Source organism: Pseudomonas sp. TH37 (assembly GCF_016650735.1).
In the GTDB taxonomy this organism is placed as follows: Bacteria; Pseudomonadota; Gammaproteobacteria; order Pseudomonadales; family Pseudomonadaceae; genus Aquipseudomonas; species Aquipseudomonas farris.
Map to the genome: position 1 here is coordinate 112,396 of NZ_JAEKFD010000007.1, position 57,671 is coordinate 170,066.

Sequence of the window (57,671 nt, forward strand, 5' to 3'; positions counted from 1 at the left end):
TGCGCGAGTGTTCTTCCCAGCTCATGCCCTCGGGACGCATATAGCAATCGGGGCTCGGCACCTTGATGGTGTCCATCAGCAGGGCTTTGTAGGTTTCGGTGAACAGCGGCACGTCGCCCACCGCCATCGCCGCCATGGTCTCGCCGTGGTAACCGTTGGTGAGGGTGACGAAGCGCTTCTTGTTCGGCTGGCCGCGGTTGAGCCAGTAGTGAAAGCTCATTTTCAGCGCGACTTCGATGCAGGACGAACCGTTATCGGCGTAGAAGCACCGGGTCAGGCCTTCGGGCGTCATCTTCACCAGACGCTCCGACAGTTCGATCACCGGCTGATGGCTGAAACCGGCGAGGATCACGTGTTCCAGCTGATCGACCTGATCCTTGATGCGCTGGTTGATCCGCGGGTTGGCGTGGCCGAACACGTTGACCCACCAGGAGCTGACCGCGTCGAGATAGCGTTTGCCTTCGAAGTCTTCCAGCCAGACGCCTTCGCCGCGTTTGATCGGGATCAGCGGCAGCTGTTCGTGGTCTTTCATCTGGGTGCAGGGATGCCACAACACCGCGAGATCGCGTTGCATCCACTGATTATTCAGGCCCATGTTCAGTCTCCTCGAGGCGGCTCGCTTGGTGCGCGGGCAAACAATCGCGCAAGCCTATGCAATGCGCGTCATCGGGACAACCCATTGTGTCGATTGAGCTACTTTGTATAAGGAGATAGACGTCGCTGGCGGCGTTTTGATGGCTGACGTATTCTTCGCGGTTCTTTGAGTCGTCTGACTCGTAAAACCGCTATTTCCTCGTGTATTTCCGGAGTTCGCTGAATGTCTGCTGGTTGGCTGCGCGCCTGTGCGCTGGTGATGTTGGGGCTGTTCAGCGTTTCGGCGCTGGCCAAGGATAAAACGGTGATCGTGATAGGCGGTGGGCTTGCGGGCCTCACCGCGGCGTACGAACTGCAGAACAAAGGCTGGCAGGTCACCCTGCTGGAAGCCAAACCGACGTTGGGCGGTCGCTCCGGCATGGCCACCAGTGAGTGGATCGGCAACGACAAGACCCAACCGGTGCTGAACAAGTACGTCTCGACGTTCAAGCTGACCACCACGCCAGCCCCTGAATTCGTGCGGACCCCGAGCTACCTGATCGACGGTGTATATTTCACCGCCGCCGATCTGGCGACTAAACAGCCGGCCACCAGCGACGCGCTGAAACGCTACGAAAAGACTTTGGATGATCTGGCGCGTTCGATTGAAGACCCGCAGAACCCGGCCGCCAACAGCACGCTGTTCGCCCTGGACCAGATCAACGTGTCCAACTGGCTCGATCGTTTGAGTCTGCCAGCCACTGCGCGTCAGTTGGTGAATCAGCAGATTCGTACCCGCTATGACGAACCTTCGCGCCTGTCGCTGCTGTACTTCGCACAGCAGAGCCGCGTTTATCGTGGCGTTGCCGACCGTGACCTGCGCGCTTCGCGTCTGCCTGGCGGCAGCCCGGTGCTGGCCCAGGCTTTCGTCAAGCAACTGAAAACCATCAAGACCAGCTCCCCGGTTTCGGCCATTAGTCAGGACAAGGACGGCGTGACCGTCAAAGTCGGAAGTGTTGGCTATCAGGCGGACTACGTTGTGCTGGCCGTGCCGTTGCGTGCACTGAACAAGATCCAGATGACCCCGGCGCTGGATGCCCAGCACCTGGGCGCCATCAAAGGCACCAACTACGGCTGGCGTGACCAGATCATGCTGAAGTTCAAGACGCCGGTATGGGAAAGCAAGGCGCGCATGTCCGGCGAGATCTACAGCAACACCGGCCTGGGCATGTTGTGGGTCGAGCCGGCCCTGAAAGGCGGCGCCAACGTGGTGATCAACCTGTCCGGCGACAACGCGCGCGTGATGCAGGCTTTCGGCGACAAGCAGATGGTCGATCAGGTACTGATTCGTCTGCACGCCTTTTATCCACAGGCACGCGGTTCGTTCACCGGTTATGAAATCCGTCGCTACAGCACCGACCCGTCGATGGGTGGCGCTTACCTGGCCTTCGGCCCGGGCCAGATGAGCAAATACTGGCGTCTGTGGGAACGCCCGCTGCAACGTGTAGCCTTTGCCGGCGAACACACCGATACCTTGTACCCAGGCACTCTGGAAGGCGCATTGCGCACCGGTCAGCGTGCAGCCAGTCAGGTAGAAGACCTGGCGGCAGGCAAGTCGTTTGAACCGGCGAAAGTTGTTCCGGCGGCGACCGCAGCAGCGGCCGGTGCAGTGGCGGCGAAGAAAGGCAACTTCTTCACCAACCTGTTCGGTGGTTCTGACGACAAACCGGAACCGGCCAAGGCGCCAGCACCAGTGGCCCCGGTTGCTCCGGCACCCGCCCCAGCACCTGTGCCGACTCCAGCGCCAGCACCGGTTGAGGCGCCGAAGCCTGCGGCACCGGTGAAAGCAGAGCCTGTCAAGAAAGCACCGGCCAAAGCGCCAGTGAAAAAGCCTGCTGCCCAAACCGAGGCCAAAAAAGCTCCGGTCAAGGCGACGGCGAAAAAGACTGAGCCGGTGAAGAAACCAGCGGTCAGTACTGCTGCGAAGACCCCGGCGACGACTGAAACCAAGACGCAGTAAGTCCTGGAATCAAAAAAAGCGCGGCAGTGATGCCGCGCTTTTTTTATGTCGCCAGCCAAAGCCGGCTGCTGATTTTGCTTTGACGCTAAGCTAGATCGACACTATGTACTTCGTCGCTTTGGTAGTCGCTGACATAGGCATGGTTATGTTGATCAAGAACCATGTCATACGGTTCGGAAGCACCAGGGATGGGAACCCGGCGAACAATTTCATACGTGGCGGTATTAATTTCCACGACCTCTTTTTTGATTTGATCAACGGCATAAGCGTTTTTTCCGCCAAACACTATTTTCCCTTCGCAAGTCACAAAATCGAAATGCCTGGTGGTTGATAACTTAGGGTCCAGTACGGTCAGTTTCTGAGCGTCAAGACACACGATATACACTTCTCTGTCGTCGGGACTGACGGTAACCGCTGACGGATACTGTTCGGTTTTGATGACATCGAGGACTTTGAAAGTCTTGCTGCTGATGATCGTTAGTGCGTCCTGATAGGGGCCATCAGGAGCGTTGGTGCTGGAAATATAAAGACGCGAATCGTCCTGGCTGATATCCACACTTATGGAGGGAGAGGGTAATCCTCGCACTCTGCGTACCGCATAAGTGCGGGTATCAATAATTGCCAGCCACTCTTTATCTTGTCGAACGGTGACGTAAACATGCTTCCCGTCTCGGCTCACGACGATTCCCCGAGGATATCTTCCCACCGTGACGTTACCCACCGCATAGGTTTCAGTATCAATAACCGAAACCGAACTTGAACCGTAGTTGGTCACATAAGCTCTTTTCCCTCCATGGGCAAGGACGATGTTTTGGGGATAATGCTCGACGGCGATGGTGCGGATTACCTTTCTGTTCCGGGTGTTGATCACTGACACATTGCCTGAAATGTAATTGCAAACAAAAACCCGTGATCCGTCGTTGTTGATGGCTATCCCTCGTGGTCCTGCCCCTACGGGTATCGAATTGGATAGGTTTCGCGTAGTCGCGGGGGATGAACTCGAATGGTGACTCATGGTAGAACTCCTGTTCAGACGCTCGGACAATCGCCCGAGATCAGGTTCATCAATGACCTGTAATGGTGGCTACTGTCAGATATGACAGTTCTGACGAGTGGTAAAGGCTTTTTGAAAGCGAATATAGGACAGCGTCTGTAGGTTTTTTCTTCTGGTTAACACTCTCTTAACATCTCGACCCCAAGGTCATGATCGTATTTCTCGATGTTTCAGAGCGAAATTTTCCGCTTTAAGTCGATAGATAACTCGATAGTCTTGGGCGCAGTTCTTACAGGATTTGGGCAATGCAGCTACGTAACTCTTCTTCCCGCTACGGTTGGGTCAGCATCTTCGTGCACTGGGGTGTGGCGCTCGCGGTCTTCGGCCTGTTCGCATTGGGGCTGTGGATGGTCGGTCTCGACTACTACAGCTCCTGGCGTAAAGATGCGCCGGATCTGCACAAGAGCATTGGCCTGGTGTTGTTCGCAGTCATGTTGCTGCGGGTGTTGTGGCGCTTCATCAGCCCGCCTCCACCGCCCCTGCAAAGTTATAGCCGCATGACGCGTCTTGGCGCCGTGTTCGGCCATGCGTTCCTCTATCTCGGGCTGTTCGCTGTGATGATTGCCGGTTACCTGATTTCCACCGCAGACGGTGTCGGGATCCCGGTGTTTGGCCTGTTTGAAGTTCCTGCACTGGTTTCCGGACTACCGGACCAGGCAGATACCGCTGGTGTGATCCATTTGTACCTGGCCTGGGCGCTGGTAATTTTTTCCGGCCTCCATGCGTTGGCAGCATTGAAACACCACTTTATTGATCGTGATGCGACCCTGACGCGAATGTTGGGACGCAAAGCCTGATGTTCAACCTCGACTCCAAAGGAATAGAAAGCATGTTGAAAAAGACGCTCGCCGCTCTGGCAATCGGTTCTGCTCTGCTGTCGGCTAACGTGATGGCGGCCGATTACGTTGTCGACAAAGAAGGCCAGCACGCCTTCGTTGATTTCAAGATCAGCCACTTGGGTTACAGCTACATCACCGGTACCTTCAAGGACATCGACGGCAAGTTCAGCTTCGACGCCGCCAAGCCTGAAGACAGCAAGATCGAGTTCAATGTGCGCACCGCCAGCGTGTTCACTAACCACGCCGAACGTGACAAGCACATCGCCAGCGGTGACTTCCTGAACGTGGGCAAATTCGCCGACGCCAAGTTCGTTTCCACCAGCGTCAAATCCACCGGCAAAAACGCCGCTGGCAAAGACACTGCCGACGTAACCGGTAACCTGACTCTGGCTGGTGTTACCAAGCCAATCGTGGTTAAAGCCACCTTCCTGGGTGAAGGCAAGGATCCATGGGGCGGCTACCGTGCCGGCTTCGAAGGCACCACCAGCATCAAGCGTTCCGATTTCGGCAAACAGAAAGACCTGGGCCCACAGTCCGACGCGGTCGAGCTGTACATTACGTTTGAAGGTGTGAAAGCGAAGTGAATTTCGCTGCTTGAACAAAAACGCCCCTGATCTCGCGATCCGGGGCGTTTTTTTTGTTTCTGATGGGGTCGGGCCGATCAACACATAACCCTGTAGGAGCCAGGCTTGCGGGCGAAGGGGGGGCGACTCGGTTTTTGCGGTGTGGCGGATGACGCCTTCGCGGGCAGCCTCGCTCCTACGGGCTTTTGTTCAGGCATAAAAAATGCCCCGGATCTTGCGATCCGGGGCATTTTTCATATCAGCGATAAATCAGCGATTGCGGGTCAGCAAGGCTGGTTTTTCGCCGCGCGGACGGCCTGGGAGTTGATCAAGTTGCTCAGGTGTCGGGAAGCGATCGCTTTTCGACTCCTTGTGAATGATCTTCGGTGCCGGGCCGCGCGGGTTCTGCACGGCCGGTTCCGAACGAGGCTGCTCGTCACGGGCCGGGCGGCGGTTGCGGGACTCTTCGCGACGGGCCTGGCCGTCACGTGGAGCACCGTTGCGTGGACCGCTGCGCTTGGCCGGTGGGGTGCCAGTGGTTGCGCCGCTGCTGCTGCGCGGACCGTTCTGGCGACCTTGTGGCTGACCGGTGCGCGGAGCACTGGCGCCTGCGCCTTGTGCCGGAGCGCCCGGACGGCGACCACGGCCCTGAGCAGGTTTGGCTTGAGGCACGTAGTCGACGCGGTTGCCGAAGTTATCGACATCGTCGTCCAGGAACTCGTCCGGAGCACGGTCAGCGGCGGCGCGAGGTGCCGGGCGCTGTTGCTCACGGGCCGGGGTGCCTTCGCGAGGCTTGTGTTCACGGGCAGGGCGATCGCCACGGCCAGTGGCAGCAGTTTTTTCCTTGCCGCCCTTGTCCTTGCCTTTGTCTTTACGACCGCCACCACCACCGCTGCCGTTCGGACCGTCGCCGCGCGGGCCACGTGGATTGCGCGGGTTACGCACATCCGGACGCTCGCGGACTTCAGGTTTCTCGGCTTCCACGGCGCTGGAATCGAAGCCCATCAGGTTGCCGTCGGCAATCTTCTGCTTGGTCATGCGCTCGATGCTTTTCAGCAGCTTTTCTTCGTCCGGAGCAACCAGCGAGATCGCCTCGCCCGAACGACCGGCACGGCCAGTACGGCCGATACGGTGCACGTAATCTTCGTCGACGTTCGGCAGTTCGAAGTTGACCACGTGGGGCAACTGGTCGATGTCCAGGCCGCGAGCGGCGATATCGGTGGCGACCAGGATGCGCACTTCACCGGCCTTGAAGTCGGCCAGGGCTTTGGTGCGGGCGTTCTGGCTCTTGTTACCGTGGATGGCGACGGCGGTGAGGCCGTGTTTGTCCAGGTACTCGGCCAAACGGTTGGCGCCGTGCTTGGTGCGGGTGAACACCAGCACCTGTTCCCAGGCGCCGGCGGTGATCAGGTGCGCGAGCAACGAACGCTTGTGGCTGGCGGCCAAGCGGAATACGCGTTGTTCGATCCGCTCGACCGTGGTGTTCGGCGGAGTGACTTCGATGCGTTCCGGGTTGTGCAGCAGCTTGCCGGCAAGGTCGGTGATGTCTTTGGAGAACGTCGCCGAGAACAACAGGTTCTGGCGTTTGCTCGGCAGACGGGCGAGGACCTTTTTCACGTCATGGACAAAGCCCATGTCGAGCATGCGGTCGGCTTCGTCCAGCACGAGGATTTCCACGTGGGACAGATCAACGCTGCCTTGGCCGGCGAGGTCGAGCAGGCGACCTGGGCAGGCTACCAGCACGTCGACACCGCGGGACATGGCCTGAACCTGTGGGTTCATGCCGACGCCGCCGAAGATGCAGGCGCTGACGAACTTCAGGTCACGGGCATAGACCTTGAAGCTTTCGTGCACCTGGGCCGCGAGTTCGCGGGTTGGGGTCAGGACCAGTACGCGCGGTTGGCGCGGGCCGTGACGCTGGGATTTGTCCGGGTGACCGTTGGGAAACAACCGTTCCAGAATCGGAAGGGCGAAGCCGCCGGTTTTACCAGTACCTGTCTGTGCCGCAACCATCAGGTCGCGACCTTGCAACACGGCGGGAATGGCCCGCTGTTGCACCGGAGTAGGCTCGGTATAGCCCGCTGCCTCGATGGCGCGGACTAAAGCCTCGGAGAGACCGAGGGAAGCAAAGGACATGAGTAATCCTGTTTTAGTTAGGGCTTGGCCCAATGGGAGTCTTGCCTGGCGCGAATCGCGTTTAAGAGGACGCAATCCCGTCCGGTCCTGCTGGGCCTCGAAGGCTCGTCTGGAGCGCTCGCGCGGGCTGAAAAGCTGCGCTGTAGCGGGATCGAGATGCCTTGAACAAGTCCGAGCGTCCGGGCGTGAGCCTGGCGGGAAGGCCGGAGTATAACAGAGCAATCACTGCGCGCCGCTTTCCTGCTGCTCAACGGTTTTTCCGCCGGTTGCGGTGGCGCTGGTGGCCCGTGCTTCGTGGGCCGGGCCGGCGCCATAGCGGGCGCTCAGTTCAGCGTAGGCCGGCTCGCGCTTGAAGCGTTTGAGCTCGGCACCGAAACGCTGCACCAACAAATCCATCCCGGCATTGCGGCGTACCGCCAGAAACTGGCTTTGCTGGCTGATGACGGTCGGGTTCTCGGTGATCTTGTCGCGGATATTCAGTTGATCGAGCAAATGCTGGCCAACCCGGCGATCAGTGATCAGCAGGTCGATGCGACCGCGCACCAGTTTGCCGAAGTTGGCTTCATGGGTGGGTGCCGGCTCTTGGGTGAATAGCGTCGATTCGCTGAAGTCCTTGCTGTACAGGTAGCCCGGCGAGGTGCCGATGGTCAGGCCTTTCAGATCGTCCAGCGTGCGAAACGGATACGGTCGCTCGTTGGCATAGAACATTACGAATTCGACTTGCGAGAGCGGTTCGCTGGGGTAGAGCAGGGTCGCGTCGCGTTCATCACTATGGAAAATATCCAGCACGCCATCCGCCTGGCCTTGCTCTAGCATCGACAGGCAGCGTTTCCATGGCAGGAACTGCCATTCCACGTCGATCCCGAGGCGTTTGAAGACAATGGCGGTGGTTTCGTAGTCGAGCCCCAGAGACTTGCCGTTTTCCTCGTACACGTAAGGTGCCCAGGGTTCGGTGACAATACGCAACTTCTCGCCCCGAGCGGTGAAGCTCAGGCAAGTGAACAGAAGCACGGTCAGTAACTGAGCGATCAGGGGCATGGCTTGAGATTACGACGAGAAATCATAAAGAGCCAGAAACCGGATCCAGAATATGACTGCACAATAAAGGGGCGCCGGAAAGCAAAAGATCGCAGCCTTCGGCAGCTCCTACAGGGGAATACGTACCTCTGTAGGAGCTGCCGAAGGCTGCGATCTTTTGATCTTGCTTTAACGACGATTAACGCGGCAACTTCAGGTTATTCCACACCGCCAGACTCGGCTCAGCCTGGTTCAGCGTGTAGAAATGCAGCCCTGGAGCGCCACCCTGCAGCAGGCGTTCGCACATCTCGGTGATGACTTGCTCACCAAAGCCTTGAATGCTTTGGGTGTCGTCGCCGTAGGCTTCCAGTTGCTTGCGGATCCAGCGAGGGATTTCCGCACCGCAAGCGTCGGAAAAACGTGCGAGCTTGCTGTAGTTGGTGATCGGCATGATCCCCGGCACGATCGGGATGTTCACACCCTTCGCCCGTACACGCTCGACGAAATAGAAGTAGCTGTCGGCGTTGAAGAAGTACTGGGTGATCGCACTGTTGGCGCCGGCGTTAGCCTTGCGCACGAAGTTGTTGAGATCGTCTTCAAAGTTGCGCGCTTGCGGATGCATCTCCGGGTAGGCGGCGACTTCGATGTGGAAATGATCGCCGGTTTCTTCACGAATGAATTCAACCAGGTCATTGGCGTGACGCATCTCGCCGCTGGCCATGCCCATGCCCGAGGGCAGGTCACCGCGAAGCGCAACGATACGCTTGATGCCGGCTGCCTTGTACTGGCTCAGCAGGCCGCGCAGGTCGTCCTTGCTGTCGCCCACGCAAGACAAATGCGGTGCGGCAGGGACTTTGACTTCGCTTTCAAGCTGCAGCACGGTGTTGAGGGTGCGATCACGGGTCGAACCACCAGCGCCGTAGGTGCAGGAGAAAAAATCAGGGTTGAAGGTCGCCAGATGACGGGCAGTGGCGATCAGTTTTTCATGCCCAGCATCGGTCTTCGTAGGGAAGAACTCGAAGCTGTAGCGACGGTCTTGGGACATGGTCATATCCTTGGAAACACGTAAGCCGGACGCTGGCCCCCCGTAGGACTGCCGCAGGCTGCGATCTTTTAAGATCAAAAGATCGCAGGCTTCGCCAGCTCCTACAGAGAGCGGTCAGTCAGCGCCAATCAGTAGCGGTAAGCGTGCGGCTTGAACGGGCCTTCGACGGTCACGCCGATGTAGTCAGCCTGTTGCTTGGTCAGTTGAGTGACCACGCCACCGAAACCGCGGACCATTTCCAGGGCCACTTCTTCGTCGAGTTTCTTCGGCAGTACTTCAACGGTCAGGCGCTCGGCTTTCTGGGCTGGCGACAGGTCGGCGTACTTCTGGCCGAACAGGAAGATCTGTGCCAGAACCTGGTTGGCGAACGAACCGTCCATGATGCGGCTTGGGTGGCCAGTGGCGTTGCCCAGGTTAACCAGACGGCCTTCGGCCAGCAGGATCAGGTAGTCGTCGTTCTGAGCGTCGAAAGCGCCCGGGCCGGTGCGGTGAACCTTGTGAACCTGTGGCTTCACTTCTTCCCATGCCCAGTTCTTGCGCATGAAAGCGGTGTCGATTTCGTTGTCGAAGTGACCGATGTTGCAGACAACAGCGCGCTTCTTCAGGGCTTTGAGCATGTTTGCGTCGCAAACATTGACGTTGCCGGTGGTGGTCACGATCAGGTCGATCTTGCCCAGCAGTGCTTTGTCGATGCTCGCTTCGGTACCGTTGTTGATACCGTCGATGAACGGCGAAACCAGTTCGAAACCGTCCATGCAAGCTTGCATGGCGCAGATCGGGTCGACTTCGGAGACTTTAACGATCATGCCTTCCTGACGCAGGGACTGGGCCGAGCCCTTGCCCACGTCACCGTAACCGATGACCAGCGCTTGCTTGCCGGACAGCAGGTGGTCGGTACCGCGCTTGATCGCGTCGTTCAGGCTGTGACGGCAGCCGTACTTGTTGTCGTTCTTGCTCTTGGTCACCGAGTCGTTGACGTTGATGGCCGGGATTTTCAGCTCGCCCTTGGCCAGCATGTCCAGCAAACGGTGAACGCCGGTGGTGGTTTCTTCGGTGACGCCGTGGACGCGGTCCAGGATCGCCGGGTATTTCTTGTGCAGCAGCTCGGTCAGGTCGCCGCCGTCGTCGAGGATCATGTTGGCATCCCAAGGCGCGCCATCTTTCAGGATGGTTTGCTCCAGGCACCACTCGTACTCTTCTTCAGTTTCGCCTTTCCAGGCGAATACCGGGATACCGGCAGCAGCGATAGCGGCAGCGGCCTGGTCCTGAGTCGAGAAAATGTTGCAGGACGACCAACGCACTTCGGCACCCAGGGCAACCAGGGTTTCGATCAGCACGGCAGTCTGAATGGTCATGTGGATGCAGCCGAGGATCTTCGCGCCTTTGAGCGGCTGCTCGGCGGAATATTTGCGGCGCAGACCCATCAGGGCTGGCATTTCGGATTCAGCGATGATGGTTTCGCGACGGCCCCAGGCAGCCAGGGACATGTCGGCGACTTTGTAATCGTTAAAATCTACAGGCGTGATAACAGCGCTCATGATGAGCCTCCATTCGTAATGTATGCGAATGGGCGCCGTTGTGCGTTTAGTGTCTGGCCGTGGCCAGTCAACGCCCCATCCGAGCCTGACAGGTCGAACCTGCTGCAGCGCCCCTCGGACAGGTGGCGGGAAAACGGTAGCAAGTGAACATTACCGTTTTGAAACGGGGGCGATTATAGCGGGCTATGCTGATCTTCCAAAGCCTTTCTGTTGGTCAATGTCCGAACGGTAATCGAGGCCATAGTCGATGCTTGATAGAGCTCTAGTCCGGGCTCTGCCATGATGGCCAGCATCAATCGGCAAGACGGTCAGGAGTGAACATGAATTTCCACACCCGCAAATGGGTAAAACCCGAAGACCTCAACCCCAACGGCACGCTGTTCGGCGGCAGCCTGTTGCGCTGGATCGACGAAGAAGCGGCGATCTACGCCATCGTCCAGCTGGGCAATCAGCGTGTGGTCACCAAGTACATTTCCGAAATCAACTTTGTCAGTGCTTCGCGCCAGGGCGACATCATCGAACTGGGCATCACCGCCACCGAATTCGGTCGCACCTCGATCACGCTGACTTGCGAAGTGCGCAACAAGATCACCCGCAAGAGCATCCTGACGGTGGAAAAGATGGTCTTCGTGAACCTGGGCGAAGACGGCCTGCCCGCGCCGCATGGCCGGACCGAGATCAGGTACGTCAAAGACCAGTTCAAGGATGATGACATCGGCGAGTGATTGCCGCTCTGTGGCGAGGGAGCTTGCTCCCGCTCGGCTGCGAAGCAGTCGTAAGTCGACAGTGAAGTTTGTCTGAAAGAACCCGATGGCAGGTTTTAGGGCCGCTTCGCGCCCCGACGGGAGCAAGCTCCCTCGCCACAGGGTTTGCTTCGTTTCGCCGGGCAGTGAACAGCCCCGAACCCCGCGTGTCGTAATTAAACGACCCGCCACCGGTTCAGGAGCTTTATGGACACGCCCAAAGAAGGCAAGACCCCGGATCTCTCGGCGCAAGAACAGCGCGAGGTCGACAAGAACCAGCCACCGCGCGCGGCGGTGCTGCACGAAATCATTCGTACCCAAGGTGATAAGGAACTCGAGCGTAGCGTTGCGGCGCTGTGGTGGTCAGCCCTGGCTGCGGGCTTGACCATGGGCTTGTCGCTGATGGGCATGGGGCTGCTCAATTCGCGTCTGCCGGACGGCGAAGGCTTTAAGGTGATCGCCAGTTTCGGTTACTGCGCGGGTTTTCTCGCGGTGATTCTCGCCCGTCAGCAGCTATTTACCGAGAACACCCTGACTGCCGTGCTGCCGATCATGAGCAAGCCTACGCTGGGTAATTTCGGTCGGCTGTTGCGGCTGTGGTCGGTAGTGCTGGTGGGCAACCTCTGCGGCACCTTGCTGGTGGCGTACGTGATGCTGCACCTGCCGATTTTCGACACCAAGACCGATCTGGCCTTCCTCGACATCGGGCGCAAGGTCATGGAGAACGACGCCAGCAAGATGTTCGCCAAGGGCATCATCTCCGGCTGGATGATCGCCACCATGGTCTGGATGATCCCGTCCATGGAAAGCGCCAAGATGTGGATCATCATCCTCATCACCTATTTCATGGCGCTGGGAGATTTCACCCACATCGTAGTTGGATCGGTCGAGGTCTCGTATCTGGTGTTTGCCGGCGAGTTGCCGTGGAAGGATTTCTGGCTGGTGTTCGCAGGTCCCACGCTGGTGGGGAACATCATCGGTGGCAGTTTTATCTTCGCGCTGATCAGTCATGCGCAGATTCGCAGTGAAAGCGGGCCGCCGAAGAAGAGCACGGATCAAACGCCGGATCCACGCAAGCCTAAAGATGAGTGAAGTGGGGTGCACCGCGTAAGCTTCATCGCGAGCAGGCTCGCTCCCACCGGGAAATACGCTGTCCAAGTGGGAGCGAGCCTGCTCGCGATAGCGGTTTGCGCAACAATGCAGTCAGTCAGCCGGACACATTGACCGTGACAGCACTGCGACGCTGCAGGTAGATGAAAAACAGCGCCGTCAGTACCGTCAACCCGCTGACCAGTGCGCCGGTCCACGGCAAGTCCGCCAGGTCCGCGCCACTGGCTACAAACGGACATATGGCGAATCAATTCTCTGCCTCCACCCTTGTAGGAGCTGCCGCAGGCTGCGATCTTTTGATCTTTGGTGCGGCGTTGGCTGCCAGAATCAAAAGATCGCAGCCTTCGGCAGCTCCTACGAGGGAGGGTGGGGGCAAAATAAGGAGTGTGCCGTGCTTGCGACGGTTCTGGTGTTGGTGGCGGCGCTGTTGCACGCGGCGTGGAATACCCTGATCAAATTCAGCGCGGAGAGGCTGTTGGTGGTGGCCTGCATGGACAGCGTGGCGCTGCTGTTTGTCGCCCTGATGCTGCCCTTCGTGTCGCAGCCGCCACTGGAGATGTGGCCGTGGATTCTCGCATCGGCGGCATTCGAGCTGCTCTACCGCTATCTGTTGATCCAGGCCTATCGGGTCGGCGATCTCGGTCTGGTCTATCCCTTAATGCGTGGCCTGTCGCCACTGGTGGTGCTGGCACTGACGCTGATCTTCGCCGGGGAAGTGCTGACGGCTCAACAGATCTTCGGCATTTTGCTGATCCCGTTCGGCATGTTGTGCCTGCTCTGGCAGGGCGGTGGCGGGGTGCGACTGCCGTGGTCGATGCTGCCGGTGGTGGCGCTGATCGGGTTGTGCATCGGGTGCTACACCTTTATCGATGGCCAGGCCTTGCGGCGCTGGTCGCACCCGCTGGATTACCTGGTGTGGGTCACCTTGCTCAGCGCCTGGCCGTTCCCATTGCTGGCGCTGGTGCGCAAGCGCCCGGCGTTCATGCTGTTCTGGCGCGAGCAGTGGCGGTTGGGCTTGGCGGTCGGGTTTTGCGTGCTGTTCAGTTACGCTCTGGTGCTGTGGGCCATGCAGCTCGGTTCTATTGCCGAAGCGGCGGCGTTGCGCGAAATCAGTGTGATTCTGGTGGTGCTGTTCGGCATGCGCTACCTGAAAGAACCTTTCGGCAGGCCTCGGCTCTTAGCCTGTGGGCTGGTGCTGATCGGCATATTGGCGATGAAGTTTTAGTCGCCCCTGATGGAATTCTATTTTCTATAACTGAAGAAGGAACTGCGTTATGACGGTTGCTCTGTGGTGCGTTTTGATTGCGATCTGCTTGCCGTATCTATGCACAGGCGTCGCCAAGTTCAGCGGCGGCAAGTTCGGGCTGAAACAGAATCACGACCCGCGGGCGTTTCTGGATTCGCTCGAAGGGGTGGCCAGGCGTGCGCATTCGGCGCAGCTGAACAGCTTTGAAGTGACACCGGCGTTTGCTGCAGCGGTAATCGTCGCGCACCTGGCCGGTAATGCCGATCTGGTGACGATCAATGTGCTGGCGGTGTTGTTTATCACCAGTCGGCTGCTGTACATCATTTGCTATCTGGCGGACTGGGCGATTCTGCGGTCGCTGGTGTGGGCCATTGGCATGGGGCTGATTGGCAGTTTCTTTGTTGTGTCGGTTTGAAGGCAAGATCAAAAGATCGCAGCCTGCGGCAGCTCCTACATTGACCGCGTTTGCCGCAATATCGCGGATGAACATCGATCCCTGTTGGAGCTGGCGCAGCCTGCGATTTTTTTCTTTTAAAGTTTGTCAGCCACCTGCGGCACTTGTGGCAACGCCGCCCCTTTAGGCCAAAGCATCCAGATCTGCCCCTGCTGTTTCATGTCTCCGGCCAATTGCCCGGCTGCCTCGCCCGTGCCCCAGAACAGGTCTGCGCGGACCTCGCCGGCAATCGCGCCGCCAGTATCTTGCGCGGCCACCGGGCGTACCAATGCGCTGCCGTCCGGGCGTGTGGTCGATAACCACAACAGACTGCCGAGCGGAATCACCTTGCGGTCTACCGCCGCGCTATAACCTGCGGTCAGCGGTACATTCAGCGAACCACGCGGCCCTTCGTTGCTGTCGGGGTTGCGGGTGAAGAACACGTAGCTGGGGTTGCTGCCGAGCAATTCGGGAATGCGCATCGGATTGGCCTTGGCCCAAGTGCTGATAGCGCCCATGGTGACGTCTTCTTTCTTCAGCTCACCCTGGTCCACCAGCCAGCGGCCGATGGGTCGATACGGGTGGCCGTTCTGATCGGCGTAACCGATGCGCAATTGACGACCGTCATCAAGCTGGATGCGACCCGAGCCCTGGATTTGCAGGAACTGCAGGTTCATCGGGTCGGTCAGCCAGGCAATCACCGGCGCCTTCACGCCTTTGGTTTCAATGGTTGCCGCATCGTCGTATGGCTTGAGCACGCGACCTTCGAGTCTTCCGCGCAGGCGTTTGCCTTTGAGTTCCGGATAGATACTGTCCAGAGAGACGATGATCATATCCTCGGGTACACCGTACACCGGGATGTTGGCTTCCTCGGTCTGAGTCAGGCTGCCGGGGTACACCGGTTCGTAGTAACCGGTAATCAGGCCGTTGGGGTTGTCATTGGCGGCGCGCAGGCCATAGACGTCCAGGTTCTGTTTGAGGAAACCTCGGATGTCATTGGCGGTTGGCTGCACATTGGCGGAAGCCGCACAGGTGCTACCCCAGACCGGGTCGGCCTTGAGTCGGGTGCAGGCGCTGCGCCATGAGCCGAAGCCAGCGACGAGGTCGTTGTCGGATACCGCCGGAAGCGCTTCCCAAGTGGCGCTGGAGTAGGTCGCCAGTGCGTGGGTTTTCGGTGCGCTGCTGTCTCCACCGGTGCAACCCGCAAGCACGGCCACCATCGGAAGGGTCCAGGCCAGATTGTGACGCCATGCCTTGAAACGGCTGTTCATGGAGTAATTCCTTTGTCGGTTGCCTGAGTGCTCCATGCGCTCAAACAACCCATATTGATAATAGGGCTATTGGTCTTTGCCGGTGACGCGAGGATACTGGCCGCCGTTTCCAGTGACCTGAAGCCACCATGACTCTTAAAAGACTTTCTGTTGTATTGCTGGCCTGCCTGACCTTGTCCGCCTGCGGTGGTGTCGACCCGAACTCGCCGCTGGGTCAGCGCAAGGCGATCTTCAAGCAGATGCTCAAGACCGGCGAAGACCTGGGCGGCATGTTGCGTGGGCGTATTCCGTTTGATGGCCCGAAATTCGTCGACGGCGCGGTGAAGCTTGACGCGTTGTCCCATGAGCCGTGGAAACATTTCCCGCAGGTGCGCGAAGAGGATCACACCAGCGCCAAGGATGATGTCTGGCAGAAGCAGGCACGCTTCCAGGAAATGGCCCGCACCCTTGAAGGCGCCACCGGTGAACTGGTGATTACCAGCAAGGTTCAGCCCTACAAGGTCAGCAACCTGGGGCCGGCGGTACAGAAAGTCGAAGATGCCTGCAGTGCGTGCCATAAAGAGTTTCGGGATCATTGATTCCAGAAAAGACTGCAGGGTGGGGACTGCCAAAGGCTGCGATCTTTTGATCTTGAAAGATCTTGTTACTTATCCAGCTCATCCAGCGCTTCCTGCAATTCCTTGCGCGATTGAGCCAGTTTGTCTTTGCGCTTGTTGATCTTCTCGGCGTCGCCTTTTTTCATCGCCTTCTCGAGGTCGGCCTGACGCGTGCTGACTTCGTGCTTGGCGTCGAGCACCTTGTTTTCCCGTTCCTTCTTCAAGGAGGCGTCGGTGCAATGGGCAGTGACTTCGTTCAGGGCGGTTTCCAGGCCAGCCTGTTGATCGGCGTTGCCGCGGGACTTGGCCAGTTCGATCTGGTTGATGATGCCTTGTTTTTTGGCGGCGCAACCGGTCAGGCCCGGGGCATCTTCGTCGGCCATCAATGGAGCGGCCATCACGCTGCACAGGGTCAACACGGCGAGCGGTGAAAGAAGTTTCATAAAAGCTCCAGGTGAAAAATTCGATATAACGATGGGCTGTTTGAGCGCATCGGCACCTTTGGGTTCCCGGTTCTCAGAGCGGGCTGGCGTCTAGAAACCGTCAATCCCGGCAACACGTAATGTCTCACTCAAGGCCAGGACCTGCGGGTCGCGGAAAAATGCGCTCAATTGCGCTGCGCGCCCCGGGCCGATGCCGGCTTCGGCCTGCCATTGTTCGGTGTTTCGTTGTGCCAACGCCTGCCATGAATCGGCGAGGCGTGCCTGGCCAGTCGGCGGCAAACCCAGGGCTTTGAGCCAGCGAGCGAATGGGCGTTGACGGGCGCTGTTGAAACTGTCCAAAAGACGAGCACTGCTGCGCTCACCGAAGCCGTCAATGTTAGCAAGCTCTTGCCCATCGAGGGTCATCCAATCGAGCAGACTGTCGAGGCGTTCGGCCTTGAGCAGTTTCTCCCAAGTGCCTGATCCGACATGAGGCAATGCCAGCCCCTGTTTACCACTGAGCCAGGCCAGGCGTGCGAGGAATTGGCTTTCGCATCCGGATGTTGGCTGCCAGCAGCTTAAAGAATGAAAGTCTGCTGCCAGCGGTACATTCAATTCCGCGCGTTCAGTGCTGCGCAATACCACGCCATCGAGCCTGGGGATGGTCAGCCCCGCCAGGCTGATGGCGACCTGATCGCCGGGCCGAATGTCCAGCGCTTCCCAGCGTTGCAGGGAGCTGGCACTCACGCGTTTGATCTGTCGGTCATCAAGCATCACCGGTACCAGATCCAGCACCGGTGTGATCCGGCCGGTTCGTCCAATCTTGAAGTGGACCTTGCGCACCTCGGCCAGCGCCTGGGCAAAGGGGTATTTCCAGGCGACGCTCCAGTAGGGGGCTTTCGCCTGCCAGCGCTCGGCCGGTGGGCGTTGGCTCTGGCGCAACACGACCCCATCGCTGGCAAAGGGCAGAGGCGCGCGATACCAGTGATCGCGCCAGCGCTCGGCATCGGCAAATGCCTCGATCGGCTGACTGTAGGGCACCGTGCTCGGGAATCCCAATTCATCCAGAGCCGCCACGCGGGCTGACAGGCCTTTCGGGCCTCGCGGCCAGTCCCAGACAAACAACCCGATGCCGGCGGCTTGCTCGGTGCTCAGTGTCTTGCGCGCCATCAGCCCGGCCACCGTGGCGCGGGCATTGAGGCTGCCGGCCTGGGCTTGTACGTGTTCGCTCAGGCGCCAATAGAGTTCGCCTTGCAGCAACAAGTCCAGCGGCTGCGGAAGCTTTTGAGGGATGGCGGCGATCTGGCGCGCCGAGGCAGTCCAGTCCTGGCCGTTTATCCCGTCACCCCGACTGATTGCCTTGTGCAACCAGCCGTTGCGATAGATCAACGTTACCGCCACACCATCGACCTTGGGCTGAATCCAGACCTCTCCCCGATCTTTTAGCCAGGCTTCGACGGCGCGCCCATCGCGCAGTTTTTCCAGGCCGGTGTGGGCGATGGGGTGAGCAACCGTGCCGCCGGCCGTACGCAATGGTTCGTCGGAGGGACCTGGATCAAAACACTCGCGCCATTCGGTCAGTCGCGAGCGGGACTGATCGTAGAGTTCATCGGCGATCAGCGACTGGCCTTCGCGGTGGTAGCTGTCGTCCCAGCGATCGATTTGCAGTTGCAGGGTGATGATTTCTTCCTGCGCGCGGGCGGGCGGCCAGTCGGGGCATTCGGCGGCATTGGCGGTCAGGTAGGTGAAGGTCAGCAGGAAACAGAAAAACAGGCGTAGGTCGGGTAGCATCGAGAGCGTCCTTGCTCGGTGGGATGCTTTCAAGGCTAGTCAGTTTTCGGGTGTGGGTTGCAAGGGTGTAATTCTGCGTATTTCCAAGTGCGAAGATCAAAAGATCGCAGCCTTCGGCAGCTCCTACAGGTTTACACCATTCCCTTGTAGGAGCTGCCGAAGGCTGCGATCTTTTGATCTTTCCCATGAAAAAACCCCGCACGGCGAACCGTGCGGGGCTTTGGGTGCCGCCGGGGAAGTCTTACAGGCCAGCTGCGACACGCAGGTCTTCGGCGCGGTCGGTTTTTTCCCAGGTGAAAGTGGTGAACGTATCGTCGCCCACAGTCTTGGTTGCCGGAGTGCGACCGAAGTGGCCGTACGCAGCGGTTTCCTGGTACATCGGGTGCAGCAGGTCGAGCATGGTGGTGATTGCGTATGGACGCAGGTCGAACACTTCGCGAACCAGTTTGACGATCTTGTCGTCGCTGATTTTGCCGGTGCCGAAGGTGTTCAACGAAATCGACGTAGGCTGAGCAACACCAATCGCGTAGGAAACCTGAATCTCGCAACGCTCGGCCAGGCCGGCAGCGACGATGTTCTTGGCCACGTAACGACCGGCGTAAGCCGCCGAACGGTCAACCTTCGATGGATCCTTGCCGGAGAACGCGCCGCCACCGTGACGGGCCATGCCGCCGTAGCTGTCGACGATGATCTTGCGACCGGTCAGGCCGCAGTCGCCCACCGGGCCACCGATGATGAATTGGCCGGTCGGGTTGATGTGGAACTGGGTGTCTTTGGACAGCAGTTCGGCAGGCAGTACGTGCTTGACGATCAGTTCCATCACGCCTTCGCGCAGGTCTTTGTACGATACGTCAGGGTTGTGCTGGGTCGACAATACAACAGCGTCGATACCGACAACCTTGCCGCCTTCGTAACGGCAAGTCACTTGCGACTTGGCGTCCGGGCGCAGCCAAGGCAGCAGGCCGGATTTACGGGCTTCAGCCTGGCGTTGAACCAGTTGGTGCGAGAAGGTGATCGGTGCTGGCATCAGCACGTCGGTTTCGTTGCTGGCGTAGCCGAACATCAGGCCCTGGTCGCCGGCGCCCTGGTCTTCAGGCTTGGCACGGTCAACGCCCTGGTTGATGTCAGGGGACTGCTTGCCGATGATGTTCATCACGCCGCAGGTCGCACCGTCGAAGCCGACATTGGAGCTGTTGTAGCCGATGTCGAGAATCACGTTGCGGACGATGTCTTCCAGATCGACCCAGGCCGATGTGGTGACTTCACCTGCGATGATTGCCACGCCGGTTTTTACCAGAGTCTCGACCGCTACACGGGCGAATTTGTCTTCAGCAATGATGGCGTCCAGCACCGCATCGGAAATCTGGTCGGCGATTTTGTCCGGATGCCCTTCAGACACGGACTCGGAGGTGAAGAGGGAGTATTCGCTCATCTCGATTTTTTCCTGAATTTACCGATGGTGAGTGTCGCCAGCCGGTCGCTGAAAATGGCGGACCTGAATCTGGAAACCATTACGTAAGCCTACATAGAGGCTTTCCCCGGGAACGAGTCCCGCAGCGGTGGCCCAACGGGCCAGATCGTCCTGTTCAAACCCCAACCATAGATCACCGCAGGCCTCCCTGGCCCAACTCTGGTTGTGGCTACATAACTCTGTCACGAGCAGGCTACCGCCCGGTTGCAGCAAGTCGGCCATGCGCTTGAGTGCTTCGGCCGGCGCGGCGAAATGGTGCAGTACCATGTTCAGTACAACGCAATCAGCTTTAAGGCTTACACCGTTCAATGCATCGGCCAATTGCAGGCTGACGTTAGCCAGCATTTCACGTTCGCAGACCTGACGGGCCAGATCGAGCATCGCCGGGCTGTTGTCCAGCGCCGTGACTTGAACGAAACGATGCGCCAACTCCGGCAGAAAACCGCCATCGCCAGGGCCTACTTCGATGGCTGTGGCGTCGGGGCCGAAACTCAGCTTGTCGAGCAGTGCCACCACGCTTTCACGGTATTGCGGCAGGCCGGCGATCAAGTCTTGCTGGGCGCGAAACTTCTCTGCGACCCGTGAGAAAAAGTCCTGGCTGGCCGCCGCTCGCTGCCCATGGACCTGACCGATCCGCGACTGAACGTCAGTCGGCAGGGTCAGGTTGTCCACTTCTTCCAGTAGCGCGGTATGCAGCTTGCCGCCCAGCAGATCGGTGTGGGGCAGGGCGCGACGGTAGAAAATCGCATTGCCTTCACGACGGGTCGCCACCAGATCGGCCTGGGCCAAAACCTTGAGGTGATGACTCATGCCGGACTGGCCGATGCCGAAGATCTGCGCCAGTTCCAGTACGCCGAACGAATCGTTGGCCAGCGCGCGCAATACATTCAGCCGCAGAGGATCGCCGCCGGCCTTGCACAGGGCCGCCAGCTCATCGCAATCGTCATGTCGAATGGAAGGTGCGCGTAAATTCATAAGGCCAGCAGTCTAGTGACGCTCAGAAATCACCGCAAGAGCAATATCAAAAAGTTTTGATATTGCTCGATAGATGGCACTTCTCAGCGTTAGGTTCAGTCAGCAAGCGAACGGCGGAAAGGTTTCACCAGTCGAATACGTCGTTATCCATTGGAAAAACGTCTTCGGATGACTATCTGTCATTGCCCCGAAGGCGGTCGGTGAGGGAAAATGCTCGCCTTTTTTCCGTTTCGTTTTATTCACTCTCGATTCAATATCCGCAGGAGAACAGCGATGCCCAGCCGTCGTGAGCGTGCCAACGCCATTCGTGCCCTCAGCATGGATGCCGTGCAAAAAGCCAACAGCGGCCATCCCGGTGCCCCTATGGGTATGGCGGATATCGCCGAAGTACTTTGGCGTGACTACCTGAAGCACAACCCGAGCAATCCATCGTTCGCCGACCGTGACCGCTTCGTGCTGTCCAACGGTCACGGTTCGATGCTGATTTACTCGCTGCTGCACCTGACCGGCTACGACCTGTCGATCGATGACCTGAAAAACTTCCGCCAGCTGCACAGCCGCACCCCGGGTCACCCGGAATTCGGTTACACCCCGGGCGTTGAAACCACCACCGGTCCACTGGGCCAAGGCCTGGCCAATGCCGTGGGTTTCGCCCTGGCAGAAAAAGTCCTAGCGGCGCAGTTCAACCGTCCAGGCCATAACGTCGTCGATCACCATACCTACGTGTTCCTGGGTGATGGCTGCATGATGGAAGGCATTTCCCACGAAGTCAGCTCCCTGGCCGGTACGCTGGGCCTGGGCAAACTGATCGCCTTCTACGATGACAACGGCATCTCCATCGACGGCGAAGTCGAAGGCTGGTTCACCGACGACACGCCGAAGCGTTTCGAGGCCTACAACTGGCAGGTGATCCGCAACGTCGACGGTCATGACCCGGAAGAAATCAAGATCGCCATCGACACTGCGCGCAAAAGCGAGCAGCCGACGCTGATCTGCTGCAAGACCACCATCGGCTTCGGTTCGCCGAACAAGCAAGGCAAGGAAGACTGCCACGGCGCCCCATTGGGTGACGCGGAAATCGCTCTGACCCGTGAAGCACTGAAGTGGAACCACGGCCCGTTCGAAATCCCGGCCAACATCTATGCCGAGTGGGACGCCAAGGAAGCCGGTCGCGCTGCCGAAGCCGAGTGGGATCAGCGCTTCGCTGCTTACTCCGCTGCTTTCCCGGAGCTGGCCAACGAACTGGTTCGTCGCCTGAGCGGTGATCTGCCAACTGACTTCGCTGAAAAAGCTTCTGCTTACATTGCTGAAGTCGCAGCCAAGGGCGAAACCATCGCCAGCCGTAAAGCCAGCCAGAACGCCCTGAATGCGTTCGGCCCGCTGCTGCCGGAACTGCTCGGCGGTTCGGCTGACCTGGCCGGTTCCAACCTGACCCTGTGGAAAGGTTGCAAAGGCGTCACCGCCGAAGATGCCAGCGGCAACTACATGTACTACGGCGTTCGCGAGTTCGGCATGAGCGCGATCATGAACGGCGTCGCCCTGCACGGTGGCCTGGTGCCTTACGGCGCGACCTTCCTGATGTTCATGGAATACGCCCGCAACGCAGTGCGCATGTCGGCGCTGATGAAGAAACGCATCATCTATGTGTTCACCCACGACTCCATCGGTCTGGGCGAAGACGGCCCGACTCACCAGCCGATCGAGCAGCTGGCAAGCCTGCGCTGCACGCCGAACCTCGACACCTGGCGTCCAGCCGATGCCGTTGAATCGGCAGTGGCCTGGAAATGCGCTCTGGAGCGTGACGATGGTCCGTCGGCACTGATCTTCTCCCGTCAGAACCTGCAGCACCAAACCCGTGATGCCGTGCAGATCGAGTGCATCAATCGCGGCGGCTACGTGCTGAAAGACTGCGCAGGCGAGCCTGAGCTGATCCTGATCGCCACCGGTTCGGAAGTCGGCCTGGCCGTTCAAGCCTTCGACAAACTGACCGAGCAAGGCCGCAAGGTGCGTGTTGTTTCGATGCCGTGCACCAGCGTCTTCGAAGCCCAGGATGCTGGCTACAAGCAAGCGGTTCTGCCGTTGCAGGTCAGCGCCCGTATCGCCATCGAAGCCGCCCACGCGGACTACTGGTACAAGTACGTGGGCCTGGAAGGCCGCGTGATCGGCATGACCACCTACGGCGAGTCGGCGCCTGCGCCTGCCTTGTTCGAAGAGTTCGGTTTCACCCTGGAAAACATCCTGGGTCAGGCTGAAGAGCTGCTGGAAGACTGATCCAGAAAATGTGTCGTCCAGACTGACGCCATCGCGGGCAAGCCCGCTCCCACAAGGATCTCCATCGGTCCTGTGGGAGCGGGCTTGCCCGCGATAGCGGTCGGTCAGGCAACACTGCAATGACGGATTCACCACGGTAATCGAGAACCCCATGCCTCAACCGCGTCCTTACAAAGTTGCACTCAACGGCTACGGCCGGATTGGTCGTTGCGTCTTGCGTGCGTTGTTTGAGCGAGGCTCGACGGCCGGGTTTGAAATTGTCGCGATCAACGATCTGGCCGATATGGCCAGCATCGAATACCTGACACGTTTCGACTCCACTCACGGGCGGTTTCCCGGCGAAGTGAGGGTCGAGGGCGATTGTCTGCATATTAATGGCGACTGCGTGAAGGTCCTGCGCAGTGCCACCCCCGAAGGCATCGATTGGGCGTCACTGGGCGTCGATCTGGTGCTGGAATGCTCCGGCGCTTACCACACCCGTCAGGATGGCCAGCGTTTCCTCGACGCTGGCGCGCCACGGGTGCTGTTTTCCCAGCCGATGGCCAGCGAGGCGGATGTCGACGCCACCATCGTCTACGGTGTGAACCAGGATTGCCTGATCGGCGACGAGTTGCTGGTGTCCAACGCCTCCTGCACCACCAACTGCGGCGTGCCGCTATTGCGCCTGCTGAATCAGGCCATTGGTCTGGAATATGTGTCGATCACCACCATCCACTCGGCAATGAACGATCAGCCGGTGATTGACGCCTATCACCACGAAGACCTGCGCCGCACCCGTTCGGCGTTCCAGTCGGTGATTCCGGTGTCCACTGGTCTGGCGCGAGGCATCGAACGCCTGCTGCCGGAACTTGCCGGGAGAATTCAGGCCAAAGCCGTGCGGGTGCCGACGGTTAACGTGTCCTGCCTCGACATTACGATGCAGACCGTAAGCGATACCGACGCCACCGAGGTCAACCGGATTTTGCGCGAGGCCGCCACCCATGGCCCGCTCAAGGGCCTTCTGGCCTACACCGAGTTGCCTCACGCCAGTTGTGATTTTAATCATGACCCACATTCGGCCATCGTCGATGCCAGTCAGACCCGCGTTTCCGGCCCACGGCTGGTGAACATCCTGGCCTGGTTCGACAACGAATGGGGTTTTGCCAATCGAATGCTGGACGTTGCAGAACACTATTTGCAAACAGCTATTTCCACAAAACCTGCTCTCTAAAACAGCTATCCAGGAATTGCGACCCATGACCGTGTTGAAGATGACCGACCTCGATCTGCAAGGTAAGCGCGTACTGATCCGCGAAGACCTCAACGTCCCAGTCAAGGACGGTGTTGTCACCAGCGATGCGCGAATCCTGGCTTCGCTGCCGACCATCAAGCTGGCCCTGGAAAAAGGCGCGGCCGTGATGGTCTGCTCGCACCTTGGTCGTCCGACCGAAGGCGAGTTCTCGGCCGAGAACAGCCTCAAGCCAGTCGCTGACTACTTGAGCAAGGCGCTGGGCCGCGAAGTGCCGTTGGTGTCCGATTACCTGGGCGGCGTCGACGTGAAAGCCGGCGACATCGTGCTGTTCGAAAACGTGCGCTTCAACAAGGGCGAGAAAAAGAACGCTGACGAACTGGCCAAGCAATACGCCGCCCTGTGCGACGTGTTTGTGATGGACGCCTTCGGCACCGCTCACCGCGCCGAGGGTTCGACCCATGGCGTGGCCAAGTTCGCCAAAGTCGCCGCCGCTGGCCCATTGCTGGCCGCCGAACTGGACGCGCTGGGCAAAGCCTTGGGTGCCCCGGCGCAGCCAATGGCCGCTATCGTTGCCGGCTCCAAAGTGTCGACCAAACTCGACGTGCTCAACAGCCTGAGCCAGATCTGCAACCAGCTGATCGTCGGCGGCGGCATCGCCAACACTTTCCTGGCCGCTGCCGGTCACCCGGTCGGCAAGTCCCTGTACGAGCCGGACCTGCTGGACACCGCCCGTGAAATCGCCGCCAAGGTCAGCGTGCCACTGCCGGTGGACGTGGTGGTTGCCAAGGAATTCGCTGAAAGCGCGACCGCGACCGTCAAGCTGATTGCCGACGTGGCCGCAGACGACATGATCCTGGACATCGGCCCACAGACCGCGGCGAATTTCGCCGAGCTGCTGAAGTCGTCCAAGACCATTCTGTGGAACGGCCCGGTGGGCGTGTTCGAATTCGACCAGTTCGGTAACGGCACCAAAGTGCTGGCCCAGGCCATCGCGGAAAGCTCGGCGTTCTCCATCGCTGGCGGCGGCGACACCCTGGCAGCCATCGATAAATATGGCGTTGCCGAGCAGATCTCCTACATTTCTACCGGCGGCGGCGCGTTCCTCGAATTCGTCGAAGGCAAAGTGCTGCCGGCCGTTGAAGTCCTGGAAAGCCGGGCCAAGGCCTGAGGCCGCCCATTTGACCAGGCAAAGGAGTGTTCACATGGTCAGGACCCTAGTGCTGTTGATCGCCGCGGGTATGCTTGCGGCTTGCGGGAGTAACCCGAAAGCCACGCCGGAACCCGCGCCGCAAACACAGGAAAAAGGCTGCTACCAGGCCGACTGGCAAGCGGAAACCAACCCGGTGATCAACAAGCGTTCCGGACCGGATGGCCTGGACAAATACGAGACACAGACCCCTGCCAAGGAACATGGTTGTCCTTGAGGGGTCTGACTCTTTACTCAAGGCTGGCGGCGTGCGCCGTCAGTCGAGGAACACGGATGAAACGCTTTATCGCCGTTGCGGCACTGGCATTGCTGGCAGGTTGCGCCAATTTGAACCTGTTCAACGCTGCCGAGCCAGCGGACAGCTGGACCACCTGGACCTGCGACAGCCAGGCCAAAGTGCTCTGGCGCTACACTGACGTCAGCCGCAAGGAAGTCGACGTTCGCCTGGGCGGTGCCGATCAGGTCTACCGCTTGAAGCTTGAACCGGGCGCCGAAGGTTCGCTGTACAGCAACGACATGCTGGCGTTTCACGTAAAAGGTGAGGAAGGCCTGGTGTACTGGGTCGCCACCAATGATTTGATCGGCCGCGGTTGTAAAGCAGAGTAAGACGATTGATTTGATTCACAGCGATCCAAATGTGGGAGCGGGCTTTTGTGGCGAGGGAGCTTGCCCCCGTTGGAGTGCGAAGCGCTCCCGAAGCCAGCGGATACGGTATTTCAGTTAGAACGCGTCATCCGATTTGCGACTGCTTCGCAGCCGAACGGGGGCAAGCCCCCTCGCCACAAAGTTTCAGCGATACAGGGTTTTTTGCATCACCGAATTCGCAGCCCGGGCCAACCCCCGATCTGCAATAACTTGAATAGCCGCCGCCGCTACGGCAGGCTGGCACGATTAACGACCCTCAACCGGGAGAGACACACACAATGGCACTTATCAGCATGCGCCAGATGCTGGACCACGCAGCCGAGTTCGGCTACGGCGTTCCAGCCTTCAACGTCAACAACCTTGAGCAGATGCGCGCCATCATGGAAGCCGCTGACAAGACTGACTCCCCGGTGATCGTCCAGGCTTCGGCCGGTGCTCGCAAATACGCAGGCGCCCCGTTCCTGCGTCACCTGATCCTGGCGGCAATCGAAGAATTCCCGCACATCCCGGTGTGCATGCACCAGGACCACGGCACCAGCCCTGACGTCTGCCAGCGCTCCATCCAACTGGGCTTCAGCTCGGTGATGATGGACGGTTCCCTCGGCGAAGACGGCAAGACTCCGACTGACTACGACTACAACGTCCGTGTTACCCAACAAACCGTAGCCATGGCTCACGCCTGCGGTGTTTCGGTAGAAGGCGAGCTGGGCTGCCTGGGTTCGCTGGAAACCGGCATGGCCGGTGAAGAAGACGGCATCGGCGCCGAAGGCGTTCTGGATCACAGCCAAATGCTGACCGACCCGGAAGAAGCCGCTGACTTCGTCAAACGTACCCAAGTCGATGCCCTGGCCATCGCCATCGGCACCAGCCACGGCGCCTACAAGTTCACCAAGCCACCTACCGGCGACGTGCTGGCCATCGACCGCATCAAAGAAATCCACAAACGCATCCCGAACACCCACCTGGTAATGCACGGTTCGTCTTCGGTTCCGCAAGAGTGGCTGGCGATCATCAACCAGTACGGCGGCGACATCAAAGAAACCTACGGCGTACCGGTTGAAGAAATCGTCGAAGGCATCAAGCACGGCGTGCGCAAGGTCAACATCGACACCGACCTGCGCCTGGCATCCACCGGCGCGATGCGTCGCCTGATGGCTACCAACCCTAGCGAGTTCGACCCGCGTAAGTTCTTCGGCGCGACCGTGACTGCGATGCGTGATGTGTGTATTGCGCGTTATGAGCAGTTTGGTACAGCGGGCAACGCTTCGAAGATCAAGCCGATCTCGTTGGAAGCGATGTACCAGCGTTATCTGAAGGGTGAGTTGAACGCCAAGGTTAACTGAGCCTGAGCGTTAAACTGTGTTGATAAAGAACCCGCCGAGAGGCGGGTTTTTTTGTGGCCGGAGATTTATGCGGCGCAGCTTATGCTCAGCTAATCAAATGTCACCTATAACGGACATTTGTAAGGATTTAGGCGGAAAAGTCCGATATAGGTGACATTGATTTTGTTTCAGCGGTTCGATTTCTCGTCAAACCCACGCTGCTCAATTATCCGAAACACATCGGGTGTAGGACGGTTGCGTAGCTTGAGATCAAAAGATCGCAGCCTTCGGCAGCTCCTACAGGGGGCGGTGGGGATGCCGCTTTTTGTGGCTAGAGGGTTTGCCCCGTTCGGCGGCGTAGCCGTCGTGAACCGGGCGGTGCGGTGTGTCTGGGGAATTGGGTGGCAGGGTTTGGGGCTGCTTCGCTGCCCAGCGGGAGCAAGCTCCCTCGCCACAGTCGGAGCAGTCCTACGAGTTTTGCAGATGCCCGGATCGTTATGTCCGTAGCAGCTGTCGAGCCTGCGAGGCTGCGTTCGGCTGCGCAGCAGTCGCAAAATCAGACTCCACGTTTTTTCAGGCAAAACGTATTTGCCGGACTGCGACCGCTTCGCGGCCGAACGCAGCCTCGCGGGCTCGGCAGCTGCTACAGGGGATCGAGTCGCCTCAGGTATCGTGATCGATATCCAGCTTGCTGAATGTCACTTCCCCGCCTTCACTGGTGTACCCGGTATTGTCCTGAACATAGACACCGGCCTTGAAGTACAGCGGTTTATCACGCCACATCGCGCTGATGTCGGTGTCCCACTGGTAGCCCGCCGCACTGATGCCCAATGCACCGCCGGGGCTGAGGTGGATCAGGTAGGAAAATTCCCGATCGAGTTTTACGCCAGTGGCGATGGTGATGACCCGGGCGGTGTCGTCGTCGGGGTGCATGCGGACTTTGGCGACGATGTTTCCGGTGTCGCTGGAGTCCTTGTATTGATACTCGAGCTTCACCATGGGCTTCTGGCTTTTGTAGGCATGGATCTGACCAATGACGATCTTGCCCGTGCTCGGTACCTTGCTGACCGTAAGGGTCGCACGCAGGGAGTTGTCCGCGTCGGGGTAGTACCAGTTTTTCAGCGTGCCATTGCTGTAGGTTTCGCGGAGTTCGGTTCGGGGGTAAACCGCGTTTTCGGTGCGGGTGCCGGTTACCGGGGACCAGAAAAACAAGGTGCCGGTGTCGGAGTGGAAGTATTGATCCTTGAAGCCGTCCACCAGTTTGGTTGTTTCAACGGTGTACGGCGGACTGCCGACAGGAACGCTAAGGTTCCAGGTTGCGAGATCGATCATATTCTAGCTTCCACTTTTTTCTGTACGCACGTGCCAGAAGCTCTAACACGCGCCTTCGGGCCGTCTTTATAAGCGTAGAACGGTTGTTTGTTAATGCCCGTTTGGCAGATGGTTGACGTCAACATCCTGTCGAAATGCCATCTTTCCCGGTTTACGGGGGCTGCAGGACTGACCGTTAGTCGGCTATGTGAAACTTTACTGAAGTGATGGCACTCCGGCGCCTTCTGCTTTCGCGTATCCGGGTCTAGAGTGAAGTCGCACTATGTGTCCGGTTTTCACAAGAGACCGGCCTGAGGTCCCGAACAAGAGATGCAGCATGGAATGCGCACAACCTACGCCAGCTGAAGGCAGCTCAATCCTTTTAATTGTTGATGATTACCCCGAAAACCTGATCAGCATGCGCGCGTTGTTACAGCGCCAGGACTGGCAGGTCATCACTGCGGCTTCCGGCTTTGAAGCGCTCAGCCTGTTGCTCGAACACGACGTCGACCTGGTGCTGCTGGATGTGCAGATGCCAGGTATGGACGGTTTCGAAGTGGCGCGCTTGATGCGTGGCAGCCAGCGTACTCGCCTCACGCCGATCATTTTCCTTACCGCCAACGAACAATCTCAGGACGCGGTGATCAAGGGCTACGCCAGTGGTGCGGTGGATTACCTGTTCAAACCGTTCGACCCGCAAATTCTCAAACCCAAAGTCCAGGCCCTGCTCGAGCATCAGCGTAATCGCCGTGCCTTGCAGCAGTTGAGCCATGACCTGGAAGTCGCTCGTGCCTTCAATGCCTCGGTGCTGGATAACGCCGCCGAAGGCATTCTGGTGGTGGGCGAGGATGGGCTGATTCGTTTTGCCAACCCGGCGATGTCTCGCCTGCTCAATGCCACGGTGCACGAGCTGCAAGGCAAAGAGTTTCTGGATTTCCTGCAAAAGCCACACATCCCGATCTGGGCCGACTCCGAATTGTTTGCCGGCTACAAACGCGGTGAAACCCTGCGCCTACACGATGCGTTGCTGCGTACCGCGCCCGGTCAGCAAGTGCCGGTGGCGTTGTCCTGCGCGCCTTTGCCCACCGAACAACGCGCGATGGTGGTGACGGTGCTGGACATGTCGGTGGTGCGCCATCTGCATCAGCAGCTGGAGTTCCAGGCGGTGACCGATCCGCTGACCGGGCTGCTCAATCGCCGGGGTTTCTACCAGACCGTTGAAAACCTGCTGCTGCGCGGCGAACGCTCCGACAGCACGTGGGTGCTGTTGTACCTGGACCTCGACGGCTTCAAACGGGTCAATGATTCCCTCGGCCATGATGCTGGTGACCGGGTGCTGCGTTGGGTGTCCGAGCAGCTGAAGGCGTGTCTGCGGCCCTTCGATATTCTGGCGCGGATGGGTGGCGATGAGTTCACCGCGCTGCTGGATCTTGAACTCCCTGAGCAAGCGGCGAAGATTGCCGAGAAGCTCATCGAGCGAGTGTCGATCTGTCAGCAAATCGACGGCATGGACATCGCCTTGGGCGCCAGTATCGGCATTGCCACTTACCCCGATTGCGGGGCTAATCTCGACGGGTTGATGCGCGCGTCCGACATCGCCATGTACGAAGCCAAGCGTGCCGGGCGTCAGCAATATCGCTTCTACGATCACGAAATGAACGGCCGGGCGCGCTCGCGGCTGATGCTCGAAGAGAGCGTGCGCACGGCCATCGAGAACCGCGATTTCAATTTGGTGTATCAGCCTCAAGTGGCCATTGCCGACGGGCAGATTCGCGGGTTCGAGGCATTGCTGCGCTGGCAGCATCCGAGTGTCGGCGATGTACCACCGGGGCTGTTTTTGCCGTTGCTGGAAGAGGCGCGGTTGATCAGTCGCCTGGGCAGCTGGATTTACCATCGCGGGGCCAAGCAACGAAAAGCCTGGGAAACCTTGTTTGCCGAAGACTTGGTGCTGGGCGTCAGTTTGAGCAGCACGCAGTTCGGTTTGCCCAACCTGGTCACCGAGCTGCGCCAGGTGCTGGAGCGCCATGGTTTGAAGCCGAGACAGCTGGAGGTCGAGGTCACGGAAGAGGCCTTGATGCTTAGCCCCGACGAAACCCGCAAGCAGCTGCGTTTGCTGCGCAATTTGGGAGTGCGGGTGGCGCTGGATGATTTCGGCTCCGGGGCTTGTTCGCTGGCGCACTTGCGCGACCTCGAGCTGGACACGCTCAAGCTCGACCGGCATTTGATCGCCCGGTTGCCGGGATCCGAACGGGATGCAGCGCTGGCACGCAGTGTCATCGATTTGTGCAAACAGTTCGGTCTGTTAGTCATCGCTGAAGGGGTGGAGACGGTGGCGCAATATGAATGGCTGCAAGCCAACGGTTGCCAGTATGTGCAGGGGTTTCTGGTCGCGCGACCGTTGATGGCCGAGGACACCCGTCACTTTGTCGAACCGTTCGACTGGAGCGCGCTGACGAGTTGAATTCGTTACACTGACGACCTTTTAGTGACTCGTGTTGCCGCCCCAATGACCGCGTTGAAATACCTCCAGGCCTATCCCGCTGCTTTGCAGGACCAGGTGCGCCAGTTGATCGCCGAAGGTCGGCTGGGCGACTACCTGAGCCAGCGATATCCGGAAAAGCACGGGGTGCAGAGCGACAAGGCGCTGTACACCTATGCCCTGGACCTCAAGCAGGAATACCTGCGTAACGCCCCGGCCATCGACAAGGTGTTATTCGACAACCGTCTGGACCTGACCCATCGCGCGCTTGGCCTGCACACTGCGATTTCCCGGGTGCAGGGCGGCAAGCTCAAGGCCAAGAAAGAAATTCGCATCGCCTCGTTGTTCAAGGACGCGGCGCCGCAGTTTCTGAAAATGATCGTGGTGCATGAGTTGGCGCACTTCAAAGAGTCGGACCACAACAAGGCGTTCTACAAGCTGTGCGAACACATGTTGCCGGGGTATCACCAGGTAGAGTTCGATTTACGGGTGTACCTGACTTGGCGGGAGATGCAATAGAAGATCAAGATCAAAAGATCGCAGCCTTCGACGGCGCCCACAGGCGTGTAGGAGCGGCCGAAGGCTGCGATCTTTTGATCTTCTAATAAGGAGCGCATGGATGGACGTGAGCAAGACCAAAAGCAGCTTCTACCGCCGGTTATACGTGGCGTACCTGATCGACAGCGGGCTGGCCAGCAGCGTCCCGGCGCTGACCGAAGTCACCGGCATGCCTCGGCGCACGGCGCAGGACACCATTGCGGCATTGGCGGATCTGGATATCGTTTGTGAATTCGAACAGGAAGAAGGCGCGCGCAACCATGCAGGACGCTATCGGATTCGCGAGTGGGGGGCGATTGATCGGGGGTGGATCGAGCGTAATCTGCGTCAGATTAAAGCGGTGTTGGAATATCCTTGAATTCCTGCGCTGCTTCAGCTGACGCCATCGCGAGCAGGCTCGCTCCCACAGTGGGTTCTGTGTGACATAGATAGAGTTCACACCATAAGTCCAATGTGGGAGCGAGCCTGCTCGCGATAGGGCCCTCAGGAACGACGCATCCCGATATGCGGAATGTCATCCTCCAGATATTCCTCACCCACCACCACAAACCCGTACCGCCCGTAGTACCCCTGCAAATGCGCCTGGGCCGAGAGATAGATCGGCATTCCAGGCCAGCGTTTGGCGGCTTGTTTCAACGCCTGGCTCATCATTTCATGCCCAAGCCCGGTGCCGCGTGCAGCGGGAGCAATGATCACTCGCCCAATCACCACGTCGCCGCCCTGTAACTCCGGGTCGAGCAAGCGCAGATAGGCCACCAGTCGATCTCCGTCCCAGCCCATCAAATGGCAGGTGTCACCTTCCAGGTCCTGGCCATCGATGTCCTGATAAAGGCATTTCTGCTCGACGACGAACACCTCGGCGCGCAGCTGCAAAATGGCATACAGCTGCTCTTTACCCAGATCGCTGTGGTGTTTGCAGACCCAATCGATTGTCATCTTCAGATTCCTTGAACAACGTTGCTCCGATACTAAGCGTCCTGACGCGGGATGTCTTGATGGCAGCGAAATCTGTGACAAAGGCCAAAATGCCATCATTCATTTCTCGCGAGATTGCCTTCTTTGTGTAATCTGCGATGAAGCGCTGTGCAATGTCGCCGATAAGCTAATGTTAGGACCTGGGTTTCGCCGGTAGAGGGGCCTTGGAGTTTTGGCTGAAAACACGTCGGGCAGTCCGCCCGCTAAGGATTTTCTGGCATGCCGCGATTGCATCGAGCGTTTGCTTTGATTGGATTGCTGTTGCTGACACAGAGCGCGACAGCGGAAAAGCTGCGTCTGGTAGCCGATGCCTGGCCACCCTTTACCGACGCCACGCTGGTCAATGGCGGATTGGCCACGGACATCGTCAGCACCGCGCTGGCACGGGCCGGTTATGCCAGTGATTTCGAACAGGTGCCGTGGGCGCGAGCCTTGTTTGGGGTAGGCGAGGGGCGTTACGACGTGCTGGTCAACGCTTGGTACACCGACGAGCGCACGAAGCTGGGGCAGTTTTCCGGCGAGTACCTGCTCAACCGCGTGCGCTTTCTCAAGCGCAAAGACACGCCGATCGAATTCAGCAACCTGCAACAACTTCACACCTACCCGATAGCAGTGGTACGCGGTTATGCCTATTCGCAAGCATTCGACGACGATGTGTCGCTGCAGAAAGTACCGGTGCATAACTTCGCCATGGCCGTGCGTATGGTCGCGGCCGACCGGGTCAAGCTGACCCTGGAAGACGAGTTCGTCGCCCGGTATTACCTGGCTCGGGAATCATTCAAGGTACGCAATTCCGTGGAGTTTTTGCCCAAGCCATTGAGCGAGAACAGCCTGCATATTCTGGTGAGCCTCAAGAACCCGCTGCATGAACAGATCGTCGCCGGTTTTGATCGCGAGATTGCGGCGATGAAGGTTGATGGGAGTTATGAGAAGTTGCTCAAGCAGCATGGGATGTGATCTGAAAGACCTGCGGTGTCTGTGCTGACGCCTTCGCGGGCAAGCCCGCTCCCACAGTGATTTGTGGCGTTCACATAATCTGTGTTCAGCTCCGAACCCTGTGGGAGCGGGCTTGCCCGCGAAGAGGCCGGCCCAGTCACCACAAATCTCAGGCTTCGCTAGTGTCCTTGATGAGATGCGCTGCCAACGTCCGCAATGGCCCCAGTTGCCGGCAAATCAACGCCAGTTGCGTCTGCACCAACCGCTGCCCTTCATCGATCTCATCCGGCATCTGCTCAAGCCCATTGGCCAGCGCTTCTTCCTCATCGCTCTGAATCGCAATCGGCTGTTTGCTCGCCAGGCCTTGGGCGATTTCGTCGAGGCTGGCGGCCAGGTTCACACCGGCGCCGTCGATCAAATGCTCGCGCACGTCCGACGGTAGTTGGGTTTCGCGGTGTGCTCCCAGCCCCGACAAATAGCTGAGCAAGGTGTGCGACAGCACCAGGAAACGGAACCCGACATCCGCTTCCTTACGGAAGTGCCCCGGCTCCATCAGCATATTGGCCAGCGTCGTCGACAACGCGGCATCGGCGTTGTGGGCGTTGCGTCGGGCCAGGCGATAAGCCAGGTCGTCGCTTTTACCGGCGGCGTATTGCTGCATGATCTGGCGCAGGTAAATGCTGTTGCAGGTCAGGGTGTTGGCCAGCACTTTGTTCAGGCGTCGACCCTGCCAGTCTGGCAGGAACAGGAATACCGCCAGCCCGGCGATCAGACTGCCGAGCAACGTATCGAACAGTCGTGGCAGAAGCAGCCCATAACCATCGCCCACCTGGTTGAAGCAGAACAACACCATGAGCGTGATCGCGGCAGTCGCCAGGGTGTAGCGCGTGGTGCGGTTGGTAAAGAACACCACCCCGGCAAGGATGGCGAAGCTCGACTGGATCAACGGGTTCGGGAACAGATCGAACAGCGCCCAGGCCACGGTCAGGCCAATGGCGGTGCCGATGATCCGCTGCCCGAGTTTGCGGCGGGTGGCGCCGTAGTTCGGCTGACAGACAAACAGCGTGGTGAGGATGATCCAGTAACCTTGCGATGGGTGGATCAAATGCACCATGCCGTAGCCGATGCTCAACGCCAGGGGCAGGCGCAGGGCATGGCGGAACAGCAAGGACGTCGGCGTCAGCTGCGTGCGCAAGCGTATCCAGACATCCTTGAGGCTGCGTGGCGAACGGTCGAGCAGGCTGCTGTCGGTGGCGTCTGCGAGCGCATCGGGGTTGCTGGCGTCGCTGAGCAAACGGTCGAGGGTGCCGAGGTTGGCCGCCAATGCTCGCAATGAACGCAGCAGACCGCGCCAGGCCGGATTGCTCTGGATGCGCAAGTGTTCGAGGGAGGCGTGCAGGTCGCTCAGGGCCTCGGCGAAGCTTGCGTCATAGATAAACGGCTGACGCATCTGGATCGATTCGGCCAGGGCGCGGCAAGCCTTGCCTTGCTGGCGCAGCAGACGCTGACAGCGGAACAGCACGTCGCTGTGGAAGAACGCTTCGGCCAGCGCGTTGTAGGGGTAGTGCGAGGAACTGGCGCGCTCGTGGATGTCCTGGGCGAGGAAGTACAGCTTCAGATAACGGCTGACTTTCACGCCCGGCCTACCGTCGCCGACCCGATGCAGGATGATTTCCTTGGCGGCGTTCAGGGCCGCCACCACCCGACCGTTCTGTTGGGCCAGTTCCAGCCGCTGCGCTTCCACGTCCAGCTGCCGGATCGGTTCGAACAGCGACGATTTGAGCTTCAGGTAATAACCCAGTTCACGGAACAGCCGCGCCAGGCTTTGCTGCACCGGCTGGTTGGAAAACAGCGCCTGCCACAGCACCGAGAGCAAGCCGTACCAGGCCGCACCGGCCACCAGCAGCACCGGTTCGTGCCAGAAATCAGTGACCGCGCCACCGCGCTGGTCCACGCCGATCATGGTGTAGACCGACAGAATCAGTGTGGCCGAAGCAATCGCGCCATAACGCTCGCCCAGCGCGCCGAGCATGGTCAGACAGAAGCTGGCCAGTGCAAAGGCGATGATAAAGAGGACGGGGTAGGGGAAGAGCAGTTCGACGGACAGGGCGGCGACCATGAAACACACTAGCGTCACTGCTAGTGCGTTGAGGCGGCCCTGCCAACTGTCGTCGGTTTCAGCCAGGGCGCTGGCGATGATCCCCAGGAACAACGGGATCAGCAGCCCCATTTCATCCTGATACCAACACAGCGCCATGCTGCCGGTCAGGGCGATGAATACCCGCACGCTGTAGCTGAATTTATCCAGCGCCCAGAGGCGACGCAGAGACTGCCGAAATGTGGTCGATGACATGAAGTGCGAAGGCCTTCCGAGGCAATGACGCTAAATTGAGCCACTAATGACGCCGACGCAATGGCGCCGATCACATCTGACAGCAAAATCTGTTCCTTGGAGTACGAGGGATCTGTTGCCGATCACAAATTTTGTGGTTGGCAGAGAAACCTGTGGGAGCGGGCTTGCCCGCGAAGAGGCCGGTACATTCAACATCTTATGTTGACTGTCAGACCGCTATCGCAGGCAAGCCAGCTCCCACAATTGACCGCATTTCACATTCAGGTTGCGTGAGTCAGACGAATTGTGCGGCGGCGTAACCGGAGGCCCAGGCCCACTGGAAATTGAAGCCACCCAAATGCCCGGTGACGTCGAGCACTTCGCCGATGAAATACAAACCTGGGCTTTTCAGCGATTCCATGGTCTTGGACGACACTTCGCGCGTGTCGACGCCACCCAGGGTCACTTCGGCAGTGCGGTAGCCTTCAGTGCCGGCCGGCACGACTTTCCAGCTCGCCAGTTTTTCGGCGATGTCCGCCAGTTCGGCGTGGGTGTACTGCTTCATCGGTTTGGAGACGAACCAGTTGTCCGCCAACAGATTGGCCATCTTCTTGGTGAAGATTTCACCGAGCAAGGTTTTCAACTCGCTATTCGGGCGTTCGGCCTGCTGCTGTTGTAGCCAGCTCGGCACGTCGTGATCCGGCATCAGGTTGATTTCCACCGTGTCGCCGGATTCCCAGAACGACGAAATCTGCAAGATCGCCGGCCCGCTGAGGCCGCGGTGAGTGAACAGGATGTTCTCGCGGAAGCTCTGGTCGTTGCAGCTCACCAGGCAATCCACCGATGTACCGGACAGCTCGGTGCAAAGCTCCTTGAGCTGATCGGTGATGGTGAACGGCACGAGGCCGGCGCGGGTTGGCAGCAGGTCGTGACCGAACTGCTTGGCCACTTGATAACCGAAACCGGTGGCGCCAAGGGTCGGAATCGACAGGCCTCCGGTGGCGATCACCAGAGACTCACAGGTAATTTGGTCGAGGGTGGTTTGCAGCAGGTAGCCGCTTTCCATTTTTTCGATGTGCTGGATCGAGGTGTCCAGGTGCAGGCTGACGCCGACCTGATCGCACTCGTCGAGCAGCAGGCCGAGGATGTCGCTGGATTTGTTATCGCAGAACAACTGGCCGAGTTTCTTCTCGTGGTACGGCACGCCGTGTTTGGCCACCAGACCGATGAAATCCCACTGGGTGTAGCGCGCCAGCGCGGATTTGCAGAAGTGCTCGTTCTGCGAGAGGAAATTGCTCGGTTCGGTGTACATGTTGGTGAAGTTGCAGCGCCCACCGCCCGACATGAGGATTTTCTTGCCGGCCTTGTTCGCATGGTCAAGCAACATCACTTTGCGCCCGCGCCCGGCGGCGGTCAGCGCACACATCAACCCTGCGGCGCCAGCGCCAATGATCACGACTTCGGTAGAGCGCAAAACGGTGTCCTCACACAATGATCGTTCCCACGCTCTGCGTGGGAATGCCGCCATGGACGCTCTGCGTCCGCCGTTATGTGACGCGGAGCGTCACGGGATGCATTCCCACGCAGAGCGTGGGAACGATCAGGTTAGAGGATGCGCACGCGCAGCGAGCGGCCTTTGATTTTACCGTCGTTCAGGCGCTGCAAGGCTTGCTTGGCGATCCCGCGTTCCACGGCCACATAGGCCTGGAAGTCGAAAATCGCGATCTTGCCGACCTGGGCGCCCGGGATGCCGGCGTCGCCGGTCAGTGCACCGAGAATGTCGCCCGGACGTACTTTGTCTTTACGGCCCGCACCAATGCACAGCGTGCTCATCACCGGCAGCAGCGGTGCGCCTCCTTGGGATTTGAGGTTGTCCAACTGATCCCAGCTCAACGGCGACTTCTGCAGCTGCTCGATGGCTTGGGCGCGGTGGGCTTCGGACGGGGCGACCAGGCTGATCGCGATGCCTTTCTCACCGGCACGGCCAGTACGGCCGACACGGTGAATGTGGATTTCCGAGTCACGGGCCAGTTCGACGTTGAGCACCATGTCCAGCATATCGATGTCCAGACCGCGCGCGGCGACATCAGTGGCAACCAGCACCGAAGTGCTGCGGTTGGCGAACATGGCCAATACCTGATCGCGGTCACGCTGTTCCAGATCACCCTGCAGACCGACGGCGGAGATGCCTTTGGAGGTCAGGTGATCAACGGTTTCCTGAACCTGCTGCTTGGTGAAGCAGAAGGCCACGCAGGATGCTGGACGGAAATGCGCGAGGACTTTGACCACTGCATCCATACGCTCTTCCGGAGAGATCTCGTAGAAGCGCTGCTCGATCTGCGTATCGTCGTGGAACGCCTCGGCCTTCACGATCTGAGGAGTGCGCATGAATTTCGACGCCAGTTGCTTGATGCCCACCGGATACGTGGCGGAGAACAGCAGGGTCTGGCGGCGCTCCGGGGTCTGGGCGATGATTTCTTCGATGGAATCGTAGAAACCCATGTCGAGCATGCGGTCGGCTTCGTCGAGGATCAGCGTGTTCAGGCCGTGAAGCACCAGCGAACCCTTGCGCAGGTGCTGCTGGATGCGCCCCGGAGTACCGACGATGATGTGCGCGCCGTGCTCCAGCGAGCCGATCTGCGGTCCGAAGGACACGCCGCCACACAAGGTCAGGACCTTGATGTTGTCTTCGGCACGGGCCAGACGACGGATTTCCTTGGCAACCTGGTCAGCCAACTCGCGAGTCGGGCAAATGACCAGCGCCTGGCAACCGAAGAAACGCGGATTGATCGGGTTCAGCAGGCCGATACCGAAGGCGGCGGTCTTGCCGCTGCCGGTCTTGGCTTGGGCGATCAGGTCCATCCCCTTGAGGATCACCGGCAAGCTTTGCGCCTGGATCGGCGTCATCTGGGCATAACCGAGGGAGTCGAGGTTAGCCAGCATGGCGGCGGACAGCGGCAAAGTATTAAAAGCGGTGGCGATGGTGGTCACGGGACTGGCCTGCAAAACAAAATGTCGCGCAGTGTATCAGTCTCATGCTCTCCACCTGCAAATTCTGGACGAATAGCGTGTAGCAGCTGCCGAGGCACGAGGCTGCGTTGGGCTACGAAGCAGCCCCCGAGGGCGGTCCTGCGGACACGCAACGCAGCCTCGTGCCTCGGCAGCTGCTACAAATCAGTGCTCTATATCGTGCTCGCGGCTGACCATTCGTCGGCCATCCTTGGGTGAAAGCTGCGAGAAGATCGTTGCAGCCAGCATCGCCATGATTCCGACCGTCACAAACGTCAGCTGGAACGCGCCCAGAACCGTGTCCACGCCGTCATTGCCGATCTCTGCCGTGAAGCCGCCGAGCAGGGCGCCGGCGCAAGCCACACCGAGGCTCAGGGACAATTGCGCGACCACCGACAGCAAACTGTTGCCGCTGCTGGCGCTGGCGTCGTCGAGGTCGATCAGGGTGACGGTGTTCATCGCGGTGAACTGCAAGGAGTTGATCGCCCCCAGAACCGCCAACTGAGCGAGCAGCAGCCAATACGGCGTCTGCTCGCTGACCAGGCCCATGCTTGCCAGCATGATCCCCAGCGCCAGTGTGTTGCCTGTCAGCACGGTGCGGTAGCCGAAACGTTCGATCAGCGGCCGCGCCACTGACTTGGCGACCATTGCGGCCGCAGCCAGGGGCAGCATGCTCATCCCGGCCTGAGACGGCGAGTAACCCAGCGCCACTTGCAGTAGCAACGGCACCAGAAACGGCAATGCGCCGCTACCCAGCCGGGCGAACAGGTTGCCGAGGATGCCCACGGCGAAGGTCCGGGTCTTGAACAGCGATGGTGCAAACAGCGGATTGTCGATGTGCCCGGCCCTCAGCCAATACGCCGCCAGACACGCCATGCCGCCAAACAGCAGCAACATCACCCGCAAGTGTGGCATGTGCAGTTCGCCGAGGCCTTCCATGGCGATGGTGATCAATACCATCGCCGCGCCGAACAGCAAAAAGCCCAGGCTATCGAAGCGGGTGCGCTCACTGCCGCGCAGGTCGGGAATGAATTTCCATACCGCGTAGCAACCGAGGACACCCACCGGCAGGTTGATCAGGAAGATCCAGTGCCAGGTCAGGTATTGCACCATCCAGCCGCCCATGGTCGGGCCGATCAGCGGGCCGAGCAGGCCGGGAATGGTAATGAACCCCATGATCCGCACCAGCTCCGAACGCGGATACGCGCGCAGCACCACCAATCGACCGACCGGCAACATCAACGCGCCACCGAGGCCCTGAATCACCCGGGCGCCGATGAGCATGCTCAAGGTGTTGGATAAGGCGCAGAGCAATGAGCCGAAGCTGAACAGGAGGATCGCGCCGAAGAAGATTTTCCGGGTGCCGAAGCGGTCGGCGATCCAGCCAGAGGCGGGGATCAACAAGGCAACGGTGAGCATGTAGGCGATGATCACGCCCTGCATGCGCAGCGGGTCTTCGGCCAAGTCCCGGGCCATGGCGGGGAGGGCGGTGTTGAGGATCGTCCCGTCGAGGGACTGCATGAAGAAAGCAATGGCCACAACCCACGGTACCCAGCGGGCGGTGACGGCGTCGAGAGGTGGGCGGTTGGGCATGGGACCTCTTGTGGGTTGGTCTGGTAACCGTAAACCTGTGGGAGCGGGCTTGCCCGCGAAGGCGATGTGTCAGTCAACATTGATGTTGAAGCTGATGGCCTCTTCGCGGGCAAGCCCGCTCCCACAGGTTTTGTATTTACAGCGTCAACGTAAGTCGGCTGACGAGCGCACCCGGCAATAACGCCGAAGCAGTCGCCCGCTGACTGTAGGTGCTAGCCGACAACATCAGCTCGCATTCCTCGGTCAACGCTTCCAGCTGCGAACCGAGCAGGCTGTAGACGCTGTCATCGAAACGCATGGTGCTGACCGGTGCCTGAATCTCGCCGTTCTCGACCCAGAAGGTCGCAAACCGGGTCATACCGGTCAGGCGCGCTGCCGGTTGGTCCGAGTAGTTCAGGTACCACAGGTTGCTGATGTAGAGCCCGGTGCCGAGGCGTTTGAGGATCTCCGCCTGCTCCAGATTGCCGCCTTTCATGACCAGCGCCGTCGGGTATTCATGGCTGCTGGCGCCGTTGGCAGCGAGGCCGTATTCGGCGGCGCTGCGGGAATTGATCAGTCGGGCATTGGCCATGCCTTTGGCGATCAACCCCAGATCATCGCGAGGATAACCTTCGTCGGAAAACGCCGGGCTCAAGGAACCGCTGACCTGCTCACTCAACCATACGTTGGGGCTGAAGCAGGCTTCGCTGGCGTAGAACCTTTGCAATGGGCTCTGTTTGCTGGCAATCGCCTGGGCCGAAAACCCGCCCCAGCTCAACATGCCCATGATTTCTTCCAGCGCTGCCGGCGCCAGGTAGGCGCGGTATTCGCCGGGCGGCAGTGTGCGCAATGGCCGACCCAGAAACGCCAATTGCTCGCGGGCCTGCTGGAAGCGCCTGGCAAACCCTTCGCTGTTCCAGTCGTGCCCGGCATAACTGGCTTTCACTGCCTGACCGTTTTCATGAAACAGGCTGAAATCGAAGTTGAAACTGTTAGCCTGATGCCAGCCGAACGCGCCCGAGGAACTGGCGAAACCGCGACTGATCGGCCCAGCGGCGTAGAAGCCGACCAGGTCCAGGCCCTCGGCAGCCTGGGTGATTTCAGCAACCACTTGCTCGGTGTCCGGCAGCGGATGCTCCTGCACGTTGTTGCTCTGCCAGTCGTTCTGGTTAAGCAGCAGGTATGGATCCTGAGGCAACAGTGGCAGGGTTTCGCGCAACTGTTGCAAGCCTTCGGCCAGACGCTGAAGATCGGCTTCGGGGTCGCCCGACAGCGTGATATTCAGATCGGCATGACGACCATCGTTAATCAGTTTGAACCCGACACTCGCCTGCTGCACCTGCCCGGCCTGACGGACTTTGGCATGGTTGAAGCGCACGAAGGCCGACGACTCGGCGGCGTAGCTGAGGGTGAATTGCTCAGGCGTGCGCAGAGCACCGCGCAGCCAATTGACCAGGTCCTTGAATGACTCGGCCTGGCTATTTGAAGTGCTCGTGGAAGTACTCATCAGGCGTCTCCTCCAAACACATCCACATTGCTGAACACACAGGCCGGCGACGCATGGCCGACGCGGATCACCTGGTTCGGTTCGCCTTTGCCGCAGTTCGGCGTGCCTAGCACTTTGACGGTGTTGGCATCGCCGACAGCGCTGAGGCTTTTCCAGAATTGTGCGGAAATCGCCCGGTAGTTCGGGTTCTTCACCACACCCTTGAGTTCACCGTTTTCAATCAACTGGCCCCATTCGCAACCGAACTGGAACTTGTTGCGCGCATCGTCGATGGACCAGGAACGGTTGGTGCTCATCAAAATGCCGTGCTCGATATTGCCGATCAGTTGTTCCAGTGGCTGATCGCCGGGCTCGATGTTGAGGTTGGCCATGCGGTCGATCGGTGGACGGTTCCAGCCGCAGGCGCGGCTGTTGGCAACGCCGTCCATGCCGGCACGGAATTGCGACAGTGCGCCGCCCAATGGCCGCAGCAACAAACCTTCTTTAATCAGAAATTGCTTGCTGGCGGCGCTGCCGTCGTCGTCATGGCCATAGCTGGCGAGTTGCTCGGGGATGTCCGGGTCGAACGTCACGTTGAGCAGTTCGGAGCCGTATTGCAGGCTGCCGAAGTCTTCTGCCTTGACGAAACTGGTGCCGGCGTAATTGCGCTCATCGCCCAGGATGCGGTCCAGTTCCAGCGGGTGACCGATGGACTCGTGGATCTGCAGCATCATTTGGTCAGGCATCAGCAACAGATCGCGCGGGCCTTGCGGGGTGTTCGGCGCCAGCAGCAATTGCAGTGCCTGATCGGCGACTTTCGGGCCGGCACCGATCAGGCCGCAACGGCTGATCACATCAAAGCCGCCCTGCTGGCCGAAATTCTCGCGGCCCAGGCTGCGGGTCTGGCTGTCGCTGCCGTCGTAGGCGGTGACGTCCACGCTCGGGTAGACGAAACGCTGGGCCTGACGCAATTCGGCTCCGGCGCTGTTGAGGTAGATTTGCTCGACGTTGGTGATGCCGATGCTCGCCTGCCAGTTCACCAGTCGCTCGTCCTTGGGCACGGCGGCGGATTCGGCGCCGAGCAATTGGTAGCAATCGCTCAGGGACGGAAAGGGCTGGTCGAAGTTGGGCGAGAAATAGTCGGCGCGGTCGCTGGAGACGGCTTGCTCACGCAGGTCGAGCAGGGCGTGAGGCTTGAGTCGACGGGCTTGTTGCTCGGCTTTCTCCAGCGCGGCTTGCAGGCCGGATTGGGACAGATCGTTGGTGGCGGCATAGGCTTCGACGCCGTTGACCCGAACGGTCAGCATCGCGCCTTCGTCACGGCTCAGGCTCGGCGGTTCGGCGACGTTCTTGCGTACCGACAGGTACTGGCCGGACTCGCGCACATAACGCAGCGAAAAGAATTCAGCGCCCGTGCGCAAGGCAGCAAAACGCTGCTTGAGCTGGGGGTGGAAATCGAACATTCGGGAACCTCCTTGGTATGGAGTTGCGATGTATCGGTATTGCGAGGGGGTGAAACGTTTGCGTGGCGCTAGATTAGGCCTGGGCGGGGGGTAGATCAAGGGCGGAGCGGTGTGGGGAGGGATTGCCAGGATGCGTCAGGTCGAGATGTGTTGTCTGGTCGGGCTCCATCGCGGGCAAGCCCGCTCCCACAGGGGGATTGGGTGGACTACACATTTGCAATCCAACCCGAAACCTGTGGGAGCGGGCTTGCCCGCGATAGGTGCGCCTTGGTGTAACTGTCTTACTGCGCCGTCAGGCTCACATCCCGCAACGGCTTGCCACGCACCGGTGCATCACCGGCCACGTAGTAAGCAGCCTTGCTACGCGGCAATGGCTTGCGACCGCGGATCTTGTCGGCGATTTTCTCGGCCATCATGATCGTTGGCGCGTTCAGGTTGCCGGTGGTGATGATCGGCATGATCGAGGCATCGACCACGCGCAGGGCTTGCATGCCGTGCACACGACCTTCGCCGTCGACCACGGCCATCTCGTCGGTGCCCATCTTGCACGAGCAGGACGGGTGGAACGCGGTTTCGGCGTGCTCGCGGATGAACTTGTCCAGCTGCTCGTCGGATTGAACGTCAATGCCCGGGCTGATTTCGCGGCCACGGAAGGCGTCCAGTGCTGGCTGTTGCATGATTTCACGGGTCAGGCGGATGCCGTCGCGAAATTCCTGCCAGTCCTGCTCGGTGGCCATGTAGTTGAACAGGATGCTCGGGTACTCGCGTGGATCCTTGGACTTGGCCTGGATGCGACCACGGCTTGGCGAACGCATGGAGCCCATGTGCGCCTGGAAGCCGTGCTCTTTCACACCGTTGCTGCCGTTGTAGTTAATCGCCACCGGCAGGAAGTGGTACTGAATGTTCGGCCAATCGAATTCGGGACGGGTGCGGATGAAACCACCGGCCTCGAACTGGTTGCTGGCGCCGATGCCGGTGCCGTTGAACAACCACTCGGCACCGATGGCCGGCTGGTTATGCAGCAGCAGCGACGGGTACAGCGAGACCGGTTGGGTGCAGGCGTATTGCAGGTACAGCTCAAGGTGATCCTGCAGGTTTTCACCGACGCCCGGCAGGTCGTGGACCACCGGAATGTCGAGTTTCTTCAGCAGTTCGGCCGGGCCGACACCGGAGCGTTGCAGAATCTGCGGCGAAGCGATGGCGCCGGAGCACAGCAGCACTTCCTTGCGGGCGCGGGCTTCAACGCGCTCTTCAGCGGCGCCGATCAGGTAACGCACGCCGACCGCACGCTTGCCTTCGAACAGGATCTTGTCGGTCAGGGCATGGGTGACGATGGTCAGGGTCGAGCGCTTCTTGGCGACGTCCAGGTAACCGCGAGCGGTGCTGGCGCGACGGCCGTTCGGCGTCACGGTGCGGTCCATCGGGCCGAAACCTTCTTGCTGGTAGCCGTTCAGGTCTTCGGTACGCGGGTAACCGGCTTGCACGCCGGCTTCAACCATCGCGTGGAACAACGGGTTGTTGCCGGCTTTCGGCGTGGTCACGCTGACCGGACCGTCGCCACCGTGGTAGTCGTTCGGGCCGATGTCACGGGTTTCCGCCTTGCGGAAATACGGCAGGCAGTCGAGGTAGCTCCAGTCTTCCAGACCGGGCAGCTTCGACCAATTGTCGTAGTCCATCGCGTTACCACGGATGTAGCACATGCCGTTGATCAGCGAAGAACCACCCAGGCCCTTGCCACGACCGCATTCCATCCGGCGACCGTCCATGTGTGGCTCTGGATCGGTTTCATACGCCCAGTTGTAGCGACGACCTTGCAGCGGGAAGGCCAGGGCGGCCGGCATTTGCGTGCGGAAGTCGAGACGGTAATCCGGGCCGCCCGCTTCGAGCAGCAGGACGGTGACGCCTTCGTCTTCAGTCAGACGGGTCGCCAGGGTGTTACCGGCCGAGCCGGCACCGATGATGATGTAATCGAACTCTTGGGACATTGAATGCACCCTCTTTGAAGTTGGTCAGGTCGGCGAGTGCTTCGCACTCGATCGCGGGCAAGCCACGCTCCCACAGGGATCGGGGGCACCGCAGATTTGGCGAACGACGCCAAACCTGTGGGAGCTGGCTTGCCTGCGATAGCGATCTCGCAGGCGAAGCAAATACCGCCTTAGAACACCGAGGCGTAATCGCCCAGTTCGACCTGTACCGATTTGATGCGTGTGAAGTTGTTCAGCGAGCTGATGCCGTTCTCACGACCCACGCCCGACTGCTTGTAGCCGCCGACCGGCATCTTGGCGTCGGACTCGCCCCAGGCGTTGATCCAGCAGATACCGGCTTCCAGTTGATGGATCACGCGGTGAGCGCGGTTCAGGTCCTTGGTGACGACGCCAGCCGCCAAACCGAACTCGGTGTCGTTGGCACGACGGATCACTTCTTCTTCGGTTTCGTAGGTCAGGATGCTCATCACCGGACCGAAGATTTCTTCGCGAACGATGGTCATCTCGTCGGTGCAATCGGTGAACACGGTCGGAGCCACGAACGCGCCTTTGGCGAATTCGCCGTCGTTCAGACGATCGCCGCCGCACAGGACGCGAGCGCCTTCTTCCTTACCTTTGGCGATGTAACCCAGCACGCTTTCCATGTGGGCGAAGCTGACCAGCGGGCCGAAGTTGGTGTTTTCGTCTTCCGGGTTGCCGACGCGAATGCGGGCAACGCGCTCAACGATCTTGGCTTCGAACGCGGCTTTCAGGTGGCTCGGTACGAACACGCGAGTGCCGTTGGTGCAGACCTGACCGGAGCTATAGAAATTGGCCATCATCGCGGTGTCGGCGGCGCGATCCAGGTCGGCGTCGTCGAAAATGATCAGCGGAGATTTGCCGCCCAGTTCCATGGTCACGTCTTTCAGCGACGAGGCGGAAGCGCTGGCCATGACCTTCTTGCCGGTGTCGGTGCCGCCGGTGAAGGAGATTTTTTCGATGCGTGGGTGTTCGGTCAGCCAGGTGCCGACTTCACGGCCACTGCCGGTCAGAACGTTGAACACGCCAGCCGGAACGCCAGCTTCGGTGTAGATCTCGGCCAGTTTCAGGGTGGTCAGGGAAGTGACTTCGCTTGGCTTGAAGATCATCGCGTTACCGGCCGCCAGGGCAGGTGCGGATTTCCACAAAGCGATCTGGATCGGGTAGTTCCACGCGCCGATACCGGCCACGACACCCAGCGGCTCGCGACGGGTGTAAACGAAAGACGTGGTGCGCAGCGGAATCTGCTCGCCTTCGATGGCTGGCACCAGGCCTGCGTAGTACTCCAGCACGTCAGCACCGGTAACGATGTCGACGTAACGGGTTTCGGAGTACGCCTTGCCGGTGTCCAGGGTTTCCAGGGCGGCCAGCTCATCGTTGCGCTCGCGCAGGATGTCGACGGCACGACGCAGGATGCGCGAACGCTCCATGGCCGTCATCGCAGCCCAGATTTTCTGGCCCTTTTCGGCGCTGACCACAGCGCGCTCAACGTCTTCCTTGGTCGCACGCTGTACGGTTGCGAGGACTTCACCGTTAGCCGGGTTGATGGCTTCGAAAGTGGCGTCGCTGCTGGCGTCACTGTAGCCGCCATCGATGTAGAGTTTTTGCAGTTCGAAACGGGCCATAAAGTCCTCGCAAGAGCATAAGTTGGTTGGCGTTAGCCACTGGGGCGTGCCGTGTAGCGTTGGCGACGCTGATCAGTAGCGGTTCAGGGGCTGAGCGCTTTTATGTGTGCTCTAACTCACCTGCTTGGCCAGTTGGAAATCCATGTATTCGTAAGCGATCTGGTGCGCCTGCCCGGTGTCGAAAGCATCTCCCGACAGCGCGCCGCGCAACCACAAACCGTCAATGAGGGCTGCCAGGCCGCGGGCGGCGCTGCGCGCTTGATCAAGCGGCAACACACGGCGGAACTGGCAGCACAGGTTGGAATACAGACGGTGATCGTTGATCCGCTGCAACCGGTGCAAAGACGGGTGGTGCATGCTGGTGGCCCAGAAGGCCAGCCAGGTTTTCATTGCCGGGCCATTGACCTGGCTGGCGTCGAAGTTGCCTTCGATAATCACCTGAAGGTGAGCCCGTGGGCTGGCGTCCTCCAACGCCTGACGGCGCGCGGTGACGTTCTCGCTGAGGACACTCATCAGATACTGCGCCGTGGCGGCGATCAGGCCGTTCTTGTCCTTAAAATAGTGACTGATGATGCCATTCGAGACACCGGCCAAACGGGCGATCAGCGCAATGCTGGCATCCCCCATGCCGACCTGATCGACGGCCTGCATCGTGGCTTCGATCAATTGCTGGCGGCGGATGGGTTGCATACCGACCTTGGGCATCTTGCACATCTCCTTAGGCCTTCCCGTAGACGAAAAACGGCTACCGGGTTGAGGGCCAGTCTATTTTGTTTTGATTGAACGTTCAATCAACAAAGAATAAGATCTGCGACAAATCGTCGCTGCTTACAGATTTTTCCTACGTGTAAATGGCGATAAACCGACATCCAAAAATGCTCGAAACCTATACGCGCAGGCGTTCCAAGGGTTTCGGGCTTTTTTCGGGGTGTCTTTATATCACCCACTGGTCGGCTGCCAACTAACCGATTGGTCGGGTACCGCGTTGCCTTGTGTTCTTCTCTCGCACTGCCTGGAGCATCTGTGCCATGAGTTCTGCCTCTCTAATAAAGACCCCACCCGAGAAGGTGACGGTCAACGGTTGGGTGTTCTACACCTCTACCGCGCTGATCCTGCTGTTGACCGCCATTCTGATCATCGCCCCGCAAGAGGCCGGCAGAATGCTCGGCATTGCCCAGGCCTGGTTGTCCCGCAGCTTCGGCTGGTACTACATGGTGGTGATCGCCGCTTATCTGGTTTTTGTGGTGGGCCTGGCGTTTTCGTCCTACGGCAAACTCAAACTGGGCAGCAAGGACGACACCCCGGATTTCAGCTACGGCGCCTGGGCGGGGATGCTGTTCTCGTCGGGTATCGGCATCTCGTTGCTGTACTTCGGTGCTTCCGAGCCGCTGGATCATTACTTCAATCCGCCGGAAGGCGTGGCCGGCAGCAACCTTGCGGCCCGTCAGGCGGTGCAACTGACATTCCTGCATTGGGGCCTGCATGGCTGGGCGATCTACGCACTGGTCGGCCTGGCCGTGGCGTACTTTGCTTACCGTCATAACCAGCCGCTGGCGTTGCGGTCGGCGCTGTATCCGCTGGTCGGCGAGCGTTGGGTCAAAGGCGCCGCCGGTCATGCGGTGGACGGCTTCGGCATGTTCGTGACCCTGCTGGGGCTGGTGACGAACCTGGGGATCGGTTCGCTGCAAGTGTCGTCGGGCCTGGAAAACCTGTTCGGCATGGAACACAGCAACACAAACCTGCTGATCGTGATCATCGTGATGAGCACGGTGGCGACCATCGCCGCTGTGTCCGGCGTGGAAAACGGCATTCGCCGCCTGTCCAACCTGAACATTGTGCTGTTCAGTGGCTTGCTGATTTTCGTGCTGTTGTTCGGCCCGACCCTGCACCTGCTCAACGGCTTTGTGCAGAACATCGGTGACTACCTGAACGGCGTGGTGCTGAAGACCTTCGACCTCTATGTGTATGAAGGCGACAGTGAGAAGTCCGACCGCTGGTTGGGCCTGTGGACTCTGTTCTACTGGGCCTGGTGGATTTCCTGGGCGCCATTCGTAGGCATGTTTATCGCGCGTATTTCCCGTGGTCGCACGGTGCGTGAATTGGTGGCCGGCGTGCTGCTGATTCCGCTGGGCTTCACCCTGGCATGGCTGTCGATCTTCGGTAACTCGGCCCTGGACTTGGTGATGAACCATGGGGCGGTGGAGCTCGGGAATACGGCGCTGGAACAGCCGTCGATGGCGATCTACCAGTTGCTTGAGCATTACCCGGCGTCGAAGATCGTGATCGGCGTGTCGATTTTTGTCGGCTTCGTGCTGTTCCTGACCCCGGCGGATTCCGGCGCGGTGATGATGGCCAACCTTTCCTGCAAGGGCGGCAATGTTGACGAAGATGCGCCGCATTGGCTGCGGATTTTCTGGTCGGCGGTGATCACCCTGGTGACCATCGGTCTGCTGTTCGCCGGTAACTTCGAAGCCATGCAAACCATGGTAGTGCTGGCGGGGCTGCCGTTCTCGGTGGTGCTGGTGTTCTTCATGTTTGGCTTGCACAAGGCCATGCGCCAGGACGTGCAAATCGAACAGGAGCAAGCGGAACTGGCAGCGCGTGGTCGTCGTGGTTTCAGCGAACGTCTGACCCAGCTGGATCTGCAACCGAACCAGTCGATCGTTCAGCGTTTCATGGACAAGCAGGTCAGCCCGGCGCTGGAAGATGCGGCTGTGCAATTGCGTACTCAGGGTCTGGATGTGCAGACGCTGTTGGGCAAGTCGAAACGCTGCATGGGCGTGCGGATCGAGATGGAAGAGGGCAATCCGTTTGTCTACGAAGTGAGCCTCGATGGTTATCTGGCGGCGGCGAGTGAAACGGTGTCGCCCGAAAGTGCCGACGAGCCGCGCGCACGCTACTACCGCGCCGAGGTGTACCTGCACAACGGCAGCCAGGACTACGATTTGATGGGCTTCACTCAGGATCAGATCACCCGTGACGTGCTCGATCAGTTTGAAAGCCATCGGCAGCTCCTTGGCCGGGTTTATAGCTGAGTTTCGACAGGGGGTGTGTTTCTGTCTGAAGCACCGTGTCGCATTCATCGCGGGCAAGCCCGCTCCCACAGGATCAGGGTTGTGACACAAATATTGATCACGACATCGATCCCTGTGGGAGCGGGCTTGCCCGCGATGGGGTTATCAGCCTTGACGCTGGATTACCCGATATCCCGATAAACAAAAACGCCGCGATCCTGTCGCGGCGTTTTTGTGTCTGCTGCTTCTTACCCCAGGTTCTTGCCGAGCAGCGCGTGGTACAGCTCGCTGTCGCCGAGAATCCCGACAACCTTGTTGTTGTCGTGCAGCACCAGTTTGTTGCCGGTCTGGTAACGAATCTGCAGCGCATCGCGCATGCCGATGTTGGAGTCCACCAGCGTTGGCCGACGACCCAAACCTTCAACCGCTTGCCCCGGTATCCAGTTCTGCAGGTCCAGGCTCGAGCCGTTCTGGCGTGCGCCTTTGATGGTGTTGCCTTCGGCCAGGTCCAGCCACGAATCGCCGCCCGGATCCAGGCACACCGAACCGTTGATGCGTTTGCAGTTGTCCAGGGTGCGCATCAGGCTGCGACCGCACAATACGTTCAACGGATTGGTGTGGGCGACGAAGGTGCGCACGTAATCATCCGCAGGGTTCAACACGATCTCTTCTGGCTTGCTGTACTGGACGATCCGACCGTCTTTCATGATCGCGATACGGCTGCCGAGCTTCAGGGCTTCATCGAGGTCGTGGCTTACGAACACGATGGTTTTGTTCAGCTTGCTTTGCAGTTCCAGCAGTTCGTCTTGCAGGCCCTGGCGGATCAGCGGGTCGAGGGCCGAGAACGGTTCGTCCATCAGCAGAATGTCGGCATCCATCGCCAGTGCGCGGGCCAGGCCCACACGTTGTTGCATACCGCCGGAAAGCTCATCGGGTTTCTTGTTGCGCCACTGGGTCAGGCCCACCAGTTCGAGTTTTTCATCGACCAGTTTTTTCCGTTCCTTCTCCGGCCGGCCCTGCATTTCCAGACCGAAGCTGATGTTCTCGCGCACCGTCAGCCAAGGCATCAGGGCGAACTTCTGGAACACCATTGCGATGCGCTTGGTGCGCATCATTTTCAGTTCTGCCGGAGTACAGGAAGCGATGTCGATCTGCTTGCCTTCATGCTCGACGAACAATTTGCCACGGCTGACGGTGTTGAGGCCGTTGATGCAGCGCAACAGGCTGGATTTGCCGGAGCCGGACAGGCCCATCAGTACGCAGATTTCACCTTTCTCGATGTCCAGAGTGGCTTTTTCAACGCCGACGATTTGCCCGGTCTTTTTCAGGATCTGATCACGGGTCATGCCCTGGTCGAGGAGTTTGAGTGCCTCGCGCGGGTCTTTGGAGAAGATCACGTCCACGTCTTCGAAGCGAATAATGCTCATGCGTCACCCCCTACTTTAGCGTCGGGTTGTTTGCAGATACGGTCGAGCATGATCGCCAGCAGTACGATCGCCAGGCCTGCTTCGAAGCCCAGTGCGATATCAGCAGTGTTCAGTGCGTTGACCACGGGTTTGCCCAGGCCGTCGGCGCCCACCAGTGCCGCAATCACCACCATCGACAACGACAGCATGATGCACTGGGTGATACCGGCCGCGATGCTTGGCATGGCGTGGGGCAGTTCAATCCGTGAGAGCAGTTGACGGCGCGAGCAGCCGAAGGCTTTGCCGGCGTCCATCAATTCCTGCGGAACATCGCGAATACCCAGGTAGGTCAGGCGGATAGGCGCGGCAATCGCGAACACTACCGTCGAGATCAGACCCGGGACCACACCCAGACCGAAGAGGGTCAGGGTAGGAATGAGGTACACGAAGGTCGGTACGGTCTGCATCAGATCGAGCACCGGCCGCATCACTGTGTAGAACATCGGTTTGTGCGCGGCGACGATGCCCAACGGCACGCCGATCAGCACGCACACCAGGGTGGCGAACAACACCTGGGCGAGGGTTTCCATGGTTTCCTGCCAATACCCCAGATTGAGGATCAGCAGAAAGGAGGCGATGACGAAAACGGTCAGGCCCCATTTGCGTTGGATGAAGTGTGCCAGTAGCGCGATAAGGCCGATCAATGCCAGCGGGTTGAACCAGGTCAGCGCAAAAGTCACACCGTGGATCATCGTTTCCAGTGACACGGCGATTGCGTCGAAGGTGCTGGCGCCGTTTTGCGTCAACCATTCAACGAAGCCCGCGATGTACTGGCCTAAAGGTATTTTCTGATCAATCAGCATGGTAGTGAACGTCCGCATGCAAGGAAATAAACAGCCCGGGCGAGCGAACTCGCCCGGCGTAAGCGATGCTTCCTAAATCAAGGCTGCGCGAGCTTGGCTTTCACGGCTTCCAGGCCAGGTTTACCGTCAATGGTGGTCACGCCAGCGAGCCAGGTATCGAGCACCTGTGGATTCTTTTTCAGCCAGGCCTTGGCGGCCGCGTCAGGCTTCATTTTGTCGTCCAGGACGTTGCCCATCAGCGTGCTTTCCATGTCGAGGGTAAACACCAGGTTTTTCAGCAACTGACCGACGTTGCTGCATTCCTGTGCGTAACCCTTGCGGGTGTTGGTGTAGATGGTCGCCTGGCCGAAGTTCGGGCCGAAGTATTCGTCGCCGCCGGTCAGGTACTTCATCTTGAATCGAGTGTTCATCGGATGCGGTTCCCAGCCCAGGAACACCACGGCGGTGTTGCGGCGCTGAGCGCGATCGACTTGCGAGAGCATGCCTGCCTCGCTGGACTCGACTACCTTGAAGCCGGCTGCTTTCAAGCCGAAGGCGTCCTTGTCGATCATGCTCTGGATCAGGCGGTTGCCGTCGTTACCCGGTTCGATGCCATAGATCTTGCCGTCGAGTTCTTTCTTGAACTTGGCGATGTCGGCGAAATCTTTCAGACCTTTGTTATACAACTCTTCGGGGACGGCGAGTGTGTATTTTGCGTTTTCCAGATTAGCGCGCAGGGTGTCCACGGTGCCGGCATCGCGGTAGGCCTTGATGTCGTTTTCCATGGTCGGCATCCAGTTGCCGAGGAACACGTCCATGTTCTTGCCGTCGGCCAGGGACTTGTAGGTCACCGGCACGGAAATCATCGTGGTCTTGGTCTTGTAGCCCAGGGCGTCGAGAACAACGCTGGTGGTGGCGGTGGTGACGGTAATGTCCGTCCAGCCGACATCGGAGAAGTTTACGGTGCTGCATTGGGCCGGTTCTGCGGCTTGAGCCAGAAACGGCAGACTCAGCATGGCGGCCAACAACAACGACGGGGAACCTTTCATAAGGGGGGACTCCTTGGTGTTTTTTTTGGCAGTGTTCCGACTGGACCACCGCACTTATCTGTTGCGGTTGGATGGCGTTTTGGAGACAGCTCTACCACGGCGCCTTGCAATCGAGTCGATACGATCATGTACCAGTGAAAATCTGACGCCTACAGGGTGCGTCGTATCCAGTACAGGGATGGTCGCATCCAGTGTCGGTAACGTCGTTTACAGCTTTTTTCAGCCCGTTTTGCCTCGCTGATCCGCAAAAAAACGGCGAAAACACAGCGTAAGCGGCCTGCGGCGCTAGCGGGCATGAGTGCGTCGGTGTGAGACGTTGAACGACATGACAAAAGCCTGATGATGCGGCCATCTCGGCGGATTGCAGCTTCAGCGTAGCAGCTCCGTCACTGGGCGCTTTTGCGCCTGGAGCAGGCACATCCAGGAGTTCAGCAGTAATGGCTATCAGCGTTTTCGACCTGTTCAAAATCGGCATTGGCCCTTCCAGTTCACACACCGTCGGGCCTATGCGAGCTGCGGCGCTGTTCGTGCAAGGTTTGCGTGAGCAGGGTCTTTTGGAACAAGTAAGGCGTGTCGAAGTTCAGCTTTATGGTTCGTTATCTGCCACCGGCATCGGCCATGGCAGCGACAACGCGGTGATCATGGGGCTGATGGGCGAGTGGCCGGACGCGATCGATCCGTCGCAAATCGGCATCCGCATCGAGGCCCTGCGTGAAACCAACACGCTATTGCTCGACGGTCGCTTGTCGGTCCCGTTCATCTGGGCCCGGGACATGCGCCTGATCGACGAGAACCTGCCGTTCCATCCCAACGCCATGACCCTGGTTGCCGAAGGCGATCACGGCGAGCTGCATCGCGACACCTACTACTCCATCGGCGGCGGTTTTGTCGTCGATGAGGCACAAGCTTCCAGCGGCGTGGTGGATCTGGATCGCACCGTGCTGCCTTACGACTTCTCCAGTGCCGTCGAGCTGCTCAGTCTCTGCAAGCAGCACAACCTGCGCGTTGCAGAGCTGATGATGGCCAACGAGAAAGTCTGGCGCAGCGAAGAGGAAATTCGCGCCGGCCTGATGAAGCTCTGGCGCGCGATGCAAGATTGCGTGGAGCAAGGCCTTAAACACGAAGGCATCCTGCCCGGTGGCCTGAATGTGCGTCGTCGTGCGGCCAAACTGCACCGCAGCCTGCAAGAACTGAACAAGCCCAACGTGATCGGCTCGACCTTGAGCGCCATGGAGTGGGTGAACCTGTTCGCCCTGGCGGTCAACGAAGAAAACGCTGCCGGCGGGCGCATGGTTACGGCACCGACCAATGGCGCGGCGGGGATCATTCCGGCGGTGCTGCACTACTTCATGAAATTCAGCGAGGCAGTGACCGACGCCAACGTGGTCGACTACTTCCTAAGTGCCGCGGCGGTAGGGATTTTGTGCAAGAAGAACGCCTCGATCTCCGGTGCCGAAGTCGGTTGCCAGGGTGAAGTCGGTTCGGCCTGCGCCATGGCGGCGGCCGGGTTGGCGGAGATTCTCGGTGCCACCCCGGAGCAACTGTGCAACGCGGCAGAAATCGGCCTGGAACATAACTTGGGCCTGACCTGCGACCCAGTGGGTGGCCTGGTGCAAGTGCCGTGCATCGAGCGCAACGCGATTGCCGCGGTAAAAGCGATCAACGCGGCGCAGATGGCGCTGCGGGGCGACGGTCAGCACTTTATCTCGCTGGACCGAGTGATCCGCACCATGCGTGATACCGGTGCCGACATGCACGACAAATATAAAGAGACATCGCGCGGTGGATTGGCTGTCAGTGCAGTTGAGTGCTGAGACCGGGTTGACCCCATCGCGGGCAAGCCCGCTCCCACAAGGATTTGTTGTGTGCCTCCGTTCTCGGTCACACAATGAATCCTGTGGGAGCGGGCTTGCCCGCGATAGCGCCAGACCAGTCAAAACTGCGCGCTAAGTGAACACTCGATTCAAAACGCGCCACCTTTTAGAGCGTCGCAAACAGATAAGCCTGCCTGCCCCGATCAGGGATCCAATTCAAGCCTGACCGTCCGTCACCCGTGCTTGCGGTGACACTCTCTCCTGGAGCGTCGTAGCCCTGTTCCCACAAGTGCTACCGATTTGCTCACACGCAACGGGGCAGAGCGCTGCGACCCTTGATGACACTTATAACCTCCTGTCTCTGCGAGTCATATTTAGACACATCGCGACGTCGTTTTCAGGAGTTATTGAACGCGCATTCAAGTTTAGGCATGGCAATTGCTCTGTCATTACAAAGCCCGTCTCCCACGCGAGAACGATGGCAATAAAAAGAGCCTCCGCCTGAGGCCATCACCCGCTTTGTGTGAGGAGATACCGCGATGACGACGTTCAACTCCGGGGCTCAACCCCAGAACCGTGCGCCTCAATCCATCGGCTTTTTGCTGCTGGACAATTTCACGCTTATTTCTCTGGCCTCTGCAGTAGAACCTCTGCGCATGGCCAACCAATTGTCCGGCCGCGAGCTGTATCGCTGGACCACACTCACCGTCGATGGCGGTCAGGTCTGGGCCAGTGACGGTCTACAGATCACCCCCGACGCCTCCATGCACAAAGCGCCTCCCATGGACACCATCATCGTCTGCGGCGGTATCGGCATTCAGCGCACCGTAACCCGCGAGCACGTGTCGTGGCTGCAAAGCCAGGCGCGTCAGTCCCGTCGTCTCGGCGCGGTCTGCACCGGCAGCTGGGCCCTGGCGTGCGCCGGTCTGCTGGACGGTTTCGATTGCAGCGTGCACTGGGAATGCCTGGCGTCGATGCAGGAAGCTTTCCCGCGGGTGGCCATGAGCACCCGTCTGTTCACCCTCGATCGCAACCGTTTCACCAGCTCCGGCGGCACCGCGCCGCTGGACATGATGCTGCACCTGATCAGCCGCGATCACGGTCGTGAACTGTCAGCCGCGATCTCGGAAATGTTCGTCTACGAGCGCATCCGCAACGAGCAGGATCACCAGCGCGTGCCGCTCAAGCACATGCTCGGCACCAACCAGCCGAAGTTGCAGGAAATCGTGGCGCTGATGGAAGCGAACCTCGAAGAGCCGATCGACCTCGACGAACTGGCGGTGTACGTCGCTGTTTCGCGTCGTCAGCTGGAGCGGTTGTTCCAGAAATACCTGCACTGCTCGCCGTCGCGTTACTACCTGAAACTGCGCCTGATTCGCGCTCGGCAGCTGCTCAAGCAAACGCCGATGTCGATCATCGAAGTGGCGTCGGTATGTGGTTTCGTGTCTACGCCGCACTTCTCCAAGTGCTACCGCGAATACTTCGGCATTCCGCCGCGTGACGAGCGTGTGGGTTCCAACACCACACAACAAGTGGCGATGATGCCGCTGCCGCAAGCACTGGTGCTGTCGCCGTTGTCCGGGCCGCTGTCGGCGTTGAGCCAGGCGCGCAATGAGTCGACGTTTGCTAGCGTAAGGCTCTAAACCGAGGGGCCTTCATCGCGGGCAAGCCCGCTCCCACAGGTTCTGTGTCGATGCATCAATTGTGTATACGACGCAAAATCACTGTGGGAGCGGGCTTGCCCGCGATTGGCTCTATCAGGCGCTACGGCTTTGCTGATACTCCGCCAACGCAGGCAGCAATTGCCTGTCGATCGCCTGGCGCACGGCCGGCAGGATGGTCGCGCTGCTGGTGTACATCTGCTTGACCATAGTCCGCAGCGTCATCGCCCGCTCATCGTTCAAGCCTCGCACCGCACACTCGCAAGCCTGCTCTGCTGTAGAGCCATTCGGCACTTGAAAACCCAACGATTTCAGCTGGCCCAACAGGTCTTCCTGGTCAATCAAATCGGCGTGCATCATGACGCAATCCTTCTTCAGGGAACGGTGTCGTGGCTCGATTCTGGTAGGGGCTGGGGATGGCGGCAAGGACGATTTGTCGCAATGGCCGCAATACCTATGAACAGGTCGCTTTCGGCTAACTTGCGAATGATGGGAGTGGGCACACTGGACTCAGCTGGCTTCACGAAGGTTTGGTCACCCTCGCGCAACAGCTCCTCAACAGTACCCACCTCTGCCCCGATCCTGTCACGGCTTGATCGGGGTTTTTTTTGCGTGTG

General features: G+C 59.4%; 47 protein-coding genes, 1 pseudogene and 1 riboswitch (1 of these 49 running past the window's edge). Of the genes and pseudogenes, 21 read left to right on the forward strand and 27 right to left on the reverse strand.

Annotation, left to right across the window (positions count from 1 at the left end):
• A protein-coding gene (locus tag JFU11_RS18715) for an adenosylmethionine--8-amino-7-oxononanoate transaminase (RefSeq protein WP_123719664.1) crosses the window boundary here: on the reverse strand, positions 1-595 show its 5' end (the start). Its footprint begins 812 nt before the window's first position; the window shows 595 of its 1,407 coding nt (coding positions 1-595); its start codon is at positions 593-595; its stop codon lies beyond the left edge, outside the window.
• Between the two features lie 222 nt (positions 596-817).
• Between JFU11_RS18715 and JFU11_RS18720 the strand changes: the two genes are divergently transcribed.
• The gene (locus JFU11_RS18720; RefSeq protein ID WP_123719663.1) at positions 818-2,593 is read left to right on the forward strand and encodes an FAD-dependent oxidoreductase; all 1,776 of its coding nucleotides are present in this window, start codon (positions 818-820) and stop codon (positions 2,591-2,593) included.
• A gap of 85 nt (positions 2,594-2,678) precedes the next feature.
• On the opposite strand, the gene JFU11_RS18725 is transcribed toward JFU11_RS18720, so the two are convergent.
• A complete protein-coding gene (locus tag JFU11_RS18725; RefSeq protein WP_123719662.1) occupies positions 2,679-3,608 on the reverse strand; it encodes a YncE family protein in 930 nt (309 codons plus the stop codon).
• A gap of 284 nt (positions 3,609-3,892) precedes the next feature.
• Between JFU11_RS18725 and JFU11_RS18730 the strand changes: the two genes are divergently transcribed.
• Together JFU11_RS18730 and JFU11_RS18735 are read left to right on the forward strand one after the other, a co-directional pair.
• Complete coding sequence (locus tag JFU11_RS18730; protein WP_008007496.1) at positions 3,893-4,444, forward strand: cytochrome b; 552 nt, start codon at positions 3,893-3,895, stop codon at positions 4,442-4,444.
• 32 nt (positions 4,445-4,476) lie between these two features.
• Positions 4,477-5,070 carry a YceI family protein gene (locus JFU11_RS18735; protein WP_123719661.1) on the forward strand — a complete coding sequence of 198 codons (594 nt, stop codon included), beginning with the start codon at positions 4,477-4,479 and terminating at the stop codon, positions 5,068-5,070.
• A 249-nt stretch (positions 5,071-5,319) separates the two neighbouring features.
• Here JFU11_RS18735 and JFU11_RS18740 read toward each other — a convergent pair whose 3' ends face one another.
• The 4 genes from JFU11_RS18740 to ahcY form a co-directional block, all read right to left on the reverse strand.
• Positions 5,320-7,185, reverse strand: a complete 1,866-nt coding sequence (locus JFU11_RS18740; protein WP_201061760.1) for a DEAD/DEAH box helicase — start codon at positions 7,183-7,185, stop codon at positions 5,320-5,322.
• A 222-nt stretch (positions 7,186-7,407) separates the two neighbouring features.
• Positions 7,408-8,223, reverse strand: a complete 816-nt coding sequence (locus JFU11_RS18745) for a transporter substrate-binding domain-containing protein (RefSeq protein WP_123719659.1) — start codon at positions 8,221-8,223, stop codon at positions 7,408-7,410.
• Between the two features lie 178 nt (positions 8,224-8,401).
• Positions 8,402-9,247: a methylenetetrahydrofolate reductase [NAD(P)H] gene (metF, locus tag JFU11_RS18750; RefSeq protein ID WP_123719658.1), complete on the reverse strand. Its 846-nt coding sequence runs from the start codon at positions 9,245-9,247 to the stop codon at positions 8,402-8,404.
• A 128-nt stretch (positions 9,248-9,375) separates the two neighbouring features.
• Entirely contained in the window at positions 9,376-10,785 is a 1,410-nt protein-coding gene (gene ahcY, locus JFU11_RS18755; RefSeq protein WP_007898042.1) for an adenosylhomocysteinase, read from the reverse strand.
• 23 nt (positions 10,786-10,808) lie between these two features.
• Positions 10,809-10,907: riboswitch (S-adenosyl-L-homocysteine riboswitch) on the reverse strand.
• A gap of 198 nt (positions 10,908-11,105) precedes the next feature.
• On the opposite strand from ahcY, the gene JFU11_RS18760 reads away from it, so the two are divergent.
• Positions 11,106-11,510: a hotdog domain-containing protein gene (locus JFU11_RS18760; RefSeq protein WP_038981033.1), complete on the forward strand. Its 405-nt coding sequence runs from the start codon at positions 11,106-11,108 to the stop codon at positions 11,508-11,510.
• A 225-nt stretch (positions 11,511-11,735) separates the two neighbouring features.
• Positions 11,736-12,620: a formate/nitrite transporter family protein gene (locus JFU11_RS18765; protein WP_123719657.1), complete on the forward strand. Its 885-nt coding sequence runs from the start codon at positions 11,736-11,738 to the stop codon at positions 12,618-12,620.
• Positions 12,621-12,735: 115 nt separating this feature from the next.
• Here the strand turns inward: JFU11_RS18765 and JFU11_RS18770 are convergent.
• Positions 12,736-12,867: pseudogene (locus JFU11_RS18770) on the reverse strand (MFS transporter); the annotation flags it as partial.
• 162 nt (positions 12,868-13,029) lie between these two features.
• On the opposite strand from JFU11_RS18770, the gene JFU11_RS18775 reads away from it, so the two are divergent.
• Together JFU11_RS18775 and JFU11_RS18780 are read left to right on the forward strand one after the other, a co-directional pair.
• Entirely contained in the window at positions 13,030-13,863 is an 834-nt protein-coding gene (locus tag JFU11_RS18775; RefSeq protein ID WP_201061761.1) for an EamA family transporter, read from the forward strand.
• Between the two features lie 49 nt (positions 13,864-13,912).
• Positions 13,913-14,299 carry an MAPEG family protein gene (locus JFU11_RS18780; protein ID WP_201061762.1) on the forward strand — a complete coding sequence of 129 codons (387 nt, stop codon included), beginning with the start codon at positions 13,913-13,915 and terminating at the stop codon, positions 14,297-14,299.
• 116 nt (positions 14,300-14,415) lie between these two features.
• Here the strand turns inward: JFU11_RS18780 and JFU11_RS18785 are convergent, their stop codons facing one another.
• Complete coding sequence (locus JFU11_RS18785) at positions 14,416-15,588, reverse strand: MltA domain-containing protein (protein WP_123719654.1); 1,173 nt, start codon at positions 15,586-15,588, stop codon at positions 14,416-14,418.
• A 128-nt stretch (positions 15,589-15,716) separates the two neighbouring features.
• Here JFU11_RS18785 and JFU11_RS18790 point away from each other — a divergent pair, with 128 nt between their 5' ends.
• Positions 15,717-16,166, forward strand: a complete 450-nt coding sequence (locus tag JFU11_RS18790; protein WP_123719653.1) for a cytochrome c — start codon at positions 15,717-15,719, stop codon at positions 16,164-16,166.
• 65 nt (positions 16,167-16,231) lie between these two features.
• On the opposite strand, the gene JFU11_RS18795 is transcribed toward JFU11_RS18790, so the two are convergent.
• The 4 genes from JFU11_RS18795 to JFU11_RS18810 form a co-directional block, all read right to left on the reverse strand.
• Positions 16,232-16,627, reverse strand: a complete 396-nt coding sequence (locus tag JFU11_RS18795) for a DUF1090 domain-containing protein (RefSeq protein ID WP_007894925.1) — start codon at positions 16,625-16,627, stop codon at positions 16,232-16,234.
• A gap of 90 nt (positions 16,628-16,717) precedes the next feature.
• Positions 16,718-18,397: an NAD-dependent DNA ligase LigB gene (gene ligB, locus JFU11_RS18800; RefSeq protein WP_201061764.1), complete on the reverse strand. Its 1,680-nt coding sequence runs from the start codon at positions 18,395-18,397 to the stop codon at positions 16,718-16,720.
• Positions 18,398-18,638: 241 nt separating this feature from the next.
• Positions 18,639-19,829 (reverse strand): methionine adenosyltransferase, encoded by a 1,191-nt coding sequence (metK, locus tag JFU11_RS18805; protein ID WP_201061766.1) that lies wholly within the window; start codon positions 19,827-19,829, stop codon positions 18,639-18,641.
• An 18-nt stretch (positions 19,830-19,847) separates the two neighbouring features.
• A complete protein-coding gene (locus JFU11_RS18810; protein WP_123719650.1) occupies positions 19,848-20,843 on the reverse strand; it encodes a metalloregulator ArsR/SmtB family transcription factor in 996 nt (331 codons plus the stop codon).
• Positions 20,844-21,116: 273 nt separating this feature from the next.
• Here JFU11_RS18810 and tkt point away from each other — a divergent pair, with 273 nt between their 5' ends.
• From tkt to fba, 6 genes are all read left to right on the forward strand, one after another.
• A complete protein-coding gene (gene tkt, locus JFU11_RS18815; protein ID WP_052965038.1) occupies positions 21,117-23,114 on the forward strand; it encodes a transketolase in 1,998 nt (665 codons plus the stop codon).
• A gap of 151 nt (positions 23,115-23,265) precedes the next feature.
• The gene (epd, locus tag JFU11_RS18820; protein ID WP_201061768.1) at positions 23,266-24,324 is read left to right on the forward strand and encodes an erythrose-4-phosphate dehydrogenase; all 1,059 of its coding nucleotides are present in this window, start codon (positions 23,266-23,268) and stop codon (positions 24,322-24,324) included.
• A 25-nt stretch (positions 24,325-24,349) separates the two neighbouring features.
• A complete protein-coding gene (locus JFU11_RS18825) occupies positions 24,350-25,513 on the forward strand; it encodes a phosphoglycerate kinase (protein WP_007894933.1) in 1,164 nt (387 codons plus the stop codon).
• 34 nt (positions 25,514-25,547) lie between these two features.
• Complete coding sequence (locus tag JFU11_RS18830) at positions 25,548-25,769, forward strand: hypothetical protein (RefSeq protein WP_123719649.1); 222 nt, start codon at positions 25,548-25,550, stop codon at positions 25,767-25,769.
• Positions 25,770-25,825: 56 nt separating this feature from the next.
• Entirely contained in the window at positions 25,826-26,158 is a 333-nt protein-coding gene (locus JFU11_RS18835) for an MliC family protein (RefSeq protein ID WP_038981062.1), read from the forward strand.
• A 317-nt stretch (positions 26,159-26,475) separates the two neighbouring features.
• A complete protein-coding gene (gene fba, locus JFU11_RS18840; protein ID WP_007894938.1) occupies positions 26,476-27,540 on the forward strand; it encodes a class II fructose-bisphosphate aldolase in 1,065 nt (354 codons plus the stop codon).
• A 642-nt stretch (positions 27,541-28,182) separates the two neighbouring features.
• On the opposite strand, the gene JFU11_RS18845 is transcribed toward fba, so the two are convergent.
• A complete protein-coding gene (locus tag JFU11_RS18845) occupies positions 28,183-28,851 on the reverse strand; it encodes a polysaccharide lyase family 7 protein (RefSeq protein ID WP_201061770.1) in 669 nt (222 codons plus the stop codon).
• 316 nt (positions 28,852-29,167) lie between these two features.
• On the opposite strand from JFU11_RS18845, the gene JFU11_RS18850 reads away from it, so the two are divergent.
• From JFU11_RS18850 to JFU11_RS18860, 3 genes are all read left to right on the forward strand, one after another.
• Positions 29,168-31,291, forward strand: a complete 2,124-nt coding sequence (locus JFU11_RS18850; RefSeq protein WP_123719646.1) for an EAL domain-containing protein — start codon at positions 29,168-29,170, stop codon at positions 31,289-31,291.
• Positions 31,292-31,336: 45 nt separating this feature from the next.
• On the forward strand, positions 31,337-31,828 hold the full coding sequence (locus JFU11_RS18855) for a M48 family metallopeptidase (protein WP_123719645.1): 492 nt from the start codon (positions 31,337-31,339) through the stop codon (positions 31,826-31,828).
• Between the two features lie 100 nt (positions 31,829-31,928).
• Positions 31,929-32,225 (forward strand): winged helix-turn-helix domain-containing protein, encoded by a 297-nt coding sequence (locus JFU11_RS18860; RefSeq protein WP_007894945.1) that lies wholly within the window; start codon positions 31,929-31,931, stop codon positions 32,223-32,225.
• A gap of 125 nt (positions 32,226-32,350) precedes the next feature.
• Here the strand turns inward: JFU11_RS18860 and JFU11_RS18865 are convergent, their stop codons facing one another.
• The gene (locus tag JFU11_RS18865) at positions 32,351-32,803 is read right to left on the reverse strand and encodes a GNAT family N-acetyltransferase (RefSeq protein WP_123719644.1); all 453 of its coding nucleotides are present in this window, start codon (positions 32,801-32,803) and stop codon (positions 32,351-32,353) included.
• 258 nt (positions 32,804-33,061) lie between these two features.
• Here JFU11_RS18865 and JFU11_RS18870 point away from each other — a divergent pair, with 258 nt between their 5' ends.
• The gene (locus tag JFU11_RS18870; protein ID WP_123719643.1) at positions 33,062-33,799 is read left to right on the forward strand and encodes a transporter substrate-binding domain-containing protein; all 738 of its coding nucleotides are present in this window, start codon (positions 33,062-33,064) and stop codon (positions 33,797-33,799) included.
• A gap of 148 nt (positions 33,800-33,947) precedes the next feature.
• On the opposite strand, the gene yccS is transcribed toward JFU11_RS18870, so the two are convergent.
• The 9 genes from yccS to betI all read right to left on the reverse strand — a co-directional run bounded on the left by yccS (position 33,948) and on the right by betI (position 47,973).
• Positions 33,948-36,131: a YccS family putative transporter gene (gene yccS, locus JFU11_RS18875; protein WP_201061772.1), complete on the reverse strand. Its 2,184-nt coding sequence runs from the start codon at positions 36,129-36,131 to the stop codon at positions 33,948-33,950.
• A 274-nt stretch (positions 36,132-36,405) separates the two neighbouring features.
• Positions 36,406-37,584 carry an NAD(P)/FAD-dependent oxidoreductase gene (locus JFU11_RS18880; RefSeq protein ID WP_123719641.1) on the reverse strand — a complete coding sequence of 393 codons (1,179 nt, stop codon included), beginning with the start codon at positions 37,582-37,584 and terminating at the stop codon, positions 36,406-36,408.
• Positions 37,585-37,715: 131 nt separating this feature from the next.
• The gene (gene dbpA, locus JFU11_RS18885; protein ID WP_207192970.1) at positions 37,716-39,053 is read right to left on the reverse strand and encodes an ATP-dependent RNA helicase DbpA; all 1,338 of its coding nucleotides are present in this window, start codon (positions 39,051-39,053) and stop codon (positions 37,716-37,718) included.
• 231 nt (positions 39,054-39,284) lie between these two features.
• On the reverse strand, positions 39,285-40,712 hold the full coding sequence (mdtD, locus tag JFU11_RS18890; RefSeq protein ID WP_095052576.1) for a multidrug transporter subunit MdtD: 1,428 nt from the start codon (positions 40,710-40,712) through the stop codon (positions 39,285-39,287).
• A 136-nt stretch (positions 40,713-40,848) separates the two neighbouring features.
• Positions 40,849-42,198: a TldD/PmbA family protein gene (locus tag JFU11_RS18895; RefSeq protein ID WP_123719639.1), complete on the reverse strand. Its 1,350-nt coding sequence runs from the start codon at positions 42,196-42,198 to the stop codon at positions 40,849-40,851.
• Positions 42,198-43,640: a TldD/PmbA family protein gene (locus JFU11_RS18900; RefSeq protein WP_008072547.1), complete on the reverse strand. Its 1,443-nt coding sequence runs from the start codon at positions 43,638-43,640 to the stop codon at positions 42,198-42,200. Before JFU11_RS18900 ends, JFU11_RS18895 begins: the two co-directional genes overlap by 1 nt.
• Before the next feature lie 281 nt (positions 43,641-43,921).
• The gene (betA, locus tag JFU11_RS18905; RefSeq protein WP_201061778.1) at positions 43,922-45,625 is read right to left on the reverse strand and encodes a choline dehydrogenase; all 1,704 of its coding nucleotides are present in this window, start codon (positions 45,623-45,625) and stop codon (positions 43,922-43,924) included.
• Between the two features lie 170 nt (positions 45,626-45,795).
• On the reverse strand, positions 45,796-47,268 hold the full coding sequence (betB, locus tag JFU11_RS18910; RefSeq protein ID WP_123719637.1) for a betaine-aldehyde dehydrogenase: 1,473 nt from the start codon (positions 47,266-47,268) through the stop codon (positions 45,796-45,798).
• Between the two features lie 111 nt (positions 47,269-47,379).
• A complete protein-coding gene (betI, locus tag JFU11_RS18915) occupies positions 47,380-47,973 on the reverse strand; it encodes a transcriptional regulator BetI (protein ID WP_052966694.1) in 594 nt (197 codons plus the stop codon).
• A 380-nt stretch (positions 47,974-48,353) separates the two neighbouring features.
• Here betI and JFU11_RS18920 point away from each other — a divergent pair, with 380 nt between their 5' ends.
• On the forward strand, positions 48,354-50,303 hold the full coding sequence (locus JFU11_RS18920) for a BCCT family transporter (RefSeq protein WP_342032648.1): 1,950 nt from the start codon (positions 48,354-48,356) through the stop codon (positions 50,301-50,303).
• A gap of 227 nt (positions 50,304-50,530) precedes the next feature.
• Here the strand turns inward: JFU11_RS18920 and choV are convergent, their stop codons facing one another.
• The 3 genes from choV to JFU11_RS18935 all read right to left on the reverse strand — a co-directional run bounded on the left by choV (position 50,531) and on the right by JFU11_RS18935 (position 53,579).
• A complete protein-coding gene (gene choV, locus JFU11_RS18925; protein WP_123359169.1) occupies positions 50,531-51,709 on the reverse strand; it encodes a choline ABC transporter ATP-binding protein in 1,179 nt (392 codons plus the stop codon).
• Positions 51,706-52,551, reverse strand: a complete 846-nt coding sequence (choW, locus tag JFU11_RS18930; protein WP_030128579.1) for a choline ABC transporter permease subunit — start codon at positions 52,549-52,551, stop codon at positions 51,706-51,708. The genes choV and choW overlap by 4 nt, the downstream gene beginning before the upstream one ends.
• A 77-nt stretch (positions 52,552-52,628) precedes the next feature.
• Positions 52,629-53,579 carry a choline ABC transporter substrate-binding protein gene (locus tag JFU11_RS18935; protein ID WP_123719635.1) on the reverse strand — a complete coding sequence of 317 codons (951 nt, stop codon included), beginning with the start codon at positions 53,577-53,579 and terminating at the stop codon, positions 52,629-52,631.
• Positions 53,580-54,016: 437 nt separating this feature from the next.
• On the opposite strand from JFU11_RS18935, the gene JFU11_RS18940 reads away from it, so the two are divergent.
• Positions 54,017-55,393 (forward strand): L-serine ammonia-lyase, encoded by a 1,377-nt coding sequence (locus tag JFU11_RS18940; RefSeq protein ID WP_052966691.1) that lies wholly within the window; start codon positions 54,017-54,019, stop codon positions 55,391-55,393.
• 539 nt (positions 55,394-55,932) lie between these two features.
• Positions 55,933-57,036 carry a GlxA family transcriptional regulator gene (locus tag JFU11_RS18945; protein ID WP_123359166.1) on the forward strand — a complete coding sequence of 368 codons (1,104 nt, stop codon included), beginning with the start codon at positions 55,933-55,935 and terminating at the stop codon, positions 57,034-57,036.
• A gap of 114 nt (positions 57,037-57,150) precedes the next feature.
• On the opposite strand, the gene JFU11_RS18950 is transcribed toward JFU11_RS18945, so the two are convergent.
• The gene (locus JFU11_RS18950) at positions 57,151-57,414 is read right to left on the reverse strand and encodes a hypothetical protein (protein ID WP_123359165.1); all 264 of its coding nucleotides are present in this window, start codon (positions 57,412-57,414) and stop codon (positions 57,151-57,153) included.
• Positions 57,415-57,671: the final 257 nt, after the last annotated feature.

Excerpts from the sequence above, each read along its gene's own strand:
- ahcY (WP_007898042.1), bottom strand. The coding sequence starts at position 10,785 with ATGAGCGCTGTTATCACGCCTGTAGATTTTAACGATTACAAAGTCGCC.
- JFU11_RS18935 (WP_123719635.1), bottom strand. The coding sequence starts at position 53,579 with ATGAAAGGTTCCCCGTCGTTGTTGTTGGCCGCCATGCTGAGTCTGCCG.
- JFU11_RS18830 (WP_123719649.1), top strand. The coding sequence starts at position 25,548 with ATGGTCAGGACCCTAGTGCTGTTGATCGCCGCGGGTATGCTTGCGGCT.
- betA (WP_201061778.1), bottom strand. The coding sequence starts at position 45,625 with ATGTCCCAAGAGTTCGATTACATCATCATCGGTGCCGGCTCGGCCGGT.
- JFU11_RS18760 (WP_038981033.1), top strand. The coding sequence starts at position 11,106 with ATGAATTTCCACACCCGCAAATGGGTAAAACCCGAAGACCTCAACCCC.
- fba (WP_007894938.1), top strand. The coding sequence starts at position 26,476 with ATGGCACTTATCAGCATGCGCCAGATGCTGGACCACGCAGCCGAGTTC.
- JFU11_RS18835 (WP_038981062.1), top strand. The coding sequence starts at position 25,826 with ATGAAACGCTTTATCGCCGTTGCGGCACTGGCATTGCTGGCAGGTTGC.
- JFU11_RS18780 (WP_201061762.1), top strand. The coding sequence starts at position 13,913 with ATGACGGTTGCTCTGTGGTGCGTTTTGATTGCGATCTGCTTGCCGTAT.
- JFU11_RS18745 (WP_123719659.1), bottom strand. The coding sequence starts at position 8,223 with ATGCCCCTGATCGCTCAGTTACTGACCGTGCTTCTGTTCACTTGCCTG.
- JFU11_RS18865 (WP_123719644.1), bottom strand. The coding sequence starts at position 32,803 with ATGACAATCGATTGGGTCTGCAAACACCACAGCGATCTGGGTAAAGAG.
- yccS (WP_201061772.1), bottom strand. The coding sequence starts at position 36,131 with ATGTCATCGACCACATTTCGGCAGTCTCTGCGTCGCCTCTGGGCGCTG.
- JFU11_RS18735 (WP_123719661.1), top strand. The coding sequence starts at position 4,477 with ATGTTGAAAAAGACGCTCGCCGCTCTGGCAATCGGTTCTGCTCTGCTG.
- JFU11_RS18950 (WP_123359165.1), bottom strand. The coding sequence starts at position 57,414 with ATGATGCACGCCGATTTGATTGACCAGGAAGACCTGTTGGGCCAGCTG.
- JFU11_RS18790 (WP_123719653.1), top strand. The coding sequence starts at position 15,717 with ATGACTCTTAAAAGACTTTCTGTTGTATTGCTGGCCTGCCTGACCTTG.
- tkt (WP_052965038.1), top strand. The coding sequence starts at position 21,117 with ATGCCCAGCCGTCGTGAGCGTGCCAACGCCATTCGTGCCCTCAGCATG.
- JFU11_RS18740 (WP_201061760.1), bottom strand. The coding sequence starts at position 7,185 with ATGTCCTTTGCTTCCCTCGGTCTCTCCGAGGCTTTAGTCCGCGCCATC.
- epd (WP_201061768.1), top strand. The coding sequence starts at position 23,266 with ATGCCTCAACCGCGTCCTTACAAAGTTGCACTCAACGGCTACGGCCGG.
- metF (WP_123719658.1), bottom strand. The coding sequence starts at position 9,247 with ATGTCCCAAGACCGTCGCTACAGCTTCGAGTTCTTCCCTACGAAGACC.
- metK (WP_201061766.1), bottom strand. The coding sequence starts at position 19,829 with ATGAGCGAATACTCCCTCTTCACCTCCGAGTCCGTGTCTGAAGGGCAT.
- JFU11_RS18810 (WP_123719650.1), bottom strand. The coding sequence starts at position 20,843 with ATGAATTTACGCGCACCTTCCATTCGACATGACGATTGCGATGAGCTG.
- JFU11_RS18855 (WP_123719645.1), top strand. The coding sequence starts at position 31,337 with ATGACCGCGTTGAAATACCTCCAGGCCTATCCCGCTGCTTTGCAGGAC.
- JFU11_RS18730 (WP_008007496.1), top strand. The coding sequence starts at position 3,893 with ATGCAGCTACGTAACTCTTCTTCCCGCTACGGTTGGGTCAGCATCTTC.
- JFU11_RS18725 (WP_123719662.1), bottom strand. The coding sequence starts at position 3,608 with ATGAGTCACCATTCGAGTTCATCCCCCGCGACTACGCGAAACCTATCC.
- JFU11_RS18850 (WP_123719646.1), top strand. The coding sequence starts at position 29,168 with ATGGAATGCGCACAACCTACGCCAGCTGAAGGCAGCTCAATCCTTTTA.
- ligB (WP_201061764.1), bottom strand. The coding sequence starts at position 18,397 with ATGCTACCCGACCTACGCCTGTTTTTCTGTTTCCTGCTGACCTTCACC.
- JFU11_RS18895 (WP_123719639.1), bottom strand. The coding sequence starts at position 42,198 with ATGAGTACTTCCACGAGCACTTCAAATAGCCAGGCCGAGTCATTCAAG.
- dbpA (WP_207192970.1), bottom strand. The coding sequence starts at position 39,053 with ATGCTGGCTAACCTCGACTCCCTCGGTTATGCCCAGATGACGCCGATC.
- choW (WP_030128579.1), bottom strand. The coding sequence starts at position 52,551 with ATGCTGATTGATCAGAAAATACCTTTAGGCCAGTACATCGCGGGCTTC.
- JFU11_RS18765 (WP_123719657.1), top strand. The coding sequence starts at position 11,736 with ATGGACACGCCCAAAGAAGGCAAGACCCCGGATCTCTCGGCGCAAGAA.
- betB (WP_123719637.1), bottom strand. The coding sequence starts at position 47,268 with ATGGCCCGTTTCGAACTGCAAAAACTCTACATCGATGGCGGCTACAGT.
- JFU11_RS18945 (WP_123359166.1), top strand. The coding sequence starts at position 55,933 with ATGACGACGTTCAACTCCGGGGCTCAACCCCAGAACCGTGCGCCTCAA.
- JFU11_RS18940 (WP_052966691.1), top strand. The coding sequence starts at position 54,017 with ATGGCTATCAGCGTTTTCGACCTGTTCAAAATCGGCATTGGCCCTTCC.
- betI (WP_052966694.1), bottom strand. The coding sequence starts at position 47,973 with ATGCCCAAGGTCGGTATGCAACCCATCCGCCGCCAGCAATTGATCGAA.
- choV (WP_123359169.1), bottom strand. The coding sequence starts at position 51,709 with ATGAGCATTATTCGCTTCGAAGACGTGGACGTGATCTTCTCCAAAGAC.
- JFU11_RS18870 (WP_123719643.1), top strand. The coding sequence starts at position 33,062 with ATGCCGCGATTGCATCGAGCGTTTGCTTTGATTGGATTGCTGTTGCTG.
- JFU11_RS18860 (WP_007894945.1), top strand. The coding sequence starts at position 31,929 with ATGGACGTGAGCAAGACCAAAAGCAGCTTCTACCGCCGGTTATACGTG.
- JFU11_RS18900 (WP_008072547.1), bottom strand. The coding sequence starts at position 43,640 with ATGTTCGATTTCCACCCCCAGCTCAAGCAGCGTTTTGCTGCCTTGCGC.
- mdtD (WP_095052576.1), bottom strand. The coding sequence starts at position 40,712 with ATGCCCAACCGCCCACCTCTCGACGCCGTCACCGCCCGCTGGGTACCG.
- JFU11_RS18825 (WP_007894933.1), top strand. The coding sequence starts at position 24,350 with ATGACCGTGTTGAAGATGACCGACCTCGATCTGCAAGGTAAGCGCGTA.
- JFU11_RS18795 (WP_007894925.1), bottom strand. The coding sequence starts at position 16,627 with ATGAAACTTCTTTCACCGCTCGCCGTGTTGACCCTGTGCAGCGTGATG.
- JFU11_RS18785 (WP_123719654.1), bottom strand. The coding sequence starts at position 15,588 with ATGAACAGCCGTTTCAAGGCATGGCGTCACAATCTGGCCTGGACCCTT.
- JFU11_RS18720 (WP_123719663.1), top strand. The coding sequence starts at position 818 with ATGTCTGCTGGTTGGCTGCGCGCCTGTGCGCTGGTGATGTTGGGGCTG.
- JFU11_RS18845 (WP_201061770.1), bottom strand. The coding sequence starts at position 28,851 with ATGATCGATCTCGCAACCTGGAACCTTAGCGTTCCTGTCGGCAGTCCG.